The sequence below is a fragment of the Xenorhabdus sp. XBWT genome, assembly GCF_059072735.1.
The window spans coordinates 4,094,678-4,152,348 of sequence record NZ_CM180990.1; the positions used below are offsets into that span (position 1 = coordinate 4,094,678).

Genomic DNA, 57,671 nt, shown 5'->3' on the forward strand with positions numbered 1-57,671 from the left:
CGCTATGCAAGCCCATTGATAATATACATTTAAAACCAATCAGTTAAATGTCTTCTATTTGAGACATTTGGAATATGGTTTGTCGTCGAAACGCAACATCACTTAAAAATAACCTTTAAAACAAACAGTTAATGGATTAACGAAAATGATGATATTCAACTTCACATTTGAAACAATATAAAGAAATCGAAGGGGAATAGAAGAGAAAATAAAACGTTTTATAGGCAGGAAAAAATACAGAAGAAGAAATAAGAAAAAGCCCCGCTATTGCGGGGCTTCCTCAGAATCTGGTCGGCGAGAGAGGATTCGAACCTCCGACCCACTGGTCCCAAACCAGTTGCGCTACCAAGCTGCGCTACTCGCCGAAATATATCTTTTAAATCTCTTTTTTATGGTGCGAAGGGGGGGACTTGAACCCCCACGTCCGTAAGAACACTAACACCTGAAGCTAGCGCGTCTACCAATTCCGCCACCCTCGCGTTTCATAAAAAAGATGGGGTGGCTAACGAGACTCGAACTCGCGACGACTGGAATCACAATCCAGGGCTCTACCAACTGAGCTATAGCCACCATAACTACTATCTTTTTAAATAGTACTTCTTTTTAAATACTATTACTTTACAACGTAATCTTACCACGATAACTCATTGCCACTGCTCTTGCACGCTTTAAATGGCGCGCCCGACAGGATTCGAACCTGAGACCTCTGCCTCCGGAGGGCAGCGCTCTATCCAGCTGAGCTACGGGCGCTTAACGCCGTTGCGGTGGAGGATAGTACGGATTTAATGTCATACTGTCCAGTGCTTTTTTAAAAGAAATGATGCGATTGATTACGCTTTGTTCATTTAGCTGATAAAGGCATCATTTTCCACCGCAACTGATTTTACTGGTTAATAATCAGCCTTAAAAATTCATTTAATTTTTTCTGCAAATTAATTTCATAAACCAATAGGCTGACGATACAAGCAACAAAAATGCGCCCCCGACCATGAGTGAGAAACGTGTATCTGGATTAATCGCCATTCCTACCAATACACAACACAGAAAAATCAACGTCAGATAATTGACGTAAGGAAATAGAATCGATTTAAACTGATGCTGCTTCAGAGCTTCTTCATGATGCTTACGGAAACGTAACTGGCTCACCAGAATGACAAACCATGGCACCATACCGGGCAATACGCTGGCACTATAAACGTAAACAAAAACTGACTGTGGATTTGGGATTATATAATTCAGGCTGGAACCCGCGATCAAAAAACCGATAGTAATTGCTATACATTTCACCGGTACTCCATTTTTTGACAATTTCAGCAATGATGCTGGCAATTGACGGTTTTGCGCCAGGGCATACAACATCCTGCCACCACTGTACATTCCACTGTTACATCCCGAAAGTGCTGCCGTCAGAACAACAAAGTTAATGACTGCCGCCGCAGAAACAATACCAACTTTAGCAAAAGTCATCACAAACGGGCTGCCGTGCGAACCCACTTCTGTCCATGGGAACAGCGTCACAACAATGAAGATAGCACCGACATAAAAAATCAAAATACGCCATAGGATATTGTTGATCGCTTTTTTGATAGTCACCTGTGGGTTTTTCGCCTCACCAGCAGTAATACCTACCAATTCAACGCCCTGATAAGAGGCGACAACAATACAAAGCGCAAATAAGAACCCTTTCCAGCCCCCAGAGAAAAAACCACCATGTGAGGTCAAGTTACCCAAACCAAGAGGTTGCCAGTCATTACCCAAACCAAAAAAAATCAAACCAAGACCAATCAGGATCATCACAATAATCGTCGTGACCTTGATCATGGCGAACCAGAATTCCAATTCACCATACAGTCGCACAGCCGCTAAGTTAGCTAAGGCAACTAACCCTACCGCCACCAGCGCAGAAACCCACTGAGGCAGTTCTGGGAACCAGAATTCGGCATATACTCCTATGGCTGTGATTTCCGAGATCCCCACTGAGACCCACATAAACCAGTATCCCCATGCGGTCAGACATCCCCAATACGGGCTGAGATACTTATGTCCAAACGAAGCAAATGAACCCGTCACAGGTTCAATAAACAGCATTTCTCCCATTGAGCGCATGATGAAAAAGACGAAAAGCCCGGCAATAATGTAGGCCAGCAAAACAGAAGGACCAGCCCATTTCAAAGTACTTGCTGAACCCATGAACAGCCCTACACCGATGGTGCCACCCAGCGCAATCAGCTCAATATGACGTGCCTCAAGTCCCCTTTGCAGGCTCTGTTTTGAATCACTCATAAAACTCCCTATCCACTTTTATGATGTTTATATTTGCAAACAGAAAAAATACAGGCATTGATAATCAATCATTGTAAAAAAGGCTGGGATCAAAACACGTTTTGCCGATCAGTGAAATAAAAAATTATAAAATTGGAACAATGCCTGCTTGATTCGGCATCGTGATCGGAAAGAACAACTCAATCATGGTGATTTTGTGATCTGCCAACAAGGTGGTTATTTCACGTTTTTGTCAAATTTCGTTTTGACAAATACAAAGAAGCCAACCGAACAAAAAATGAAAAATGAAAAATGAAAAATGAGATGAAAACCTGCTGCATATGAATAACACACCATTGAAGCAGCAGGATTAAAACAGAAGCATTACTGGACTAGAGCTTCCCACCGTAATAATAACCGAGGAATCTTAATAAGTTAATCTGCCTGCGGATACGGCTTGGTTGTGAAAGCAAACGATACAGCCACTCCAGGCCTAAATTCTGCCAAACTTTCGGGGCACGTTTGATATGTCCGGTGAAAACGTCATACGTCCCACCAACGCCCATATACAGAGCATCATGATGTATCCTGCGGCAATCACGCATGAAGATTTCCTGTTTAGGTGATCCCATGGCCACAGTAATAATTGCTGCACCACTGGCATGGATTCGTTCAAATACCGCGTCACGCGTCTCTGACGTAAAATAACCATCCTGACTACCCACAATATTGACATTCCACTGAGTACGTAATTTGCTTTCAGTTTGAGCCAAGATATCCGGTTTCCCGCCGACCAGAAAAACGGGGGTTCCTTCATGACCCGCCCGTTCCATCAAGGCTTCCCATAAGTCCGCACCTGCAATACGAGATACATCTGCATCAGGGTATTTACGACGAATAGCACGGACAATGCTAATCCCGTCTGCATATAGGTATTCAGCCTCATCCAGCAACATATTCAGTGCATTATCTTGTTCTGCTGTGAGGACTTTTTCTGCATTGATCGCAACCAATGTGCCTGTTTTTACCTTCCCATCCTGAAAAAGATGATCAAGGAAATTCGACATATTGTGAAATCCCCAGATATTGAGGCCACGAATGCGATATTTAGGAATGTTATTCAACACCATTTCTCTTCCTTACATCCAAAACAACAGATGTTTTTTGTGGAGTAGTCAAATTACTGACAACCAACTTGCGAATCAGCCCGGCGCTTTCAAATAACCAATACAGCAATTTAGCCATAACCAGACAGAGGCCAAAGACAATACAAAAGAACACGGCACGAGAAAAAAAAGAATCTACACCTTCTCGGGCAAGAACGATCATGTTAAAAATTGCACCAAAACAGAAGGCTTGTAAAATCGCCGCCTTATAGCGATTACTTTCCTGTTTTCCTGTTTCATAGACCCAATCAAACCATTTGATAATAAAACCGACAACAATCGCCCCCAGAGGGATAAAAAATACTCCCCCCATCACTACAAGCGAGCCAATCAGCGTTGGTGAAATAGCAAGGCCAGAATGATTATTCAGCACATCCCATGTAAAGTAATTAGCCGTATTCCAGACCAAACCAGGCCGCTCTGGCCATACCCAGCTGGGAATAAAGACATAAAAATCACGGACAATCGGTGCCAGCCCCTGAAAATCTATTTTGTTATAATTATCCAGTAACAGCGCCAAGTTTTCCCACGGCGAAAAAGTATCCCGGGTGAGGTACAGGAAAGTATAAAAGGCTTCTGCGCCACTCACGTCCAAGCCATAGCGTTTCAAGGCCAGCCAGAACATGCCAACGACCCCCATAACACCTGCTGCAAGCAACATCCACAGCGTGATCCAACCACGGACAATGCCAATAAACAAGAACAGTGCAAACGCGATAATAATGTTAGCCCGTGTTCCCCCGACTATCACATAAGTCAGAATCCCAAACCCCACCGTTCCTACCAGAAAGCACAACCAACGAATTTTGGTCGGTTTCAGGAAAAATACCACCAACATGGCAGGGATGAAAAAATAGAAGAATCGCTTGAGTGCCACGCCGGAAACTTGGCTGGAAAATATCTGGCTGTAAGATTGCAATTTGAACAGCAAAAAACCATTCTGCATAAAGAACGAACCCACTGTAACGATAGCAATACCAGCAAGTAACAGCCAAGTCAGATTAGTTTCCACCCGATTCATAGTGAACAGAGGCTTACGCAACCCAGATACGGATGATGTTTCTGATTCTATATCACTATTTCTGCCAGTTTTATGAACTATACGCTTCTTGTAAGAAATACGGGTCTTGTAAGCCACATAGTAAATGGCATAAAAGCAGCCTGACGCTAACATCGCCTGCAGCAAAGAATCCACTGGCACAACTTGTACATCAAACTTGAAAACCAACATGCTCGTCAGCGGGAAGCCAAAATAAAATGTCAGCAGATACAACAAGGAAAAGAAAACATTAAAGTTAAAGCGGACACGCCGAAATTCTTGATACGTCAAAGTCAGGATAAAGACCAACGAGATCACGTAAACGACAAATAGCCCACCGAATTGTGTCAAGGTCATTGATACTCTCCAGATGCAGCCGATAGGGCAGCTTGCCACCCCTCAATAAAATTGGGATCAAAAAAAGCTATCGCCTTTTTATCGAGGGACAGCATCTGACGCTGTGCTTCCTGCACCCAGGGTTTATTCAGTTCATCACCATCAAACAGAACAGGAACCTGCTGTTCCATTAAATCATGCCAGAATGGATTCTGGCGGCTCAAAACAAACGGAATGCCAAATTGAATCAACAAACAGAGTGTTCCAATACCCTGCTGGCGGTTGAAAATGAAATAACCCAAATCGCATTGGTGCAATAATGATAAATATTCGCCAAACGCCATTTGATTTTTCAGGATACGGACATTTTGTTCTGGAAACAGTGACAATGCGGCTTGCTCCACACGGTGGATATAAACTTGATTATTATCGGGATAGCCCATTGGCATGATGACCCGCGCCTCATCACCAAACTGGCGTTGGATCTTATGTAAGGCGTCAATATGGCGGTTGGATTGATCTCCTGAATTTCCTAATAAGATAGTGACCCCTTCAGGAGAGAGTATTTTTTCCGTTACCGTGAGCGCAGAGTCCATGCGAGTGGGGAAATAGAGTAATGATGATGGTGTATCTGGTTTTGACTGCTCAGAATAACGGGAAACATGCTGGAAAAAATGCTGAAGATCACCGCGCGTGGCAAAAATATGCCCTACCCGCTTTTGTGCCAGACGACGAAACAAATAGAACAAACGGAATTTCAGTTGGCGGGATTCTTCATATAAATCAGCTCCCCATATATGCCACAAAAATTGATGTCGCTTAATTTTACCCACCAATAGGGCTATCCATAAAGCAGCATTAAACTGACCATGGAAAAAGAAACGGGTTGTTCTGTTTCCTTGTGCTGTCTCGATCACTGCCCGTGACAGAGCAGATTTGCTGTCATACACCGAGATTGCCAAGTTAGGATAATTTGATAGCCATGTGTGGTCTTTAGATACCACCATAAAACACGGTTTGACTGGGAAGTTCATTTTTCGGGTCAAAACGTCATTAAAAAAATTCAGTAACGTTTGATTATGATGCGGGATATCCGATCCCAAAACGTGAATTAGGGTTGTCATGCTCGCCTGCGATAAATAATAAATACGCTACAACAAAGAATGAAATAAACAATGTAAGTTGCCATATATGACTGAGCCGCCCCCAATGCGCCGTTCATCGGTATCAACCAATGGGAGAACCCCGTCAGCAGAAGAAATTGACTGATTTCAGCCAGTACATAAAAACGCAGGGCAGCTTTCGCTATCACCAAATAACCAAAAACATAGGCACCCACTTTCAACATATCGCCTACCGACTGCCATACAAATAAATCCCGCATTGCGGTAAATTCATCGGAAAACAACAGCCAAATGACAAAATCACGCAACAACCAGACTGAGAAGCTGGCCACCGCCACAGCAGGTAAAACAAATTTCAGCGCTTTCACAATTTCGCGGCTGATTTCTTGCTTATTTTCCAAACGAGCGAGTGTCGGCAAGAGATAGACAGTAAAAGATGCAGTAATAAATTGTAAATAAGCATCCGAAATACTACTCACTCCCTGCCAAATTCCAACCTCTTCCCAGCTATAACGTGCCGCCAGCAGGTTCCGCATCATGATATAAGCGACTGGCAGAGTCATGGAAGTCAGCAGCGCCATCAGGGTAAATTTTCCCAAATGGCTCGCAATAGCGCGATCCCACATGGGTTTCAATGCCGAAAAGGCAATAACCTTACAATGTAGGATCATCACCCCCGCAGGCAAAACCACCAACGCAGGTACCAAAGCCAACCCAGCCAATGCCCCTTCATAACCTCCCAGCCAATAACAAAGGCTATAAGCAATGACACCCACTAAGCTGCCAAGAATAATGGCAAGTGCATTGCCCTGAGCATCTCTGAAACCTTTCAAGATTGCCAGAAAATAATTGGCGTATGCGATCCCCATCTGAATAAATGCGAGCACCTGCACAACCGTTTTGTAACGGTTGTGACCAAACAATCCCGCACTGATGGCATCACTGAACAAGAGAAAAATTACTGCCAGAAGGGTCGAAAAACCCAGAATGATCGAGGACGATGTACCCAATACAGATTTAATCCTTTCTGGTTGCTGATGATATTCCGCAACGTATTTGGTAACACCATTAAAAATCCCTGCGCCAGACAATACGCCCAGTACGGTAATAAGTTGGCGGAAGTTGCCTGCTTGCCCCACACCTGTTGGGCCAAAAGACACTGCGAGCAGTTTAATGACCAGCAATCCCACACCGATTTTGATCAGTGTGGAACCCGCAGTCCAGACAGAAGCTTTAGCAAGTGACATATCAGGCGAAAAATTCCTTGATGCGGTTTATTACAACCTGCTGCTCTTCGTCGGTAATGTTATAAAACATCGGCAAACGAACTAAACGGTCACTTTCTCTAGTCGTGAAACGATCTTCACCGTGGAAACGACCACATTTCTCACCCGCCGGGCTAGTGTGTAATGCAACGTAATGGAAGACACTCAAGATTCCGTTTTCTTTCATGTAACGACTGAATTCACTACGTTCTCCGATACCTTTCAGCTTGATATAGAACATATGGGCATTGTGTTCTAAACCTTCCGGGACAATTGGCAGAATCAAATGCCCGGCATCTGCCAGTGGTTTCAGTGATTGATAATAGTTATCCCATAAAGCCAGACGGCGTTGGTTGATTTTCTCAGCAATTTCCAGCTGTCCCCACAGGTAAGCCGCTTGCAGGTCAGACATCAAATAGCTGGAACCGATATCGCGCCAAGTATATTTATCTACCTGCCCACGGAAAAACTGGCTCCGATTGGTGCCTTTCTCGCGAATGATTTCAGCTCGTTCTATTAAGGATTTATCATTAATTAATGTTGCACCGCCTTCACCACCCGCTGAGTAGTTTTTAGTTTCATGAAAACTGAAACAACCAATATGCCCAATCGTACCCAGAACGCGGCCTTTATAGGTAGACATGACGCCTTGTGCCGCATCTTCGACCACATACAGGTTATATTTTTCCGCCAATGCCATGATGGTATCCATTTCACAGGCTACGCCCGCATAATGCACTGGCACAATAACTCGGGTTTTTTCTGTAATGGCTGCTTCAATGTGGGTTTCATCAATATTCATGGTATCAGGGCGGATATCCACGAACACAATGGTTGCGCCACGCAGGACGAAAGCGTTGGAAGTCGAAACAAAGGTATAGCTCGGCATGATGACTTCATCACCCGGCTGGATATCCAGCAAAATAGCTGCCATTTCCAGTGATGCTGTACAAGAAGGTGTCAGCAACACTTTCGGGCAACCAAAGCGCTGTTCCATCCACGTTTCACAACGTTTAGTAAATTCACCATCACCACACAATTTACCACTGGCCATCGCCTGTTTCATGTATTCCAGTTCAGTGCCGACTACCGGTGGTTTGTTAAATGGAATCATTTCATCCTCTGTATAACCAATATGCAGTGCTCTCGATGATGGCACCACGACGTGTATAAAGACGCAAGGCAGCGATGTTACTGATTTGTGTTGCCACTCTCAGCCGATGAATCTGATGATGATGACACCACTGCTGCGCCGCCGACATTAATTTTTTCCCAATCCCTTGATGATGATTGCCTGGTACAGCGGCCAGTAAGCCAATACGCGCTTCATGGCTACCGATATCTCGTAAGGTGACAAATCCCATCATTTGACCGTATTCATCATTAATAAGCAGGCATTCGTGATCAAATGTGCCCAAAACTGCTTTTTCGACCCACTTCGCATAGAATCGGCCGCTGTCACCCGTTTGATACCACGGTGCACGGAAGCGGCTTGCCTTGAATACCTTCTCCGCAACCGCTTTCAATGCAGGTATATCTTGTAGTTTTGCAATAATGAGTTCTGATGCTGAATTTTGTCCGGTTTGAGTACCTACCAATCCGTCGGCATCAAGCGATAACAGGAAATCTGCCTCACCTTCTACCAGAGAAAAGCCCAGAACAGACAGTTCATCAATAATCGCCGTCTGCTGGGCAGGCACCTTTGCCTGCACCAGTGCATATTTATCCAGATGGGAGGTTGTTACCACTGCCGCTTCCGGTGATAAATTCAGGCGGGCAGTGGACAAACCAAAAAAATGGCTATCCCAAACCAGTGGTTCAAGATTAGCGTGAATAGACATTGAGCAAATCCATTAAATATTTGCCGTAACCTGTTTTTGACAAGTCTACGGCAGCCGCTTTGACCTGCTCTGAATTCAACCACTCATTGCGCCATGCTATCTCTTCCAGACAGGCAATTTTGAAGCCTTGTCGTTTTTCGACTGTCTGAACAAAAGTGCTGGCTTCAATCAGGCTGTCATGAGTGCCGGTATCCAACCACGCAAAACCACGCCCTAACAATTCGACGTTCAATTCACCGCATTCCAGATACATCTGATTAATGCTGGTGATTTCCAGTTCACCACGGGCGGAAGGTTTCACTTGTTTAGCAAAATCCACCACTTTGTTGTCGTAAAAATAGAGTCCGGTCACCGCCCAGTTGGATTTAGGCTGCACCGGTTTTTCTTCAATGGAAAGTACACGATATTGCTCATCAAATTCCACGACACCAAACCGCTCAGGATCCATTACCTGATAACCGAAGACAGTAGCCCCGGCCTTGCGTGCTGCCACACTTCGTAGTTTCGGACTAAACGCCTGACCAAAAAAGATATTATCTCCAAGAACTAAACAGCATGCATCATCACCAATAAATTCTTCACCAATCAAAAATGCCTGTGCTAAGCCATCAGGAGAAGGTTGCTCTACATAGCTGAGATTGATGCCAAATTGCTCACCGTTGCCCAATAGCCGTTTAAAAACAGATAAATCTTCCGGTGTGGATATAATCAGGATATCGCGTATGCCCGACAGCATTAAAACTGACAGCGGATAATAAATCATCGGCTTGTCATAAATAGGCAATAACTGTTTTGAAATACCGCGGGTTATTGGGTATAAGCGGGTGCCAGAGCCTCCCGCCAGTATAATTCCTTTCATTTTCTCCCCCTGACGGGCTTATTCATTTCCCAGCCCAAGACGTTCTCCTGCATAAGAACCATCTTGCACCCGGCGCCACCAGTTCTCATGTTCCAGATACCATTGTACAGTCTTGCGAATACCGGATTCGAATGTTTCCTGTGGCGTCCAACCCAGTTCGCGCTCAATTTTTGCCGCATCAATGGCATAACGCATGTCATGTCCCGGACGATCTGCTACATAAGTAATCAGATCCCGGTAATGCATAATCCCCTCAGGTCTTTCAGGCCATCTTTTTTCAGGACAAAGTTCTTCCAGCAATTCACAAATCGTTTCCACGACATCGATATTTCTGCGCTCGTTATGCCCACCGATGTTATAGGTTTCGCCAGACTCAGCTCTGGTTACGACCAAATACAACGCCCGGGCGTGATCTTCCACATATAACCAGTCACGGATTTGTTCCCCCTTGCCGTAAACCGGCAACGGCTGACCTGCCAGCGCATTCAGAATCACCAATGGGATCAGTTTTTCCGGGAAATGATAAGGCCCGTAGTTATTCGAACAATTGGTGATTACGGTCGGTAAACCATAGGTGCGATGCCATGCCCTGACCAGATGATCACTGGAAGCCTTTGAGGCAGAATAAGGGCTGCTCGGAGCATAAGGCGTAGTTTCAGTGAAGAAACCGTCTTCGCCGTGTAAGTCACCATAGACTTCATCTGTTGAGATATGATGAAAACGGAATGCCAACTGTTTTTCCTGATCCAGCTGCTGCCAAAATGCACGCGCCGCTTCCAGCAAAGTATAAGTACCAATAATATTGGTTTCGATGAAAGCCGCAGGGCCATCAATAGAACGATCAACATGGCTTTCTGCTGCCAGATGCATGACGGCATCCGGTTGATATTGCTGAAACACGCGATCCAACTCGTCACGCTGGCAGATATCAACCTGCTCAAATGTATAACGAGGATGGGTGGCAACCGGAGCCAATGACTCAAGATTGCCGGCATAAGTCAGACTATCGACGACGATGACACTGTCTTCAGTCTCGTTGATTATGTGGCGAACAACTGCGGAGCCGATGAAACCTGCACCACCTGTAATAAGAATTCGTTTCAACGCCAAACTCCTTTTGTATCAACAACCCATTTTTGTTTTATTGCATCACTACCAATGGCTTTAAACTGTCTGTGATCTACCAGCATCAGCAAAACATCAGCTTCTTCCAATGCCTGCCCCACATCCAACAGTTCCACTAAATCTTTCAGCGAATTGGGCAATTCATGCACATTAGGTTCGACAGCCACGGTTTGCCCCACATGCCACTGTGCAACCATTTCAGTGATATGAACCGCAGGGCTTTCTCGTAAATCATCAATATTAGGTTTAAAGGCTAATCCGAAACAGGCGATTTTGACCTCACTCGCCCGTTTGCCACTCTCTGTCAGACAGTCAGCTACTGCGGCCTTTACTTGATCAACAACCCAACGTGGCTTGCTATCATTCACTAAACGAGCAGTATGAATCAAGCGGGATTGTTCAGGATTCTGGGATACGATAAACCACGGATCGACTGCGATGCAGTGCCCTCCTACTCCTGGGCCGGGTTGCAGGATATTTACACGTGGATGACGATTTGCCAAGCTGATCAGTTCCCAAACATTGATTCCCTGCTCAGCACAGATTAAAGAGAGTTCGTTGGCAAAGGCAATATTGACATCACGGAAGCTGTTTTCAGTCAACTTGCACATCTCCGCCGTTTTGGCATTGGTGATAACACATTCGCCTTCAAGGAATATTTTGTACAGTTCGCTTGCCCTGCGGGATGATTTGTCAGTCATACCTCCCACCACCCGATCATTTTTGATCAATTCCACCATCACTTGACCCGGCAAAACACGCTCAGGGCAATAAGCGATATCAATATCTGAGTTCTCACCTGCCAGTTGAGGGAATGAGAGATCAGGACGTGCCGCAGCCAACCACTCAGCCATTTGTTCTGTCGCTCCAACCGGCGAAGTCGATTCCAGAATAATCAAATCGCCTTTCTTCAAGACTGGCGCTATTGATTCAGCAGCAGAACGCACATAAGCCATATCCGGTTCATGCTCTCCTTTGAAGGGAGTAGGTACAGCAATCAAGAAAGCATCCGCAGCTTGTGGTGCAGTCACGGCTCTCAGGTAGCCTCCCTCGACCGCAACCTTTACAACTTTATCTAAATCAGGTTCAACAATATGAATCGCGCCACGGTTAATCGTCTCCACAGCATGTTGATTGATATCAACACCGATGACCCTCTTTTGGCAAGAGGCAAATGCCGCGGCGGTGGGCAAGCCAATATAACCAAGGCCGATCACAGAAATTATTCCAAAACTCATAATGTCACCTGATTTTTCTTCAATGCTTCAAGAATTCGCTGGCAAGCCTGGCCATCACCATAAGGGTTATGGGCATGGCTCATTTGTTGATAGGCGATGTCATCCCTTAATAGACGAGTCACTTCTGCAACGATAGTCTGGGTTTCTGTCCCAACCAATCGCACAATACCCGCATCTACTGCTTCCGGTCGTTCAGTGGTATTACGCATGACCAGAACAGGTTTTCCCAAAGAAGGAGCTTCTTCCTGAATTCCTCCTGAATCCGTCAAGATTATGTAGGCATGGTTCATCAGATAGACGAATGGCAGGTAATCCTGCGGTTTGATCAAAATAACGTTATCAATGTCATGCAGAATACGCTTAACGGGTTCACTCACATTCGGGTTCAAATGAACAGGATACACAACCTGAACATCAGGATGTGTTCTGGCAATCTGCGCCAATGCTTCGCAAATCCGCTCAAACCCCTTACCAAAGCTCTCACGACGGTGGCCTGTCACCAAAATGATCTTTTTATTCGGGTCAATGAAAGGATAAAGTCCCGCAAGCTGACCATACATCGTTTTATCATTTATGATACGATCACGTACCAAGAGCAGAGCATCAATCACTGTATTGCCCGTAACAAAAATTCGGTTTTCTGCAATGAACTCTTTTAAAAGATTATTCCGAGAATTCTCCGTCGGGGCAAAATGGTACATTGCCAAGTGTCCGGCGATCTTACGGTTCGCTTCTTCCGGCCACGGGGAATACAAATCTCCCGTTCTCAACCCTGCCTCAACATGACCGACCGGAATATGCTGATAGAACGCAGCCAGACTGGTTGCCATGGTCGTCGTGGTATCACCATGTACCAACACTACATCTGGTTTGAATTCTTCCAGTACAGGCTTTATACCTTGCAAGATCCGGCATGTAATATCCGTAAGATCCTGCCCTTTTTGCATGATATTGAGATCAAAATCGGGCGTTATCCCAAACAAATGCAAAACCTGATCCAGCATCTCTCTATGCTGAGCAGTAACACACACTTTTGCATCAAAGGCAGCATCCCTAGACAATGCGTGTACCAACGGAGCCATTTTAATGGCTTCCGGCCGAGTACCAAACACAGTCAACACTTTCACAGTGGCTCTCTCATTTTGTCAATCATTGTAGATAACTCCAAGAAAAAGCATGGTTAATTACCATTGCCATTTCCATCTCTGCTTCCGATCAATCCGCAGACAGAATGCAGACTGCCGGAAACAGTCATTATTTTCCTATTACCTTAAATAAAACCTATGAGTTATTTAAATGCGGCTATTTATTTGAACTGATGGAACGCTGACGCCTTACCAAAGCAAAGCCTGCACCAAACAACATGCCAACAGCGCCCCACATAACCATCATGAAAACACGGCGGGGACTATCCCGACTAACGGGTTCCTCAGGGGTTCTGAGATAGCGGTAAGTTTGGAAAGAGTCTTGCAGAGTTGGGCCGACATTCAATGTCGCCAGCATCGCTATATTCTGATCATAATCGATGCTGTAGTTGGCACCAGTAGCTTCCAACGTTTCAATCTGAGACTGTAACAATGATGTACCCAACATAAACATTTTGGATTCTGACAATTCTTCGATAGGAATGTCTGTTTGGTTACGGTGGATACCTTGCTTCTCTGCCACTTTCAGTGATTGCTGCAACACATTCAATTCGCGTGTATACATTGCCTTGGCCACCATCTCCTGACGTTTGACCAATGCTTTCATCGACTGGGTACGCGTCGCCCATGCACCTTTTATTTCATTATTCAGGTGTTCGTTCGCCCGCTGATTAGCAAATGCAATATATTTGCGTAGAAGCTGATTAGCATCAGCAGCCGTTTCTGCTGTCAATTTAATACTGTCATTCTGCGCATTTTTGCCGTCACTGTGCATGATATGAATATGATTGATCAATTCATCCAGCAGTACAGCATCAGCTTTGGCTCTCCCTTCTTTGCGCTGTTTGTAATAATCAGAATGAAGCCAAAATTCACGACGAGTGTCATACGCTGCCACCTGTGTCATAAATTCTTTATATGCACCATCCGGAATAGTCGGCAATTGTGCCTCTGGCGAGGCATTGATGTGAGTATCCAGATTGCGCAAAAATTGTTGTTGCGAATAATAACTACCCAAATTATTGGTTGTCGGTAAGTCCACAATAGCGGTTGCGCTCCACTTTTGCTGCATCAGATATGATACAGCCAGAGCGACGGCAGCGAAAATCATTGCCAGTGCAATAATCCATATCTTTCCAAGCCATAGAGTATGACACAACGTACGAATATCCAATTCATACTCTATAGCAGGTTGATCCTGTTTAGATTTCGTTTCTGAGTTTATCACTGCACAAAACCTCTTTGATAAGTCAATACATTAATGATGACTTGCTTCCCGACGCATGCGACGTTTGCACCGTTTGATAAAACGGGCTACCCGCCATGCTCGCTTGATACAGTAACCATACAGCACAAATGCAAGCAAGAATAATGCCAACATCACCCATTCAGGGACAAAACTTAACCGTTCTCCAATAATTCCAACAGATGCCAACAAACCTGCCGCCAAAGTAATCAAGACAAATGCCTGACGAGAGGTGAAACCAGCACGCATAATTAAATGATGAATGTGCTGGCGATCCGGAGAAAACGGACTCATCCCCTTGCGCAACCGACGATACATAATGGCAACCATATCCATTAATGGGATGGCAATGATCCATAATGCTGTCACAGGGCTAATAGAACGGTTCTCTCCTTGAGTCGCTTCCGTCAGTAACCAGATAATGGTAAAGCCAATTAGGGTACTCCCTGCATCTCCCATAAATACTTTGAAACGCTTTCCGAGTAACCCAAGGTTGAAAAAAATGTAAGGTAAAATTCCTGCAATAAACGTGAAACACCAAAATGCGAGTGCCGTATTACCATTTTCGTACAACAAAACGCCTAGCGCACCGAAAGAAACGCAGGATAATCCACCTAACAGGCCATCAATGCCATCCACCATGTTGAAAGCATTAATGGCGGCCCAGACAGCGAATAAAGTCACAACATAGCTGAATGGTCCCAGTGTCATTTCCCATGGACCGAAAGCATTACCTAAGCTTTCAAGCTTAAGGCCTGCAAAATACATCATACTGATACCAATCAGTGCCTGCATGGTTGCGCGAATCTTCACACTGATATCAAAACGGTCATCTAATGCTCCGATAAAAACCAATATTCCGGCACAAGACAAATATAACCACTTATGAGGTATAAACTCTTTAGTTATAACAAATGCGAAACAACACCCAAAAAACACGGATATTCCACCCACTAAAGGCACTAATCCATTGTGACGCTTACGATAGTTCGGCTTATCAACTAAACCGACATTTTTTGCTACCTTCCGAGCTACAAACAAAAACAAGAATGAGAATATAAATACGCAGAAAATTTCGATACTCATGCTAGGGATATTCACAATAACAACTCTCTGTAAAAATAATGATGGAACATCTATTGTTCATTGACTTATGGATGTCCCATTTGACACCAAATCCATAAGTTCCCTGTTAACAAAACAAGGCATCCTGACTTATAAAAATTAATAAAGTAGGTCATGCTAACTGTGGCGTGTCCAATAATTATTTATGGAATAATTATAAAACGTTTGTTTATAAAACACGCTTTTAATCACGAGAAAAGCATGCAAAATATGTACCATTTCAGGCGAATAGAGTAGCTTCAGATAAAAAAAACGCCACGAAAACGTGGCGTTTTAACAAAGTAGCTAATTTTGCTGTGTTATGAATTCCCTTACAGGGCTATCAATTTATTCACAAAACAGTTAATTCATTCAAGGAACTATGAACGTTTCATAAAGTCGAAGAATTCTTCGTTTGTTTTGGTCATAGCCAATTTGTTGATAAGGAATTCCATCGCATCGATTTCACCCATTGGGTGAATAATTTTACGTAGGATCCACATTTTCTGTAGCTCATCCTGTGTAGTGAGCAGCTCTTCTTTACGTGTTCCAGAACGATTATAATCAATAGCAGGGAAAACACGTTTTTCAGCGATTTTACGGGACAGGTGTAATTCCATGTTACCTGTACCTTTAAATTCTTCGTAGATGACCTCATCCATTTTGGAACCAGTATCAACCAGCGCAGTGGCGATGATGGTCAGGCTACCGCCTTCTTCAACATTACGTGCAGCACCAAAGAAACGTTTTGGACGATGCAGGGCATTCGCATCCACACCACCAGTCAATACCTTACCGGATGCAGGAACGACAGTGTTATATGCACGAGCCAGACGGGTAATGGAATCCAGCAGGATAATGACATCTTTTTTATGCTCAACCAGACGTTTCGCTTTTTCAATAACCATTTCAGCCACTTGAACGTGACGAGAAGCTGGTTCATCAAAAGTTGAAGCAATGACTTCGCCTTTTACCAGACGCTGCATTTCGGTCACTTCTTCTGGACGCTCATCAATCAACAGCACCATCAGAACACAGTCTGGGTAGTTATGGGCAATGTTAGCTGCAATATTTTGCAGCAGCATGGTTTTACCCGCTTTTGGTGGAGCAACGATCAAACCACGTTGACCGCGACCAATCGGAGCAGCCAAGTCCAGCACACGAGCGGTCAGATCCTCAGTAGAACCATTACCACGTTCCATGCGCAGGCGGTTATTGGCATGAAGTGGAGTCAGGTTTTCAAACAGGATTTTACTGCGGGCATTTTCAGGTTTGTCAAAGTTAACTTCATTAACTTTCAGCAGGGCAAAATAGCGTTCACCTTCTTTTGGTGGGCGGATTTTCCCTGAAATGGTATCACCGGTACGGAGGTTGAAACGGCGGATTTGACTAGGAGAAACGTAGATATCATCGGGACCTGCAAGGTAAGAACTGTCTGCGGAGCGGAGGAAACCAAATCCATCCTGTAATATCTCCAGCACACCATCTCCGAAAATATCCTCTCCACTTTTTGCGTGCTGTTTGAGAATAGAGAAAATGATGTCTTGCTTACGCATACGAGCCAGATTTTCCAGCCCCATATTTTCGCCAAGAGTAATCAACTCAGATACTGGCGTATTCTTTAATTCGGTAAGATTCATAATGGTGGGTTCTTTAACTCGGGGTATATCTCGAACTCTGAACGTGAATGGTATGGCAACGTTATCGGTGCCTGTTTATTTGTACCAGAAACGAATAAAACCTTCTAACATATTTATATTACAAGGCAGTAGCTTGAAGTACTCAGATTGATTGCAAAATAAGACTGACAAACTGTCAAAACACAACTGAGATAATAACTAAACGTGGTTAGTTTCAATATTAAGAACTATCTCAGCATAAGCATTATCTTGGTATGAGCACTGTTTATAACTATAAAAATTATAACTACAAAAACATCCTGCTTAGAGATGTTCAGTATCAGAACGCTATCAGCGAACCAAGCCATATACTAAATATCCTGTATATAGACTCAGCGAATTTACCAAATGCGATATGCTATCAGATACTTCAGGTGATCCAGAAATAACAGATTTATCAGATACTACAGGTTTTTTAGTATGCAACATGCATAATGTCAACTCTTTACACCAATAAACCTTTATATCAAATAAAGAATTCACTCATGAAATGTTTTATACGAGCATGTAATAGCTAACTTACCATGCTTCGTAGCGGACGTCTAGCGGTCAATAAGATAAATCATCCTATATGCTAAACGCCCGTAATTACTGTGACCTGACTCTAAATTAAAGGTGTGGTTCCAAAAACTCTTTCAGTTGAGTTTTTGACAGTGCGCCCACTTTTACCGCAACCTTCTCACCATCTTTAAACAGAATCATTGTTGGGATACCGCGAATACCGAATTTTGGTGCTGTTTCAGTGTGGTCATCGACATTTAGCTTGGCAACTTTCAGTTTACCAGCATAATCTGAGGAGATTTCATCCAAAATAGGAGCAATCATTTTACAAGGGCCACACCATTCAGCCCAGAATTCAACGAGGACAGGACCTTTTACATTCAGTTTATCTTCGTTGAAATCACTGTCAGCCAAATGAACGATACCTGCATTCACAACTTTATCGTTCACAATTTTTTCATTCATTTTTTGCTCCAAAAGTAAAATCTTTTACAGTGTCAGTGTACCTTAACCAACACTAGGGTGTCTTTATTTCAGCGGATACACTTTCTTAAAGCAATAGTTAACTGATATTCTTACCACACTATGAGCAAAACACATTTGACAGAAAAGAAGTTTTCCGACTTCGCATTGCACCCCAAGGTCTTGGGAGCTCTTGATAAAAAAGGGTTTTCCAACTGCACGCCAATACAGGCGCTAACATTGCCTTTTACTGTCGAAGGCCGAGATGTTGCGGGACAAGCACAAACCGGAACAGGCAAGACGCTGGCATTTTTAGCGTCTACTTTTCATTACTTATTGACTCACCCTGCGGGGAAAGAACGTAAAATCAATCAGCCAAGAGCGCTGATTATGGCACCTACCCGCGAATTAGCTGTTCAAATATACTCTGACGCAGAAGAACTGTCAGAAGTTACTGGGTTAAAAATGGGTCTTGCCTACGGCGGCGACGGCTATGATAAACAGCTTAAGGTGCTGGAATCTGGCGTCGATATCGTCATTGGCACAACAGGTCGTTTGATCGATTATACAAAACAAGGCCATATCCACCTTGGTGCGATTCAAGTCATCGTGCTCGATGAAGCAGATCGCATGTACGATTTGGGTTTTATCAAAGATATTCGCTGGCTGTTCCGCCGTATTCCGGCAGCTACGGAAAGAATGAATCTGCTCTTTTCTGCAACGCTGTCTTATCGGGTGCGTGAACTGGCCTTTGAACAGATGAATAATCCTGAATATGTGGAAGTAGAACCCCTGCAAAAAACAGGGCACCGTATTCAGGAAGAGCTATTTTACCCTTCCAATGAAGAAAAAATGCGTCTGTTACAGACGTTGCTGGAAGAAGAGTGGCCTGATCGCTGCATTATTTTTGCCAATACCAAACACCGCTGTGAAGATATTTGGGCCCATCTGGCTGCTGATGGTCATCGTGTCGGTCTTCTGACAGGTGATGTCGCCCAGAAAAAGCGCCTGCGTATTCTCGAGGAATTCAGTCTGGGTAATCTGGATATTCTGGTGGCTACCGACGTTGCCGCCCGTGGACTGCATATTCCGTCGGTGACACATGTATTTAACTATGATCTGCCGGATGACTGTGAAGATTATGTTCACCGTATTGGCCGGACAGGGCGCGCCGGAGAAAGTGGGCATTCTATCAGTCTGGCATGTGAAGAGTATGTATTGAACTTGCCGGCCATTGAAGAATATATCCAGCACCAAATACCGGTCAGCAAATATAATAGTGATGCGTTATTACAAGATCTGCCAGTTCCTAAGCGCCGTAACCGCGCACGCTCAGGGGGACACCCACGCCGCTCTAATATGCCGCGCCGTGGAAATCCAACACGCAACCGTCAACGCCCGAGTTAATACAATACGGCGCTGAAATAACACATGTCGGAATAAATACTATGCTGGGTTCTTCTTCGCTCTATGCTGCTATCGATTTAGGCTCAAACAGTTTCCATATGCTGGTTGTCCGTGAAATATCCGGCAGAGTTCAAGTGGTCAACCGTATCAAGCGCAAGGTCAGGCTGGCCACAGGGTTGGATAAGAACAACTATTTATCACAGCAGGCTATGGAGCGGGGATGGCAATGCCTTCGACTCTTTTCCGAATACTTGCAGGATATTCCTGCCACACATATCCGTGTTGTTGCAACAGCAACTTTGCGACTTGCAGTAAATTCCGATGAGTTTATCGGGAAGGCCTCAGAAATATTGGGTATTTCCGTTAATATTATCAGCGGTGAAGAAGAGGCTCTGCTGATTTATCAAGGTGTAGCCCATACTACTGGCGGATCTGAAAAGCGGCTTGTCGTAGATATTGGTGGGGGCAGTACAGAATTGGTAACAGGTACAGGTGCCGAAGCCACACAGCTATTCAGCCTTGAAATGGGCTGTGTTACTTGGCTGGAACGCTATTTCAATGACCGCAGCCTGACAGAAGAGAATTTTGCCAAAGCAGAATCTGCCGCCCATAATATTCTCAGTCCGGTTATCCCTGTTCTGTTTGAACAAGGCTGGCAAATATGTGTAGGTGCTTCCGGCACCGTACAGACCTTGCAGGAAATTATGATTTCTCAGGGCATGGATGAGTTGATTACCCTGCCGAAACTTCAACAATTCAGACACTGGGCCATTGAATGCAGCAAGCTTGAAGAGCTGCAAATAGATGGACTGACACTTGAACGGGCATTGGTTTTTCCAAGCGGATTAGCAATCTTAATCGCTATTTTTCAAGCATTGAATATCGAAAACATGATACTGGCCGGTGGAGCACTGCGTGAAGGGCTGGTATACGGGATGCTGAATTTACCGGTTGGACAAGATATTCGCGCAAGAACCTTGCATAATATTCAACAACGTTTTCAATTGGATACTGAGCAGGCACAGAGAGTCAAACAACTGACTGAATATTTTTGCCAACAGATCGCCAAACCTTGGAATTTGGACGAACGCTGCCGAGAATTATTGAGCAGTGCATGTTTGCTCCATGAAATAGGTTTATGCATTGATTTTCGTCAGGGAACAGCACACTCAGCTTACCTGATCAGCCACTTAGATCTGCCCGGTTATACCCCCGCCCAAAAACGGCTGTTGGCGGCTCTGTTGAGGAATCAAAGCGGCCCTATCGATTTAGCATCACTCAGTCAGCAAAATGCTCTGCCACTGTTACAAGCACAACGTCTATGTCGTTTATTGCGCCTAGCAATTATTTTCGCCAGCCGCCGATGCGATGACGCTTTACCTGCCTTGCGGTTACATGTAGAAAATGAAACTCTCATTATCACCTTGCCTTATCAATGGCAGATGCGGCACCCTCTCAGGGCAGAAGCATTACAGCAAGAAATAAAATGGCAGAGTTATGTTCAGTGGTCTTTGTTCCTTGAAGAACAAAACAATCGCTGTTTAAGTTAAGCTTTTACTTTAGTTATTCTGTATTCATTACGAATACAGAATAACTCATGGGACAGATACTTACTTACCCACGTTTTTCTGACCAAGCCCTAAACGTGATTTAATATCTGCAAGACGCGACTGCCCCTGTTTCATGCGCTCTTCCGCACTAACCACGCGTTTACCTTGTGGCCAATCCAGATCATCTTGTGGTAGCTCGAGCAAAAATCGGCTTGGTTCAGGGCGGATCAATTCACCATACTGACGGCGCTCTTTACTCAGAGTAAAAAATAGTTCTCTTTGCGCACGAGTAATGCCGACATAAGCCAAACGGCGCTCTTCCTCAATGTTATCTTCATCAATACTGCTCTGATGTGGTAACAATCCCTCTTCCATGCCAACCAGAAAAACGTAAGGGAATTCCAGCCCCTTGGAAGCATGCAACGTCATCAGCTGAACCTGATCCAGCTCTTCGTCTTCTTCCCCACGCTCCAGCATATCCCGCAGAGTAAAGCGCGCCACTACCTGAGAAAGGCTCATTGATTCATTCAAATCATTTCCCTCAAGCATTTCGCTCATCCAAGTGAAGAGCTGATTGACATTTTTCATTCTCATTTCAGCCGCTTTCGGGCTGGGGGAAGTTTCATATAACCAGCTTTCGTAATCCATACCACGCAGTAAGTCCCTTACAGCCAATAACGGTTCACGCTCCGCCTGTCGGGATATTTCATCCATCCAGTGAGTGAAGCGCTGCAATGCAGACAAACCACGTCCTGTCAGATACTGCTCCAGACCAAGATCAAAACTGGCTTGATATAAACTCTTGTTACGTTGATTCGCCCACACACCTAACTTCTGGATTGTCATCGCCCCGATTTCTCGCCGTGGTGTATTGACGATACGTAAAAACGCGCTGTCATCCTCTGGATTAATCAAAACACGCAGATACGAGAGTAAGTCCTTGATCTCAGGCCGAGAAAAAAACGATGTCCCTCCCGAAATGCGGTAAGGGATCCGGTTTTGCATCAACATTTTTTCGAAGACACGGGACTGATGATTGCCACGATAAAGAATGGCGTAATCTTTATATTCTGTTTTATTGATAAAGTGATGGGCGATCAGTTCTCCCACTACCCGCTCAGCTTCATGATCTTCACTGTTGGCTTCAATCACTCGGAGAGGATCACCATAGCCCAATTCTGAAAAGAGTTTTTTCTCAAATACATGGGGATTGTTGGCTATCAGGATATTAGCTGATTTCAATATCCGCCCTGATGAACGATAATTCTGCTCCAGTTTGATCACATTCAACTGCGGGAAGTCTTCTTTCAGCAGGATCAAGTTTTGTGGGCGGGCACCACGCCATGAATATATGGACTGATCATCATCGCCGACCACGGTAAAACGAGCACGATTACCCACCAGCAATTTCACCAATTGGTATTGGCTGGTATTCGTATCCTGATACTCATCCACCAGCAGGTAACGAATTTTATTCTGCCAGCGCTCCCTGACTTCTTCATCACACATTAACAACAGAGTAGGTTTGGTAATCAGATCATCAAAATCAAGAACGTTACAGCTGTTCAGATGTAAATCATAACGACGGTAACACTCTGCAAATTGGTGCTCCTGCGCCGTACGAACCATTCTGATCACCTGCTCTGGTGACATTAATTCATTCTTCCAGTTAGAAATACTGGAAATAAGCTTTTGCAATAGATCTTTATCTTCTTCCAACAGATCTGCCGTGAGATCTTTCAGTAAAACCATCTGATCGTGATCATCGAACAACGAAAAATTGCTCTTCATACCCAGCGTCTTATATTCACGCCTGATGATCTCCAAGCCCAAGGTGTGGAAAGTTGAGATCATCAACCCTCGCGTTTCCTTGCGGCCTAAGGTTTGCGCTACACGCTCTTTCATCTCGCGGGCCGCCTTATTGGTAAAGGTGACCGCTGCAATATGGCGAGGCAAATAACCGCAATTGCGGATTAAATGGGCAATTTTATTGGTAATCACCCGGGTCTTGCCAGAACCTGCCCCCGCCAGAACCAGACAAGGCCCCGTTACAAATTCAACTGCTTGTTGTTGGCTTGGATTTAATCGCATATCGTTTCGAAAATTATATCAGGATGAAAGTTCAGGGAACGAAATTGTAGCAGAAAGCAGGACTAAGAGGCGGTTTTCTTTGCGTAAGTGAATTATTACAAGACAAAATAAATCGAAGTGGAAATATAAATATCATTCCAAAATTTCAGATCATTTTCTACTCCTCGCCACGCGAGGGAATAAGAAATCCTCATAACTTGAGTATATCACTATGATGAAAACCCATTTATACTATTTTGGGGATTTAAATATGTACTACAATTGCCTTTTATTTTTTAATGGATTAATAAAAAGAAGGGAAAATATAATTTTCCAAAATACGCTTAATTCTTAAATAAATGCCTATCTCTTTCGCAAAACTTTATGCGGCCGCCAGAATAAAACTGTTTTTCTATTAATTGAAATACATAACATTTGCTTAAGTTCATTAGTGTTATAACAATTATTATTCTTATTAATGTTAAGTAGCAATTCAAAATTGTAGATCACTTCCTTACTCCTCGCGCTGCGAGGAGTAAGGGAACCTCATAATTTGTGTGTATCACTATTCTGAATAGCCTATTTAAATCAGTAATAAGGAGGATATAAATGCAACGTAAGACAGGCTTTTTCTTTGATGAACTTTGTTTCTGGCACAATTCTGCATTACAACATGTCGTCACTTTTCCCGTTGGTAGGTGGGTACAACCACCCAATAGTGCTGGACATGCCGAATCCCCCGAGACTAAACGCAGAATGAAAAACTTAATGGATGTTTCCGGTTTAAGTCGTTCTCTATACTTACGTAGTGCTGAGCCTCTTGATGATGCAACATTAAAGCTGGTTCATACCGAAGCGTATTTACAGCGTTTTAAGTCTATGAGTGATAATGGCGGAGGAATATTAGGGCCTGAAGCACCGATGGGACAAGGCAGCTATGAAATTGCCAAGTTATCTGCCGGGCTTACCTATGCAGCAGTAGAAGCCGTGTTGAATGGTGAATTGGATAATGCTTACAGCCTTTCCCGTCCGCCCGGTCACCATTGCCTGCCGGATCGAGCGATGGGTTTCTGCTTCCTTGCCAACATTGCTCTTGCCATTGAGCACGCAAAGGAAAAAATTGGCGTTGGACAAGTTGCTGTGATTGACTGGGATGTTCATCACGGTAACGGAACTCAGAATATTTTCTGGGAACGTGATGATGTTTTGACTATTTCACTACATCAGGATGGCTGTTATCCCGAAGGTTACAGTGGCGAAGATGATATCGGTGCGGGTGAGGGAGAAGGTTTCAATATCAATATTCCATTGATGGCCGGCGCTGGACACAATAGTTATCTCTATGCCATGGAGCAGATTGTACTCCCTGCCTTGCAACGTTTCCAACCTGAATTGATTATTGTTGCCTGCGGATATGATGCCAATGCTTACGATCCTCTGGCTAGAATGCAACTGCATAGTGGCAGTTTCCGCGAAATGACTCACAAAATACAACAGGCAGCAGATGAGTTATGTCATGGCAAATTGGTTATGGTTCATGAGGGAGGATACACCGAAGCTTATGTCCCTTTCTGTGGTTTAGCCGTTATGGAAGAATTAAGTGGTATTCGTACTGAAGTCAACGATCATATACTCAATGCAATTCAATTGCAGCAGCCAAAAGAAAGATTCGAAATGTTCCAGCGCCAAGCTATTGATGAATTGAAATCAAGATTTGGTTTGTAGGGTCGGAAATATTCTGCCCGATGTTATTTCACCGGGCAGAATAAATAACTTATTATCCACCGACTGAGATGCGTTTCATATCAGTCATGTAGCCACGTAACGTACGACCGATAACTTCAATCGGATGGTTGCGGATCGCTTCATTCACATCACGTAACTGGGCATTGTCGATACCACGATCTGCAACTGATTTCCCTAAATCCCCGGCTTGCAGCGTCGCCATGAATGTTTCTTTCAGTAATGGAACGGCAACGTAAGAGAACAAATAATTACCATATTCCGCAGTATCGGAAATAACTACGTTCATTTCATATAAGCGTTTACGGGCAATGGTATTTGCAATCAGCGGCAATTCATGCAGAGATTCGTAATAAGCCGACTCATCAATAATACCGGAATCCACCATCGTCTCAAATGCCAGTTCCACGCCAGCCTTGACCATCGCTATCATCAGTACACCGTGGTCAAAGTATTCCTGCTCACCGATGTTGCCATTGTACTCAGGATAATTTTCAAATGGTGTTTTTCCTGTTTCTTCACGCCAAGTCAGCAAATTTTTGTCGTCATTCGCCCAATCAGTCATCATTGTGGAAGAAAATTTACCAGAAATAATGTCGTCCATATGTTTTTCGAACAGCGGAGCCAAGAGCGTCTTCAATTGCTCAGAAAGAGCATAAGCACGCAGTTTAGCCAAATTGGAGAGACGATCCATCATCAGGGTAATCCCGCCTTGTTTCAAAGCTTCGGTGATAGTTTCCCAGCCAAACTGAATTAATTTCCCTGCATAGCCCGGTTCAGCACCATCAGCAATCAATTGGTCATAGCATAACAAAGAACCAGCCTGTAACATGCCACACAGAATGGTCTGCTCACCCATCAGGTCAGATTTCACTTCCGCTACGAAAGAAGATTCCAGTACACCTGCACGATGGCCACCTGTTGCAGCAGCCCACGCTTTTGCGATCGCCATTCCTTCACCTTTGGCATCATTTTCTGGATGCACGGCAATTAAAGTGGGAACACCGAATCCACGCTTATACTCTTCACGAACTTCTGTCCCCGGACATTTAGGAGCAACCATTACAACCGTGATATCTTTGCGTATCAGCTCGCCCACTTCGACAATATTGAAGCCATGGGAATAACCTAACGCAGCGCCTTCTTTCATTAAGGGCTGAACAGCCTGAACTACCGCTGAATGCTGTTTGTCCGGCGTCAAGTTGATAACAAGATCGGCCTGTGGAATCAACTCTTCATAAGTACCGACTTTGAAACCATTTTCGGTTGCTTTGCGCCATGATGCACGTTTTTCTGCAATCGCGTCCTTACGCAGGGCATAGGCAATATCTAAACCAGAATCACGCATGTTAAGCCCTTGGTTCAGCCCTTGCGCACCACAACCGATGATCACCACTTTTTGGCCTTTTAAATATCCCGCCTCGTCAGCAAATTCTTCCCGCGCCATAAAACGACATTTGCCTAATTGCGCCAATTGTTGGCGTAAGTTCAACGTATCAAAATAATTAGCCATGGTAACTCCGATGTTTATTTTTCCATATGATTTATTTTTCATATGATTTGTGTGTTTGCTTATTTGTTTTGTGCTTCGCATATTAATTATATGCAGCAACTATTTTTTATTTTTTCCTGACCCTGTCTGTGAGGTCATTTGTATGAAATCAATATATGACATGAAAGCCTTTGCTTAAATTGATATATTCACAAGACTATCTTGCAGTTTATGCAATAGACCTTCTTACAGCAAAATCTCTGGGCAAAAGGCTAAAAAGCGATGGATCTACGTGAGTTAAAACTATTTTTACACCTTGCGGAAAGTTGTCATTTTGGGCGAACTGCCAAGGCTATGCATGTCAGCCCATCCACGCTTTCACGCCAAATCCAGCGCCTTGAGGAATTATTGGGACATCCGCTTTTTCTACGAGATAACCGAACAGTCAAACTCACTATTGCCGGTGAACAGCTCAAACAATTTGCCCAACAAACGCTCCTGCAATATAAGCAGCTACAAAACTCATTAAATCATCAAAGCCCATCACTGACGGGGGAATTACGTCTGTTCTGTTCGGTTACTGCTGCGTATAGCCATCTTCCACAAGTGTTGGATAAATTCAGGGCAGAGCATCCCTTGGTGGAAATTAAACTGACAACAGGAGATGCCGCAGATGCCGTTGATAAGATCCAATCCGATACCGCCGATTTAGGCATTGCAGGAAAGCCAGAGAAACTGCCTGATAATGTCAGCTTTACCAAAATAGGTGAAATACCATTAGTATTAATCGCCCCCTCTCTGCCTTGTGCGGTGAAAACGCTTGCAACACAGGAGCAGCCAGACTGGAATACTATTCCGTTTATCCTGCCTGAGCATGGGCCTTCACGTAAGCGCATTGAACTTTGGTTTCGCCGGAATAAGATCCTGCATCCTGTTATTTACGCAACAGTTTCCGGCCATGAAGCGATTGTTTCTATGGTGGCATTGGGCTGTGGGATTGCCCTGATCCCTGCGGTCGTTATCGAAAATAGTCCTGAACCTGTACGTAACCGTGTCTCATTACTGGAAAATATTTCGTTGGTTGAGCCATTTGAATTGGGAGTTTGTGCACTAAGCAAGCGCTTGAATGAACCTTTGGTTAAAGCATTTTGGGATCTGTTATAACTTCAGAAACTGTAAATTGGAAAATAAGATTCTCTTTATATGCAACACAAAATAAATAGCTACCTTGAAGCTGTCAGGTTTTATGAATATCACAAACAATATTTAGTGCTTTCTCATAATATGGGAACAGAATGGCATCGCCATCCTTGTATTCAATTAAGTGTTTCATTTGATTATTCTCAGCTAAAAATTGATCCTGAATGGGAATTTCGACAAGTAAAAGGTTTCATTATTGCCAGTAATATTAAACATAGATTACATTCTAAATTCTAAAAATAAAACCTGTTTCAACTTTCTGGTAGATCCAGCTCATCCTCTATATTATTTTCTATTACACCAAATTAAAAATTCAAATATTACTTACCTTGAATCAAAAACAGTCCGTTTGATGGCAGATTATTTCGTCTACTGTTTACTATCAAACACCTCTCCAGATATTCTTGTGCTAAATCGTTAGTTAAATAATACTGACGATGCAATAATCAGCAAAATAGCCCATTTATCAAAGGAGCTATTTTGCGATTTTTGACTTAAGTCAAAAATAACTTAAACGAAGGGTTATCCGTTTCATCATGATATTCATAGCCCAGCATGTCCAAATGGCGCTCAAAGCGCACTTCCGGCTCTGAAAGCTCAAAAGCTGCCAATACACGACCATAATCTGTGCCGTGACTACGATAATGAAATAAAGTGATATTCCAATGAGTGCCCAGAGTCTGTAAAAATTTCAGTAAAGCCCCCGGAGATTCAGGAAAGGCGAAACTAAACAACCGCTCCTGCAATGGCTTTGATGGCCTGCCACCTATCATGTAACGGACATGTAATTTCGCCATTTCGTCATCGGTAAAATCAGCCACCTGATATCCCGATACTTTTAATGCCTCAATGATTTCACAACGCTCAGCATTCCCGCGACTTAATCGGATACCCACAAAAATACAGGCCTTGTTCAGATCAGTGACATCCGAATAGCGATAACTGAATTCGGTCACAACACGAGGACCCAATATCTGGCAGAAATGCAGGAAACTGCCCTTTTGTTCAGGAATAGTGACTGCCAGTAAGGCTTCGCGCTGTTCTCCCAGTTCACTGCGTTCAGAAACATAACGCAAGCCATGAAAATTCACATTAGCGCCAGAAAGAATATGTGCCAGTCTTTCTCCCTGAATCTGATGTTGTTGGACATATTTTTTCAGACCCGCCAATGCCAATGCACCCGAAGGTTCCGCAATCGCCCTGACATCTTCAAAGATATCTTTCATGGCAGCACAAATCGCATCACTATCCACCGTAATAACATCATCGACATATTGCTGGCATAAACGGAATGTTTCGTCGCCAATGCGTTTAACTGCCACGCCCTCCGCAAATAGCCCAACTCTAGGTAAATCAACTGGATGCCCCGCTTCCAATGCTGCTTTCAAACAGGCAGAATCCTCGGCTTCCACACCGATGACCTTCATTTCTGGTACAAGTTGTTTGATGAGAACAGCGACACCCGCAATTAATCCACCACCACCCACCGGCACAAAAATGCGATCAAGGTGGACATCCTGCTGTAATAATTCCATCGCCAGTGTTGCCTGACCCGCAATCACGGCAGGATGATCAAAAGGGGGTACAAAAGTGTAACCGTGCTCTTTTGCCATCTCGATTGCTTTCGCTTTCGCTTCATCAAAATTCGCACCGTGTAACAACACTTCTCCGCCAAAGCTACGCACGGCATCGACTTTAATATCCGCTGTAGCTATTGGCATTACAATGATGGCTTTCATACCAACCTTACTGGCTGATAACGCAACACCTTGCGCATGATTGCCGGCAGAAGCCGTAATGACACCTTTGGATTTTTGAGTTTCCGTCAAACCCACAATCATTGCGTATGCACCACGCAATTTGAAACTGTGCACTACCTGACGGTCTTCCCGTTTGACTAAAATTGTATTATCTAAACGGGCCGAGATTTTTTTCATTTCTTGCAACGGGGTAACTTGAGCAACATCATAAACGGGTGCACTCAATGCGGCTTTGAGATATTCCGCCCCTTTTGGTTCTGTATTAAGAGGATAAACCGCCACAATCAATTCCCCAGCTTGGTTTTATCGCGCACTGCGCCTTTGTCAGCACTGGTCGCCAATGAAGCATAGGCGCGTAGTGCAAAAGAAACCTGACGTTCACGGGAATTCGGTGTCCATGCCTTATCTCCGCGAGATAATTCGGCCTGTGTACGCGCAGCAAGTTCTGTGTCATTCACATCCAACTGAATTCTACGATTTGGGATATCAATATTGATGATATCGCCATCCTGAATCAGCCCGATCAGACCACCATTCGCCGCTTCAGGGGAAACATGACCAATGGACAGACCCGATGTTCCTCCTGAAAAACGGCCATCAGTGATCAATGCACAACTTTTACCCAATCCCATCGATTTTAAATAAGTCGTTGGATAGAGCATTTCCTGCATTCCAGGACCCCCTTTCGGGCCTTCATAGCGAATGACAACTACATCTCCCGCTACTACTTTTCCGCCCAGTATTGCGTCTACTGCGTCGTCCTGACTCTCATAAACTTTGGCCAAGCCTTTGAAAGTCAGGCTTCCTTCATCCACACCCGCAGTCTTGACGATACAACCATCCATAGCAATGTTGCCAAACAGAACCGCCAATCCACCATCTTGGCTGTAAGCATGCGCATATTCACGAATACACCCTTCTTCACGATCAGTATCCAGCGATGGCCAACGGCAACTCTGAGAAAAGGCCTGAGTTGTACGAATTCCTGCCGGCCCGGCTGAGTACATGCTTTTCACCCCTTCATCTGCTGTTAGTATGATGTCGTACTGTGACAAAGTTTGTGGTAAATCCAATCCCAAAACATTTTTCACATTGCGGTGTAAAAGCCCTGCCCGATCCAGTTCACCAAGAATACCCATCACACCACCAGCACGATGCACATCTTCCATATGGTATTTTTGGGTACTTGGAGCGACTTTGCATAAATGAGGCACCTGACGAGACAGACGATCAATGTCTGCCATTGTGAAATCGACTTCTCCTTCCTGAGCTGCTGCCAATAAATGTAAAACGGTATTAGTTGAGCCGCCCATCGCAATATCCAGTATCATCGCATTTTCAAATGCCGCTTTAGTCGCAATATTACGTGGTAAGGCGCTATCATCATTTTTTTCATAGTAACGTTTGGTCAGTTCAACAATGCGTTTACCTGCGTTGATAAACAGGGTCTTGCGATCCGTGTGCGTAGCAAGCAATGAACCATTACCGGGCTGAGAAAGCCCCAGCGCTTCGGTCAGACAATTCATTGAGTTGGCCGTAAACATCCCAGAACAAGAACCACATGTCGGGCAAGCCGAACGCTCAATTTGATCACTTTGTTCATCACTGACATTCGGATTGGCTCCCTGAATCATGGCATCAACTAAATCCAGTTTGATGATCTGATCAGACAAGCGAGTTTTACCCGCTTCCATTGGGCCTCCGGAAACAAAAATAACCGGAATGTTCAGACGCAGGGATGCCATCAGCATCCCCGGTGTAATTTTGTCACAGTTAGAAATACAGACCATCGCATCAGCACAGTGGGCATTGACCATATATTCTACCGAGTCAGCGATTAATTCACGCGAAGGCAGTGAATAAAGCATTCCGCCATGCCCCATCGCAATACCATCATCAACGGCAATCGTATTGAACTCTTTTGCAACTCCTCCTGATGCCTCTATCTCTTCTGCCACTAATTTGCCAAGATCGCGCAGATGTACGTGCCCCGGCACGAACTGAGTGAATGAGTTAACAACTGCAATGATCGGTTTCCCAAAATCAGCATCAGTCATACCTGTCGCTCGCCATAAGGCGCGGGCTCCCGCCATATTACGGCCATGTGTTGTTGTGGCAGAACGGTATTTAGGCATTGTTTTTACTCCCATATCTGTCTTATCTAATTAACTTCAGCAATCAGCACAGGCGGGGAACGACCACCTGTGGAATTTTATATTTTTATTAAGGATTAACTGGATCCAACCAACCCCATTTATCTTCTGTCGTGCCATCAAACAGGCCAAAAAATGCGTTTTGGATTTTTTTGGTAATAGGGCCACATTTGCCAATGCCAACCTGAATACCGTCAACGCTACGAACCGGTGTGATCTCCGCTGCTGTCCCTGTCATGAATACTTCATCCGCCAAGTAGAGTGATTCACGGGAAAGAGTCTGTTCACGCACTTCCAAACCAAGATCTTTCGCCAATTTGATGATGGCATCACGAGTGATCCCAGGCAGGGCAGATGAAGTGAATGGAGGTGTAAATAGAATTCCATCTTTCACTTCAAATAAGTTTTCACCCGCTCCTTCTGAAATGTAACCATGCACATCCAGTGCAATACCTTCCTGATAACCATGACGTCGGGCTTCACTTCCCACCAACAAAGAAGAAAGATAATTACCCCCCGCTTTTGCAGCTGTTGGGATCGTATTTGCTGCTACGCGATTCCATGAAGAAACCATCGCATCAATGCCCTGATCCAAAGCTTCTTCCCCGAGATATGCTCCCCAAGGGAAAGCCGCAATAATAATATCGGTTTTATAGCCTGCGGGAGGATTTACCCCCATTCCGACATCACCAATAAATACCAATGGGCGAATGTAAGCACTGACTAATTTATTTTTACGGAGTGTCGCACGACATGCTTCCATTAACTCATCAACACTCTGGCTCACAGGGAAACGGTAAATTTTTGCTGAGTCATGCAAGCGCTGCATATGTTCACGATGACGGAAAACCACTGGCCCCTTGTGAGAGTCATAGCAACGAACTCCTTCAAACACTGAAGTGCCATAATGCAGGGCGTGGGACATAACATGAACTTTCGCATCTGCCCAAGGCACCATTTCCCCATTGAACCAAATATAATCAGCTTGCTTTGTCATTCTCAGTTTTCCTTTCATTGCGCCCTATGCGCTTATTAATTGTGATTCTTTGTGTTTGATCTCGATTCTGGCAACATCCACTAATTTCATCAGCTGAGAAAACAGTAAATTGACAGAACGCTGGCTGGATACTGTGAGTTCAATGCTTACATTATCACTATCTGTTATACGATCCATATTCAATGCACATACCTGAAATCCACGATGACGGGTAACTCTCAGAATTCGCTCTAAAATTTCAGGGCAAGATTTCGCCTGAATAGCAAGTTGATGTTGCATCATAATGACTTCTCCAGCATGGTTGCGTTGCTTGCGCCTGGTGGAACCAACGGCCAGACATTCTCTAATTCATCAATGGATACGTGTAATAAATATGCACCCCCGCTGCTAAATAAAGCATCCAAGGCATCATCTACTTGTGATTTATCAGTAATGTGCTGCCCCGGAATATCAAAAGCGCGTGCCAACGTCAGAAAATCGGGATTATCCGTTAAGATCGTTTCGCTATAACGTTCTTCAAAAAATAGTTCCTGCCACTGACGAACCATGCCCAGACGCTGGTTATCCAATAAGATCATCTTGACTGGCAACTGCTTGCGCTTGATCGTGCCTAACTCCTGAACATTCATCATAAAAGAGCCGTCACCAGATATGCAGATAACCATATCTTCCGGGCGAGCCATCTGTGCGCCAATTGCGGCTGGAATACCAAACCCCATCGTGCCCAATCCACTTGAGGTGATGAAATTCTCTGGTTGGCTAAATGTCATGTGCTGAGCAGTCCACATCTGATGCTGCCCAACATCGGTTGTGATTATGGTGCTGGATGGCGCACGCTCAGAAACTTGTTTCAGCAGCAATGGAGCGTAAATTTTTTCACCTTGATAGTCGTAACAACATACATGTTCGCTTTTTAATTGTTTTACTTCTTGTTGCCAGTTTTGGATCGATAAAGTTTGCTGTAAATGAGGTAACAAGGTTTTTAAATCGCCCAATAATGAAACATGGGACTGACGTAATTTATTGAATTCAGAAGGATCAATATCTAAATGAATGACTTTGGCATTAGGCGCAAAAGTATTCAATTTCCCCGTCACACGATCATCAAAACGAGCACCGACAGCAATCAATAAATCACAGGATTGAACAGCTAAGTTGGCGGCTTTGGTGCCGTGCATTCCCAACATTCCTAAGTAGTAATCATGTTCACAATCCGCAGCCCCCAAACCTTTCAATGTGGAAACAACGGGTATTCCTGTTTCCGCAACAAAACGACGCAATTCAGGTACTGCGCCAGCAATACCAACGCCTCCTCCCACGTACAAAACGGGTTTACTAGACGATGCCAGCAGTTGATAGGATTGTTCAAGCTCTTGTTTAGGAAGAGATAATTTTGGGGGTTCCGATACCAGATATGGTGGAAAATCACCTTGAGCTAATTGGATATCTTTCGGTAAATCAACCAGAACAGGCCCCGGGCGACCACTCATGGCAATCGTAAAAGCATCAGCCATAACTTGGGGGATTCTTTCGAGCGAATCAATGAGAAAGCTATGTTTTGTACAAGAAAGGGACATTCCCAAAATATCAATCTCCTGAAAAGCATCCGTTCCTATAAATTCAGAACTCACCTGACCAGTGATAGCAACAACAGGAACAGAATCCAACAAAGCATCAGCTAATCCAGTGATTAAGTTGGTCGCACCGGGTCCTGATGTTGCAATACAGACCCCCGGCTTACCACTTGCTCTTGCATAACCGATTGCAGCCATAACAGCCCCTTGTTCATGACGGCATAGTACATGCTCAATTCCTCCGTCATACAGCGCATCATAAACTGGCATGATAGCTCCACCAGGATAACCGAAAACTTTTTCAATCCCCTGCTCTCGTAACGCTTCTATAACCGACTGTGCCCCGTTCATTGCCATCTCCCGTTATGTTTACCCTGTGGTTGGTTGTTGTGATGCTTTGTTATGTTTATGTGTCTATCCAAAGTGCCAAAAAAAAACCCCGCTCCTTTCGGTGCGGGGTTTTTTGAAATCTGGCTGTTTTTCTAGTTTAAGCCTTCCTTCGTCCAAGTGCAGCCCCGCACGGTGGGATAATCACCACCACACTCTCAATAATTAGGCTAATCACTAGGACAAAAGTATTCATAATACTGTTCGTTTTAACTCGTATGCTTGACGTATATTTAAGAGTTATCACTTTCCATGATTGTTGACAATAATTATTTTTATTTTTTCGCAACAAAATTATTTTTATTTATACTTTTCATTTAGATAGATAAGAAAGCAGATAAATCCACTGAATTTTTCTCGCTTTACGCTCAGAAATAACAAGTAACTATCTATTTAATAAAATAATTAATAAGTAAAATTATAAAAAACGATTTAATCGTCTATTAACTAACGTTATCACACAAAACATAATTAAAACCAATTTTGTTTGTTAATAGTTATCATCATTAACAAAACACACCCGAAGATAACAGAAGATAAATTTATATGTTTAACTGATAAAATAATTTACCCCTTATGCCATGAAAATATGACTATGTTGCTTTATCAGCAAGATCTTGTTCAATTTCATTATTCATAAATAACATTAAGTTACTATTTAAATAGAATTACAAAATAACTGTCAGGATAGCTATAACAATAGATATATTTACGAATCTCGTCGCAAAATAACAAAAGGCTACTTTTTATTATTTTTTATCGATTCATGATATTAGCTTTCTTGCTAAGGAGAGCATCATGACACTTGCCATTATTCATACCAGAGCAACAATTGGTATCGATTCCCCCATCGTGACAATAGAAGCGCATATCAGTAATGGATTACCCGGCCTGACCCTCGTTGGCTTACCTGAAACCACAGTGAAAGAAGCCAGAGATAGGGTAAGAAGTGCACTTCTCAACAGTGGTTTTACCTATCCACCCAAAAGGATCACCGTTAATTTGGCACCCGCAGATCTCCCCAAAGAAGGTGGAAGATATGATCTTCCTATTGCCATCGCGATATTGGCAGCATCAGAGCAAATCGCAACAGATAAACTCCAAAATTACGAATTTTTAGGAGAATTAGCGCTTTCTGGCGAAATACGGCGGGTCATGGGAGCTATCCCTGCGGCACTGAGTGCCAAAGGGGCAGGAAGACAACTTATTCTCTCCTCAGAAAATAACACTGAACTGGCTATTTTGTCCCAAAACGAAGCATTGATGGCAGAACATTTACTTCAAATCTGTCATTTCCTTAAAGAAAAAAATGCCAGCTTAGCCTCACCTTCATCCATTGAATTACAGACTGAACCATCTATTTTGGATATGCAGGATATTATTGGGCAGGAACAAGCCAAACGAGCTTTAGAGATCACTGCCGCTGGCGGTCATAATCTTTTACTACTTGGTCCCCCGGGAACTGGCAAAACCATGCTTGCCCGCCGTTTATGCAGCCTGTTACCCCCATTAACGCATCAGGAAGCTCTGGAGGTTGCTGCAATCAATAGCCTAGTCGGACATTCAGTCAATCCAAAAAAATGGCATACACGCCCATTTAGGGCGCCTCATCATAGTTCATCAATGGCAGCTTTAGTAGGTGGAGGTTCAATACCGAGGCCAGGAGAGATTTCCCTTGCACACAATGGGGTATTATTTCTGGACGAATTACCCGAATTCAACCGAAGTGTTCTTGATGCTTTACGTGAGCCACTAGAGTCCGGTGAGATAGTAATATCCCGAGCAAGGGCAAAAGTCTGTTTCCCCGCTATGGTTCAACTTATTGCTGCCATGAACCCAAGCCCAACAGGCTATCATCAAGGTTTGCATAACCGAAGTACCCCACAACAGGTGCTACGCTACCTTTCTAAACTTTCAGGTCCTTTTTTAGATCGGTTTGATCTTTCTATTGAAGTTCCGCTGCTTCCTCCAGGCATTTTAAGTCATTCATCAGCAAAACATGGAGAAAGTAGCCATGATGTCAAAAAGCGTGTACAAATGGCCAGAAAAATACAAATTGAACGGTGCGGGCATATTAATGCTTCCCTCAACAGCAAACAAACTGAAGATATTTGCAAATTGAAAATGGAAGATGCAGTTTTTCTGGAAAATACTTTATTGAAATTAGGGCTATCCATACGAGCTTGGCATAGAATACTCAAAGTTTCTCGTACAATTGCAGACTTAAAAGAACAAAAAAGAATAGAAAAGCCAGATATTATGGAAGCACTCAGCTACCGAAGTATGGATAGGTTACTTATTCAGCTACAGAAACAAGCTGGATAAATAAGAAAGGGGCATTTTGCCCCTCCTGATGGATCATTAATATCAATGATGGTATTAATCATCATTATCGGTATAGTCCTCTGCTGAGTCTATTTGCGGTTTTCCGCCAGAAAGAGTATGAAAACGTTTTGGACGACTGATTTTTGTCAAATACTTAGTCCATATTTTTTCTTCTATTGTTACTGGTGCTCGTTCACCGCGGCAAACCGCAACAAACAGTTTTTCTTCTTCTGTTTGCGGTTCACGTTTACCAAGATCCAATTCATTAAACGCATGACCATAGCGTTCTAATAATTGGGCTTCTTTGATGGTGAAATCACCATGACGGGAAAATCCACGCGGATAGTTTTTATTATCAAAAAAACGATTAGTCGTGATGAAGCTTTCAGCCATCTGACACACTCCTAACTCTGATGTCATACTAATTATGGCGCGGAGTATTAGGGAGGCTTGACATTCTGTAAAACAAAATATTTAAATCTTAACGACAAAAACTATTGGAGATGCATGTGGACACTGAATTACTGAAAACCTTTTTGGAAGTCAGTAAGACTCGTCACTTTGGTCGGGCAGCTGAATCGCTTTATCTAACACAATCCGCTGTTAGCTTTCGGATCCGTCAACTAGAAAATCAGTTGGGTACCAATTTATTCACACGGCATCGCAATAATATCCGCCTAACTGCGGCCGGAGAACGTCTTGTACCCTATGCAGAATCGCTAATGAATACTTGGCAGTTAGCGAAGAAAGAAATCAATTACGTTGCTCAGCATACCGAACTCTCTATCGGCTCTACAGCATCCCTTTGGGAAGGTTATCTGACATCTTGGTTAAATAAGTTTTACCATCTCTATCAAGAAACGAGGATTGAATCTCTGGTTTCTACACGTCAGTCACTGGTCAAGCAATTGCATTCGCGTGAATTAGACCTCTTGATTACTACAGAACCCCCAAAAATGGATGAGTTCCAAAGTCAGTTAATCGGTAATATTCAGCTTGTTTTATCAACAACTCGACATAGCCTTGAAAAAGGTGTTGAAAATTACATCAAATTAGAATGGGGTGCAGATTTTCATCATCAGGAACAACAGATCTTAAAAAATGATCATCCTCCTATCATCACAACCACATCTGCACATATTGCCAGAGAGTTATTGGATAGTGTGAATGCAGCAACCTTCCTGCCTATACATTGGCAAGAAGAATATCCAAAACTCGTATCTTCACCTAATAACGAACTGATAGAACGACCATTATACGCAGTATGGCTGCAAAACAGTGACCAACAAGCACTTATCCAACAGTTACTAAAAATTCCTGTTGAAAAAGCGCCCATAACTGCCTGAAAGTGGCTTTGAGAGAAGATAGAGTAGGCAGAAGGGTCATTCACGCAAAATTCTTAGAATTACTCGGTAAATAATAGAAAAGAAAAAACCCAGCTAAAATTAGCTGGGCTATTAATCTGAAAGCTATATAAATTATTACTTAGTTGTTAACTGGCAGGGGCGGAGAGACTCGAACTCCCAACACCCGGTTTTGGAGACCGGTGCTCTACCAATTGAACTACGCCCCTAAATACGGTGGCGGTGCGGACGGGACTCGAACCCGCGACCCCCGGCGTGACAGGCCGGTATTCTAACCAACTGAACTACCGCACCACCGAATTTCTTTAGCCTCGCTGCCTTTTGTGCCGGCAACGGCTGTTAACTAATTGTCTGGCAGTGCCCTACTCTCACATGGGGAGACCCCACACTACCATCGGCGCAACGGCGTTTCACTGCTGAGTTCGGCATGGGATCAGGTGGGACCACCGCGCTCTTGCCGCCAGACAAATCCTGTTTTCAATCCCGAACAAGCTGCTTCTTGTCATCTGAACCCCGTCTTCTCTCTCAACAACCCGCCAAAACACCTTCGGTGTTGTCAGGTTAAGCCGCACGGTTCATTAGTACCGGTTAGCTCAACGTATCGCTACGCTTACACACCCGGCCTATCCACGTCCTCGTCTCGAACGTTCCTTCAGTGTCCTCAAGGGACAAGGGAAGACTCATCTCAAGGCAAGTTTCCCGCTTAGATGCTTTCAGCGGTTATCTTTTCCGCACGTAGCTACCGGGCAATGCCATTGGCATGACAACCCGAACACCAGTGGTGCGTCCACTCCGGTCCTCTCGTACTAGGAGCAGCCCCTTTCAATCTTCCAACGCCCACGGCAGATAGGGACCGAACTGTCTCACGACGTTCTAAACCCAGCTCGCGTACCACTTTAAACGGCGAACAGCCGTACCCTTGGGACCTACTTCAGCCCCAGGATGTGATGAGCCGACATCGAGGTGCCAAACACCGCCGTCGATATGAACTCTTGGGCGGTATCAGCCTGTTATCCCCGGAGTACCTTTTATCCGTTGAGCGATGGCCCTTCCATACAGAACCACCGGATCACTAAGACCTACTTTCGTACCTGCTCGAGCTGTCACTCTCGCAGTCAAGCTAGCTTATGCCTTTGCACTAACCTCACGATGTCCGACCGTGATTAGCTAACCTTCGTGCTCCTCCGTTACGCTTTGGGAGGAGACCGCCCCAGTCAAACTACCCACCAGACACTGTCCGCGACCCGGATAACGGGCCGGCGTTAGAACATCAAACATTCAAGGGTGGTATTTCAAGGATGGCTCCGTGCAGACTGGCGTCCGCACTTCACAGCCTCCCACCTATCCTACACATCAAGGCTCAAGGTTCAGTGTCAAGCTATAGTAAAGGTTCACGGGGTCTTTCCGTCTTGCCGCGGGTACACTGCATCTTCACAGCGAGTTCAATTTCACTGAGTCTCGGGTGGAGACAGCCTGGCCATCATTACGCCATTCGTGCAGGTCGGAACTTACCCGACAAGGAATTTCGCTACCTTAGGACCGTTATAGTTACGGCCGCCGTTTACTGGGGCTTCGATCAAGAGCGTCTCCCGGAGGATAACCCCATCAATTAACCTTCCAGCACCGGGCAGGCGTCACACCGTATACGTCCACTTTCGTGTTTGCACAGTGCTGTGTTTTTATTAAACAGTTGCAGCCAGCTGGTATCTGCGACTGGCCTCGGCTCCGGGCGCGTGTCCCTTCACCTACCGCCAGCGTGCCTTCTCCCGAAGTTACGGCACCATTTTGCCTAGTTCCTTCACCCGAGTTCTCTCAAGCGCCTGAGTATTCTCTACCTGACCACCTGTGTCGGTTTGGGGTACGATTCTGTGTGACCTGATGCTTAGAGGCTTTTCCTGGAAGCAGGGCATCAACCACTTCGGCACCGTAGTGCCTCGTTATCACGCCTCAGTGTTATCAGCGGTCCGGATTTACCAAAACCGCCCACCTACACGCTTTCACCGGGACGACCGTCGCCCGGCTGGCCTAGCCTTCTCCGTCCCCCCTTCGCAGTCACACCGAGTACAGGAATATTAACCTGTTTCCCATCGACTACGCCTGTCGGCCTCGCCTTAGGGGTCGACTCACCCTGCCCCGATTAACGTTGGACAGGAACCCTTGGTCTTCCGGCGAGCGGGTTTTTCACCCGCTTTATCGTTACTTATGTCAGCATTCGCACTTCTGATACCTCCAGCAAACCTCACGGTTCACCTTCGACGGCTTACAGAACGCTCCCCTACCCAACAACATTGACATGTTGCTGCCGCAGCTTCGGTGCATGGTTTAGCCCCGTTACATCTTCCGCGCAGGCCGACTCGACCAGTGAGCTATTACGCTTTCTTTAAATGGTGGCTGCTTCTAAGCCAACATCCTGGCTGTCTGAGCCTTCCCACTTCGTTTCCCACTTAACCATGACTTGGGGACCTTAGCTGGCGGTCTGGGTTGTTTCCCTCTTCACGACGGACGTTAGCACCCGCCGTGTGTCTCCCGTGATAACATTCTTCGGTATTCGCAGTTTGCATCGGGTTGGTAAGTCGGGATGACCCCCTAGCCGAAACAGTGCTCTACCCCCGAAGATGAGTTCACGAGGCGCTACCTAAATAGCTTTCGGGGAGAACCAGCTATCTCCCGGTTTGATTGGCCTTTCACCCCCAGCCACAAGTCATCCGCTAATTTTTCAACATTAGTCGGTTCGGTCCTCCAGTTAGTGTTACCCAACCTTCAACCTGCCCATGGCTAGCTCACCGGGTTTCGGGTCTATACCCTGCAACTTAACGCCCAGTTAAGACTCGGTTTCCCTGCGGCTCCCCTAAACGGTTAACCTTGCTACAGAATATAAGTCGCTGACCCATTATACAAAAGGTACGCAGTCACCCTGATAAATCAAGGCTCCCACTGCTTGTACGTACACGGTTTCAGGTTCTGTTTCACTCCCCTCGCCGGGGTTCTTTTCGCCTTTCCCTCACGGTACTGGTTCACTATCGGTCAGTCAGGAGTATTTAGCCTTGGAGGATGGTCCCCCCATGTTCAGACAGGATACCACGTGTCCCGCCCTACTCATCGAACTCACGGCCTGGGCATCTTCGTGTACGGGGCTATCACCCTTTACTGCGCGCCTTTCCAGGCGCTTCCACTGATGCACGGGCCGATGCTGGTTCTGGGCTGTTCCCCGTTCGCTCGCCGCTACTGGGGGAATCTCGGTTGATTTCTTTTCCTCGGGGTACTGAGATGTTTCAGTTCCCCCGGTTCGCTTCCTGCCCCTATGAATTCAGGGCAGGATAGTGCAACGGATTGCACTGGGTTTCCCCATTCGGACATCGCCGGCTATAACGGGTCATATCCCCTTACCGGCGCTTTTCGCAGATTAGCACGTCCTTCATCGCCTCTGACTGCCTAGGCATCCACCGTGTACGCTTATTCGCTTAACCTCACAACCCGAAGGTGTCTTCGGATGGAGTTTTTGAGAGATTCACCCGTGATTTCATGTAAAATCACGGGCCGTTTCAAATTTTCAGCTTGTTCCAGATTGTTAAAGAGCAAAGATTTCACAACACACTCAAACAATGTGTTCTGAAATCAGACAATTCGTGCGAAGAGATATGGTGGAGCTAAGCGGGATCGAACCGCTGACCTCCTGCGTGCAAGGCAGGCGCTCTCCCAGCTGAGCTATAGCCCCATTTGGATATCGTGATGCACAGTCATCTTGCGTAGCCAAGGCATAAACAGGCGAAGCTTATTGCAATAAGCGAGTCTGGTTATAATGCGGGATAAGCAAGATTTTGGTAGGCCTGAGTGGACTTGAACCACCGACCTCACCCTTATCAGGGGTGCGCTCTAACCACCTGAGCTACAAGCCTATGCCGATACCGTCTCTTCTTTCATCAGACAATCTGTGTGAGCACTTCACAATACTGCGCTCGTTTGGTAAGGAGGTGATCCAACCGCAGGTTCCCCTACGGTTACCTTGTTACGACTTCACCCCAGTCATGAATCACAAAGTGGTCAGCGCCCTCCCGAAGGTTAAGCTACCGACTTCTTTTGCAACCCACTCCCATGGTGTGACGGGCGGTGTGTACAAGGCCCGGGAACGTATTCACCGTAGCATTCTGATCTACGATTACTAGCGATTCCGACTTCATGGAGTCGAGTTGCAGACTCCAATCCGGACTACGACAGACTTTATGAGTTCCGCTTGCTCTCGCGAGGTCGCTTCTCTTTGTATCTGCCATTGTAGCACGTGTGTAGCCCTACTCGTAAGGGCCATGATGACTTGACGTCATCCCCACCTTCCTCCGGTTTATCACCGGCAGTCTCCCTTGAGTTCCCACCATCACGTGCTGGCAACAAAGGATAAGGGTTGCGCTCGTTGCGGGACTTAACCCAACATTTCACAACACGAGCTGACGACAGCCATGCAGCACCTGTCTCAGCGTTCCCGAAGGCACTCCTCTATCTCTAAAGGATTCGCTGGATGTCAAGAGTAGGTAAGGTTCTTCGCGTTGCATCGAATTAAACCACATGCTCCACCGCTTGTGCGGGCCCCCGTCAATTCATTTGAGTTTTAACCTTGCGGCCGTACTCCCCAGGCGGTCGATTTAACGCGTTAGCTCCGGAAGCCACGCCTCAAGGGCACAACCTCCAAATCGACATCGTTTACAGCGTGGACTACCAGGGTATCTAATCCTGTTTGCTCCCCACGCTTTCGCACCTGAGCGTCAGTCTTCGTCCAGGGGGCCGCCTTCGCCACCGATATTCCTCCACATCTCTACGCATTTCACCGCTACACGTGGAATTCTACCCCCCTCTACGAGACTCTAGCCAACCAGTCTTAGATGCCGTTCCCGGGTTAAGCCCGGGGATTTCACATCTAACTTAATTGACCGCCTGCGTGCGCTTTACGCCCAGTAATTCCGATTAACGCTTGCACCCTCCGTATTACCGCGGCTGCTGGCACGGAGTTAGCCGGTGCTTCTTCTGCGGGTAACGTCAATCGTAAGCCGTATTAACGCTTACGCCTTCCTCCCCGCTGAAAGTACTTTACAACCCGAAGGCCTTCTTCATACACGCGGCATGGCTGCATCAGGCTTGCGCCCATTGTGCAATATTCCCCACTGCTGCCTCCCGTAGGAGTCTGGGCCGTGTCTCAGTCCCAGTGTGGCTGGTCATCCTCTCAGACCAGCTAGGGATCGTCGCCTAGGTGGGCCATTACCCCGCCTACTAGCTAATCCCATCTGGGTTCATCCGATGGCGTGAGGCCCGAAGGTCCCCCACTTTGCTCAAAAGAGGTCATGCGGTATTAGCCACCGTTTCCAGTGGTTATCCCCCTCCATCGGGCAGATCCCCAGACATTACTCACCCGTCCGCCGCTCGCCGGCAAAGAAGCACGCTTCTTCCCGCTGCCGCTCGACTTGCATGTGTTAGGCCTGCCGCCAGCGTTCAATCTGAGCCATGATCAAACTCTTCAATTAAAGTGTTTGATGCTCAAAGAATTATCCTGTTAGTTCGTAATGAATTAACTGTTGTTCACTCTTCAAGACTTGGTAATCTTTTTCGCCTTGCGGCGTGAGATACAGTCCTGCGAGTGCCCACACAGATTGTCTGATTAACTTGTTAAAGAGCGGGGCAACCGGGAAGTGGCTTCCGGGTTGCGAGGCTGCGTATCTTACGCTTTTTGCCTCCGGAGTCAAGCGTTTATTTTCGCTCTTTTCCGACTTCCCGCCGCGGCCTGTCTCAGCGCATCGTCGGTCAGTGGTGGCGCATTATAGGGCGTTTCCCGCCGCTGACAAGAGTTTTTTTGAATTTTATTTTCAAACGAACATTTTTCGCACCAATCGATATAAAAACCACCCGAACAGACTAATATTGAAACAAACTTTTTCATTGCATGGCGATCTTTTCCTCAATAACATCTCCATTAACTGTTATTTATTTTTACTGTTGAGGTTTTTATGTCCACTGTATTACGCCAATATCTAGACTTTTATCCTCAAATTGGCCAAAAAGTTTTTTTAGACCCTTCTTCTGTAGTGATCGGTGATGTCAGATTGGCAGATGATGTCAGTATCTGGCCCCTTGTAGTAATCCGGGGAGATGTAAATTATGTATCAATTGGTTCGCACACAAACATTCAAGATAGCTCTGTTTTGCACGTAACTCATAAATCCCATGATAATCCAAATGGTTTTCCTCTCATAATTGGTGAAAATGTCACAGTAGGCCATAAAGCGATGTTGCATGGATGTACAATTGGAAATCGGGTATTAGTTGGTATGGGTTCTATTTTACTTGATGGTGTAATTGTTGAAGATGATGTTGTCATCGGAGCTGGCAGTCTTATTCCTCCAAGGAAAAAATTAGAAAGTGGCTACCTTTATGTAGGCAGCCCAGCCAAACAGGTAAGGAAACTTAAACCTGAAGAATTGGAAGAGCTACTTTATTCCGCCAATAATTACGCTCGCTGGAAAGATAATTATTTATCGGCACAATCTGAAGGCAAATAATAACGTCCTTGCTGATCATCATTCCCACTCAAAATAACTGTTTCGAATTCCTCCTCCAGATCCCAGCGATGTTGACGGAACAGCTCGAGTGGGTGGTTTGATTTACCATAGCGTATAATAATTGTATCCGCGCTGATCATACACTCCACCAGCAAACCATCGACCATCGCAGGAAATAGCACCTTATTTTCTATTTCATTCCACTCTTCACGGTCAGGAAACTGAATTGATTGGTTCATGCGTGTAACTCTCTCCTTAAGACAGATAAAACAGGCTCTATTTCAGGAAATACACCATGCCACAATTCAAAAGCATACGCAGCCTGCCCGACTAACATGCCTAAACCATCAGCTAAACGAGAAGCGCCATTTTTATGAGCAAAATTAAGGAAAGGGGTAAGTCCTTGTTGATAATACATGTCATAACAGACGCTATTGTTTTGAAAAACCAACGGTGATATTTCAGGAACTTGTCCATTAAGACCGGAAGCTGTTGCATTAATGATAACGTCAAAATCTGGAGAAGTAAGGGACGCGATTTCAATCGCCCAGATATTGCCTAGTTGAGAAAATTTATTCGAGATGATTTGTGCCCGCTCAAAGGTACGGTTAGTTATAGCGACTGAACAACCTAATGACAACAAAGGAGATATTACCCCTTTTGCCGCTCCTCCAGCTCCAATTATTAAAATATTTTTTCCCTGAGAGAGGAAATCAAGTCTCTGTAAATCCACCAACAAACCTATACCGTCTGTATTATCGCCAAGAAGCCGATTTCCCTCAATCCGCTTTAAAGTATTAACTGCTCCACTAATCCTTGCCCGTTCAGTCAATTCATCAGAGATCTGATAGGCTCTTTCTTTGAAGGGAACAGTAATATTCCCACCTAATCCCCCTTGCTCAAAAAAACAGCCTAAAATCTGTTCAAAACACTCGATCGGAGCAAGTATCCGCCCGTATTGATGATCGATTCCTGTTTGTTCAGCAAATAATCGATGAATATAAGGAGATTTACTGTGTGCTATTGGGTTACCAAAAACCGCGAATTTATCCATTATTTTCTATCCTTGCCGATATAATTTACCAGTTAAAGCATCTCTGATTTCTGATGGATTTTCACGTCCTCCTACTTCTCCCTCCAGAACTGGAATACGGTTCCCAAATTGCTGACGCACTTCTTCAATACTCCGGCATGGTTCTAATCCACTTAAATTCGCACTAGTTGAAACAAGAGGTTTTTTATACAGGGAACATAGTTGATTAACTAAAGGATGATCCGTCACTCGAACTGCCAAAGTTGAAAACTTACCCGTCAGCCATTTCGGTGTCGTTTTTTTGGCTGGAATTACCCATGTCACAGGCCCCGGCCAAAATGAAAATATGGTTTCTTTCTGGTCATCATTCAGCTGCTCTGTATCAATATAAGGACATAACCGCCCATAATTATCAGCAATAAGGATTAATCCTTTTTCCCAAGACCTATTTTTCAATGCTAATAATTCTTGTACAGCATTTTCACTATCAGGGTCACAGCCCAATCCAAAAACAGCTTCTGTCGGATAGGCAATGACTTTTTCTTCTTTCAAAGCCGTGACAATTGAATCAAATACAGGGGCGATTTTGTTACTCATTTTTACTCTCAATTTCATGGAATTGCTGCTTGCTACACAATTTACTGGCACAAATTAATTTTACGCCTTGAGAAGTGCGCTTTTCTATTAATAATGGGTAGTGACAAAACATACATTCTCCTGAAATTGGCTTATTATTGAGTGTAAACTGACACTCTGGGTAGCGATTGCAAGAATGGAATGTTTTACCAAAACGAGACTTACGCTGAAGTAATTTTCCCTGCTGGCATTGAGGACAACTAATTGATGTATCGTCAGGTTTATCAATCAATTCTGTGTGACTACATTCAGGATACTGACTACAGCTAATGAACATGCCATAACGCCCCTGCCGTAAAACCAGAATAAAACCACATTTCGGGCATATTTTCCTATCCAATTCCTTAACCACATGCCCATCATTCTGAGCTTTTAAAGGACGAAGATAATGGCAGGATGGGTAACTGGAACACGCATAAAATGGGCCATGAGTTCCATTGCGGATCACTAACTCAGAGCCACACTCAGGACAATACTCTGTTTCTTTTATAGTAAAGGGAACTTTCTTAGACATATCTCACCCACAGAATATCAACCACTATGAGATTGATATCATTAAAATAACAAATCTTTATTATCAATTAGTTAAAACATATCCACCAGCAACAGCAGCAACTTTCCCCATAAGTTCCAACTCTAATAGTTTGGTCATTACTTCTGCAACAGGAAGGGAAGAACTCTGGGCTATCACATCAATAGGAGTCACTTCGTTACTTACGTTAACCAGCACGTCTGTAAATGGCAACTCTGTTTGTTCAAATTGTTTATCTTCTTCTTTTCTTTTTTCTTCGATACTAACCCACTGAAACGAAATATTAATATGTTCCATTATATCCATCACATTTGTTGCCAAATAAGCACCTTGCTTAATTAACCAATGATTACCCTCATTCGAAGGAACACCCAATGGTCCCGGTAGAACAAAGATATCTCTTCCTTGTTCAAGGGCACAGCGGGCCGTAATCAGTGATCCGCTATTCTTATGGGCCTCTACAATAAGAGTAGCCAGGCTCAATCCACTAATAATTCGATTTCGTCTTGGGAAATTTTTAGCTTTAGGCGGTGTGTCAGGAAAAAACTCAGAAACCAACGCACCGCTTTCTTTAATACGCTGGGACAAAGACTGGTGCCGACTGGGATAAATATTTTCAAGACCACTTCCAAGTACAGCAATGGTTTTTCCTCCTGAATCCAATGCAGCTTGATGACAAATACCATCAATACCAACTGCCAACCCACTAGTTATTATCAAATTATTTTTAGACAGCTCTCCAGCAAATATCTTTCCCCATTTTTCACCATAGAATGTCGCAGCCCTGCTACCAACCATTGATATTTGTTTTTGGGACAAAACTGATATGTCACCTGCAACAAAAAGCAGAAGAGGTGGCGAATGTATTTGCTTTAATAAAGGGGGATATGCGGGATGAGAAAAAGTCAGTAAATGATTACCCGGCCGTCCTAACCAATTTAAACACGAAATTAGCGTGGAAGGATTAGCCTTAATAAATTGCAGACATTGAGTAGATGAAAGACCGCATTCTTTAAGAAAGGCTGCGCTATAATTGTTCGTTTGCAACAAACGCTCCATAATAGGAATTGCCTTTACTACTGAAAGGTGAGAAACCATTCTCATTCTCAACCATATTTCCATCGCTTCCATAATCGTCATCCTGACTTGATTTAGAGTAACACAAGCATGATTAATTTGTGTTCAATACTGTCAATCTAAACGGGAAATGTCTAGAATAGGCACTCATTATCACTCACTTTTTGGATGCAGTTCTAAACATATATGTCAGTTTTACAAGTATTACATTATCCAGACGAGCGACTTCGCACTATTGCAAAGCCAGTAGAAAAAGTCGATGCAAAAATCCAGCGTATCATTGATGATATGTTTGAAACGATGTATGCAGAAGAAGGCATTGGCTTAGCAGCAACACAAGTCGACATTCATCAAAGAATTATTGTCATTGATGTCTCTGAAAATCGCGAACAGCGTCTTGTGCTGATTAATCCAGAATTGGTCAATGAATCTGGTGAAACAGGAATAGAAGAAGGTTGCCTATCTGTTCCTGAACAACGTGGGTTTGTACCTCGTTTTGAACAAGTCAAAATTAAGGCGTTGGATTATCACGGTCAGCTATTTGAATTGGAAGCCGATGGTCTGCTCGCAATTTGTATTCAACATGAAATGGATCACTTGGTTGGTAAACTTTTTGTCGATTATTTATCGCCGTTGAAACGCCAACGTATCCGCCAGAAAGTTGAAAAAATTGACCGACTAAGAGCCAAGAACAAATAAATTCTATCATTGCAGGAAATAACAGTGTCTGATTCTTTACGTATTATTTTTGCCGGAACCCCTGATTTCGCGGCTCACCATTTGGCTGCTCTATTAAACTCTCAACACAACGTTGTCGGAGTTCTCACTCTACCAGACAAACCGGCAGGAAGAGGTAAAAAACTGACACCAAGTCCTGTAAAGGTATTGGCTGAAGAACAAAGTATTCCGGTTTTTCAGCCAAAAACCTTACGAACAGAAGAAAGCCAACGGTGGCTCATGGAGCAACAAGCCGATATTATGATCGTTGTTGCATATGGATTGATTCTTCCCCAAGCTATTTTAGATATACCACGTCTGGGATGCCTGAATGTTCACGGATCTTTGTTACCTCGCTGGCGTGGAGCTGCACCTATTCAGCGCTCAATTTGGGCTGGAGACCAAGAAACTGGTATCACAATCATGCAAATGGATGCGAGGCTTGATACTGGTAGTATGCTACTGAAGGCGGTTTGTCCAATTACAAAAGAAGATACCAGCGCCAGTTTGTACGAAAAACTTGCTGATATTGGTCCTGAAGCTTTACTAAATACCTTAAATTTAATCATATCGGGAAAATATCAGCCTGAAATTCAGGATAACACTCTTGCAACCTACGCTGAAAAACTAAGCAAGGATGAAGCAAAAGTAGATTGGAATTTGCCAGCGATCCAACTTGAACGTTGCATTCGAGCTTTCAATCCTTGGCCCATGAGTTACTTCTTAATCGATGATCAACCTATTAAAATTTGGCAAGCAGCAGTTATCACAGAGAAAACAACTCAAGCTCCCGGAACAATTATTAGAGCAGATAAAAAAGGTATTCAAGTTGCAACTGTAGATGGAATATTAAATATTACTCAGTTACAACCGCCTGGTAAAAAAGCAATGTCAGCAGCCGACCTCTTAAACTCCAGGCGTGAATGGTTTACATCTGGTAGCAAAATTAACTGATATTAATTTTGTCCGTATGCTTTTAGCATACGGGCTTCTTCCTATTTTTAATTCTACAGGCAACAATCAGCTTTTTTGACCATATCATGAAAAACACATATAACTTGCGAAGCATCGCTGCAAAAGCGATCACTCAAGTGCTGGAGCAAGGGCAATCTCTCAGCACCGTTATCCCAGAACTCCAGCAAAAAGTTTCTGACAAAGATAAAACTCTACTCCAAGAACTCTGTTTTGGCATTATGAGAGTATTACCTCAGCTTGAGTGGTTTATTAGTCAACTAATGACAAAACCATTAAAAGGAAAACAACGTATTTTCCACTACCTGATCATGGTTGGAATATATCAGCTTATTTATACTCGCATACCTGCGCATGCGGCACTTGCGGAAACTGTTAATGGAGCGATTAACTTAAAACGACCACAGTTAAAAGGGTTAATCAATGGTGTTCTTCGCCAATTTCAACGTCAACAGCAAGAATTAGTCGAACGCGCAAATAGTCATATCAGTCAATACTTACATCCTAAGTGGCTGCTAGAACGTATTCAAAAGGCTTATCCGCAAAACTGGCAAACTATAGTCGATGCGAATAACCAAAAACCGCCTATGTGGTTACGAGTAAACCAACTTCATCATACAGCTAATGAATATATCGCTTTATTAGAAAACGTTAACATAGAAGCAGAACTAGATACAGATCATCCTAGTGCCATTCGTTTGCTAAATCCCTGCCCCGTAAATTATCTACCTGGGTTTGATCAAGGATGGGTAACTATTCAGGATCGCTCTGCTCAGGGATGTGCTGAACTATTAAGTCCATGTAACGGGGAATCTATATTAGATCTTTGTGCTGCACCTGGTGGAAAAACTACCCATATTCTCGAAATAGCGCCAAAATCTAAGGTTCTCGCTATCGATATTGATGAACAACGAGTTAAACGAGTAAAAGAAAATTTACAACGACTCAATTTACATGCTGTTGTAAAAACAGGTGATGGTCGTCTTCCACATGAATGGGCTGCAGGTGAGCAATTTGATCGTATTCTCCTAGATGCACCATGTTCTGCCACAGGAGTTATTCGCCGCCATCCTGATATAAAATGGCTACGCCGCAATGAGGATATTGATCAATTAGTTACATTACAATCTGAAATTCTTGATGCTGTATGGCCATATTTAAAGAAAAATGGCACTCTGGTTTATGCAACTTGTTCAATCTTACCTCAAGAAAATAGCGAGCAAATTCAATCATTTTTGGAGCGTCATTCTGATGCTCAATTACCAGAAACAAAAATTCACGAAAAATCAGGAACACAAATAATCCCAGAAGCAGCAGGTGGTGATGGTTTCTTTTATGCTCGACTAACTAAGCAATAATATTCCTCTCTCGTTCCAAATGAACGGGAAGATTTGATAATTTTGCTAAAATAGCAAGATTAGGAAGACGGCTTCGAATCAAGAAGAGAATGCTATGAAGATAATTATTCTGGGGGCAGGCCAAGTTGGTGGAACATTAGCCGAGAATTTGGTTGATGAAAACAATGATATTACTGTCGTTGATACCGATACAGATCGTTTGCGCCAATTACAGGATAAATTCGATCTCAGAGTTGTAAATGGTCATGGCTCCCATCCCAGAGTATTAAGGGAAGCAGGGGCTGAGGACGCTGATATGCTGGTAGCTGTCACAAACTCAGATGAAACCAATATGATCGCATGTCAAATTGCTTACTCTTTATTTAATACACCCAATAAAGTCGCTAGGATACGGTCGTCAGAGTATATTCGAGAATCAGAAAAGTTGTTTCAGCCTGATGATATTCCTATTGATTATCTAATATCTCCTGAGCAATTGGTAATTGACTATATCTATAAATTGATTCAATACCCTGGTGCATTACAAGTCGTTAATTTTGCAGAAGATCGTGTCAGTATTGTGGCAGTCAAGGCCTATTATGGCGGCTCTTTAGTTGGTAATGCTTTATCATCACTCCGAGAGCATATGCCACATATTGATAGCAAAGTTGCCGCAATATTTCGTCAAGACCACCCAATCAGGCCACAAGGTTCGACAATTATTGAAGCAGGAGATGAAGTATTCTTTGTTGCAGCATCACAACATATCAGGGCTGTAATGAGTGAATTGCAACGACTTGAAAAACCGTATAAGCGCATAATGATAGTTGGTGGAGGCAATGTTGGAGCTGGCTTAGCCTTACGGCTTGAGCAGGATTATAGTGTCAAGCTAATTGAGCACAACCAAGAAAGGGCTATAGAACTAGCAGAAATATTGCACAATACCATTGTGTTTTATGGGGATGCTTCAGACCAAGAATTACTCGCTGAAGAACACATTGAACAAGTTGATGTTTTTATTGCATTAACAAATGACGATGAAGCCAATATTATGTCAGCCATGCTTGCAAAACGAATGGGAGCCAAAAAAGCAATGGTTCTTATTCAACGTAGTGCATATGTCGATTTAGTACAAGGTGGGGTCATTGATATTGCTATTTCCCCGCAGCAAGCTACGGTATCAGCATTACTTGGTCATGTTCGTAAAGCGGATATTGTCAGTGTGTTTTCATTAAGGCGAGGAGTCGCTGAAGCTATCGAAGCGATAGCTCACGGTGACGAACATACATCAAAAGTAGTTGGGCGTAAGATAAGGGATATCAAACTACCATCTGGAACAACAATTGGTGCGATTGTCCGTAGTGAAGAAGTCATTATTGCCAATGATTACAGTATCATTCAACAAGGTGACCATGTAATTATGTTTATTACTGATAAAAAATTCGTTCCTGAAGTGGAAAAACTTTTCCAGCCTAGCCCTTTCTTCCTTTAAAAATATCCACGTTAAACATAGTTTACTTAATAAGTTAGAAGGCCAATGATAACAACTTGAGAAAATTATTATCATTGGCCTCCCAACCACCGCTTTTGCCATGTTTAGCGTTGCGGCTATAACTTCCTTTACCTTTCTTATTTTTTTCTACTCTCTGTCTAAATAAAGGATCGTGCAGGAGAGCTTCTATAGCGTTATCTTTAATAATGCCTTTTCTATGGCGATATGTTGTCATAATAGCCTCTAAAAGTAATTGATTAATAAAATTATTAAGTTGTTCAGATCGTTAACTGATCATAAACAGCCAAATTGTACTCTCAGCATACAGAATAATAAAGAAAAATTATTTATTCGTTGCTCCCTCTTCTAAAATCTCCAATATCGAACAATATGTGCTGACATGCGTACTACCACAGCACGCGTCACTCAGCATTTTCAGAGAATCACGCATTTTTTGCATTTCCAACAGTTTTTTTTCAATTTCCTGCAATCTTGAATCAACGATTTGTTTCGATTCTTGACATGTGTGGTGTTCGGGATCTACTCTGATTGACAATAATTCCATAATTGCTTCCAGTGTGAAACCCAATTGTTTTGCATAACGGATAAAACGCAATCTCTGTAAGTCTTGTTCCGTATAAAGTCTATAACCTCCCTCTGTTCTTTCTCCATGGAGCATTAAGCCCTGCTTTTCATAAAAGCGGATAGTATCAGGTGTAACACTTGTTAATTTAGCCAACTGACCAATACGATACATATGAGATATCTCCATCGAATAGAAAGTAAGAACAATACTATCAGAATAGATTAAGAGATCACTCGTACAGGATAAATTTGCAGATTATTCAATGAAAAATAAGATGAAGATTATGTAGGAAGAAAATTAAAGAGCAGTAAAAAACCGGGATAATACCCGGTCTTTTACGCTTCTACAGATTACTCTGCAGATGCTGCTTCTGTCTGAGACTCAGCTGCGCGGTCAACAAGCTCGATGTATGCCATCGGTGCATTGTCACCAGCACGGAAGCCACACTTCAAAATACGAGTGTAACCACCAGCGCGGCTCGCAAAACGCGGACCCAGTTCATTAAACAGTTTTGCCACGATCTCGTTATCACGAGTACGGGCGAATGCCAGACGACGATTAGCTACGCTGTCGGTCTTGGCAAGAGTAATCAGCGGCTCAACGACGCGACGCAGTTCTTTCGCTTTAGGCAGAGTCGTCTTGATGATTTCATGACGAACCAAAGAACCTGCCATGTTGCGGAACATAGCTTGGCGATGGCTGCTGTTGCGGTTCAATTGACGACCACTCTTACGATGGCGCATGACCTTATCCTTCTCAGTAAAACCTTAACCTGTGATCTAGTTATTCATCAGCAATACTTGCCGGTGGCCAGTTTTCCAGACGCATGCCCAGAGAAAGTCCCCGTGAAGCCAGTACGTCTTTAATCTCAGTAAGAGATTTTTTACCCAAGTTAGGTGTCTTAAGTAACTCAACTTCGGTACGCTGTACCAGATCACCGATGTAGTGGATAGCTTCTGCTTTAAGGCAGTTAGCAGAGCGGACAGTCAATTCCAGATCGTCAACAGGGCGCAGCAGGATCGGATCAAACTCTGGCTTCTCTTCTTTAACTTCCGGTTGACGTACATCACGTAAATCAACAAAAGCTTCCAGTTGTTCAGCCAGAATGGTAGCTGCACGGCGAATCGCCTCTTCAGGATCGATTGTACCGTTAGTCTCCATCTCGATAACCAGCTTATCCAAGTCAGTACGCTGTTCTACACGAGCTGCTTCAACATTGTAGGCAATACGCTCTACTGGGCTATAGCAAGCATCTACTAACAAACGACCGATAGGACGCTCATCTTCTTCCGAATGAATTCGGGCAGAAGCCGGCACATAACCTCGACCGCGCTGAACTTTAATACGCATGCTAATGGAAGCGCTTTCGTCAGTCAGATGGCAGATTACGTGCTGCGGCTTGACGATTTCGACATCACCATCATGGATGATGTCGGCTGCAGTCACAGGGCCAATGCCAGATTTATTCAAGGTAAGGATAACTTCATCTTTACCCTGAACTTTCACCGCCAGCCCTTTCAGATTGAGGAGAATCTCCAGGATATCTTCCTGTACACCTTCTTTGGTGCTGTACTCATGCAGTACACCATCAATCTCAACCTCAGTCACCGCACAACCCGGCATAGACGAAAGCAGAATACGGCGCAGTGCGTTGCCAAGAGTATGGCCAAAGCCACGCTCTAATGGCTCAAGGGTCACCTTGGCGTGCGTCGAACTGACTTGCTCGATATCTACCAGGCGCGGTTTTAGAAACTCTGTCACAGAACCCTGCATTGTGTCCTCTCTTTGGTGCTAAGCTTTACTTAGAGTAAAGCTCGACGATCAGGTGTTCGTTAATGTCAGCGGATAGATCAGTACGCTCAGGAATACGCTTGAACATACCTTCCATCTTCGCAGCATCAACTTCCAACCAAGTTGGTTTCTCACGCTGCTCAGCCAGCTCTAAGGCTGCTTTAATGCGAGCCTGCTTCTTCGCTTTTTCACGAACGCTGACTACGTCATTCGGGGATACCTGATAAGAAGCGATGTTAACAACGCGACCATTTACCATGATAGCCTTATGGCTTACCATTTGACGTGATTCAGCACGAGTCGCGCCAAAGCCCATACGATAAACGACGTTATCCAAGCGACTTTCCAGCAAATTCAGCAGGTTTTCACCTGTGTTGCCTTTCAGACGAGTCGCTTCTTTATAATAGTTACGGAATTGACGTTCCAGAACACCGTAAATACGACGAACTTTTTGTTTCTCACGTAACTGTACACCATAGTCAGACAGACGCGGTTTGCGTGCGCCATGCTGTCCTGGTGCTTGTTCTAATTTACACTTGGTGTCAATCGCGCGAACGCCAGACTTCAGGAAAAGGTCTGTACCCTCGCGACGGCTCAGCTTGAGCTTAGGACCCAAATATCTTGCCATTTTCTTTCTCCAACAATCCTAAAAACGAAAACGTATTAAACGCGACGTTTTTTCGGTGGGCGACAACCGTTATGAGGAATCGGAGTCACATCAGTAATATTAGTGATGCGGAAACCAGCCGCATTTAATGCGCGGATAGTCGACTCACGGCCAGGACCAGGTCCTTTAACCATAACTTCCAGGTTCTTAATTCCGTATTCTTTTACTGCTTCAGCACAGCGTTCTGCTGCAACCTGAGCCGCGAACGGAGTAGATTTACGAGAACCACGGAAACCGGAACCACCGGCAGTTGCCCAACCCAGCGCATTACCCTGACGATCAGTAATAGTAACGATGGTGTTGTTGAAAGAAGCATGGATATGAGCCACACCGTCAGAGACTTGTTTTCTTACACGCTTACGTGCACGAATAGGTGCTTTTGCCATTATTCAATACCCCGATTATTTCTTGATCGGTTTACGCGGACCCTTACGGGTACGTGCATTGGTCTTAGTACGCTGACCGCGAACTGGCAGACCACGACGATGACGCAAACCACGATAGCAACCAAGATCCATCAGACGTTTGATACTCAGGGTTACTTCACGACGCAAATCACCTTCTACAACGTATTTAGCAACTTCGTCACGCAGCTTGTCAATTTGCTCTTCAGACAGCTCACTGATCTTAACATTTTCAGCAATACCTGTTGCTTCACAGATAGCCTGTGAACGGGTTTTGCCGATACCGTAAATCGAGGTTAACGCGATTACGGTATGTTTCTGATCAGGAATGTTAATGCCTGCTATACGGGCCACTATGCACTCCTACAATATTTATTCACCGCAACACCATTCTGAAAAGCCCGTTTTCAGGATACTCAAATAATGTTGCTGTCAGATAAAAAGATTGGCTGGCTAATTTAGCCAGCTCAACCCAACTTTGCAAGAAAAATATGCGATTAATTAGCCTTGGCGCTGTTTATGCTTAGGCTCTGCACTGCAAATTACACGAACGATACCGTTACGTTTAACTATTTTGCAGTTGCGGCATAATTTCTTGACGGAAGCACGAACTTTCATTTTTACTCTCCGTAACTTCTCAAGCAAACCATTAGCGGTTATATCCTTTCAGGTTTGCCTTCTTCAATGCAGACTCATACTGACTCGACATCATTAGAGTTTGCACTTGAGCCATAAAGTCCATGATAACGACAACTACAATCAGTAGGGAAGTACCACCAAAATAGAATGGAACTTTCATCGCGTCACGCATGAACTCCGGGATTAAGCAGATAAAAGTAATATATAACGCACCAACTAAGGTTAGACGAGTCATTACTTTATCGATATACCTAGCCGTTTGCTCTCCCGGACGAATTCCTGGTACGAATGCACCGGACTTCTTCAGGTTATCTGCTGTTTCTCTTGGATTGAATACCAAAGCCGTATAGAAGAAACAGAAGAAGATGATTGCAGATGCGTATAATAACACATAAAGCGGTTGACCTGGCTGCAAATACATAGAAATAGTTGTCAACCAGTTCCAGCCTGTACCTCCACCAAACCAAGAGGCTATGGTACCAGGGAACAAAATAATACTGGAAGCAAAAATTGCGGGGATAACCCCAGCCATATTCACTTTCAACGGTAAATGCGTACTTTGCGCCGCGAAAACTTTACGACCTTGTTGACGTTTAGCATAGTTAACAACGATACGACGTTGACCACGCTCCATGAAAACAACGAAGAAAGTCACGGCAAACACTAATACTGCAACCAACAGCAACAGGAGGAAGTGCAGATCGCCTTGCCGAGCTTGCTCGATGGTGTGACCAATTGCAGGCGGTAAACCCGCAACGATACCAGCAAAGATTATGATTGAAATACCGTTTCCGATACCTCGTTCAGTAATCTGCTCACCTAGCCACATCAAGAA

50 protein-coding genes, 8 tRNA genes and 3 rRNA genes (1 of these 61 cut by a window edge) are annotated in these 57,671 nt (G+C 44.2%); 11 read left to right on the plus strand and 50 right to left on the minus strand.

Features of this window, described 5'->3' with window-relative positions; all coding sequences use genetic code 11:
* Positions 1-288 precede the first annotated feature (288 nt).
* The 19 genes from AC5JQI_RS17910 to trxA form a co-directional block, all read right to left on the minus strand.
* Positions 289-365 (minus strand) — tRNA-Pro (locus AC5JQI_RS17910).
* Between the two features lie 27 nt (positions 366-392).
* Positions 393-479, minus strand: a tRNA-Leu gene (locus AC5JQI_RS17915).
* A 15-nt stretch (positions 480-494) separates the two neighbouring features.
* Positions 495-570 (minus strand) — tRNA-His (locus AC5JQI_RS17920).
* Between the two features lie 103 nt (positions 571-673).
* Positions 674-750, minus strand: a tRNA-Arg gene (locus AC5JQI_RS17925).
* Between the two features lie 165 nt (positions 751-915).
* Entirely contained in the window at positions 916-2,283 is a 1,368-nt protein-coding gene (thrP, locus tag AC5JQI_RS17930) for a bifunctional threonine/serine APC transporter ThrP (protein WP_323855310.1), read from the minus strand.
* A 371-nt stretch (positions 2,284-2,654) separates the two neighbouring features.
* Positions 2,655-3,392 carry a lipopolysaccharide N-acetylmannosaminouronosyltransferase gene (wecG, locus tag AC5JQI_RS17935; protein ID WP_493913152.1) on the minus strand — a complete coding sequence of 246 codons (738 nt, stop codon included), beginning with the start codon at positions 3,390-3,392 and terminating at the stop codon, positions 2,655-2,657.
* Positions 3,379-4,824, minus strand: a complete 1,446-nt coding sequence (gene wzyE, locus AC5JQI_RS17940) for an ECA oligosaccharide polymerase (RefSeq protein ID WP_493913153.1) — start codon at positions 4,822-4,824, stop codon at positions 3,379-3,381. Before wzyE ends, wecG begins: the two co-directional genes overlap by 14 nt.
* Positions 4,821-5,927 carry a TDP-N-acetylfucosamine:lipid II N-acetylfucosaminyltransferase gene (locus AC5JQI_RS17945; protein WP_493913154.1) on the minus strand — a complete coding sequence of 369 codons (1,107 nt, stop codon included), beginning with the start codon at positions 5,925-5,927 and terminating at the stop codon, positions 4,821-4,823. Before AC5JQI_RS17945 ends, wzyE begins: the two co-directional genes overlap by 4 nt.
* Entirely contained in the window at positions 5,924-7,174 is a 1,251-nt protein-coding gene (gene wzxE, locus AC5JQI_RS17950) for a lipid III flippase WzxE (protein ID WP_493913155.1), read from the minus strand. Before wzxE ends, AC5JQI_RS17945 begins: the two co-directional genes overlap by 4 nt.
* A 1-nt stretch (position 7,175) precedes the next feature.
* Positions 7,176-8,306, minus strand: coding sequence for a dTDP-4-amino-4,6-dideoxygalactose transaminase (rffA, locus tag AC5JQI_RS17955; RefSeq protein WP_493913156.1), 1,131 nt, complete (start codon positions 8,304-8,306; stop codon positions 7,176-7,178).
* Between the two features lies 1 nt (position 8,307).
* The gene (rffC, locus tag AC5JQI_RS17960) at positions 8,308-9,033 is read right to left on the minus strand and encodes a dTDP-4-amino-4,6-dideoxy-D-galactose acyltransferase (protein WP_493913157.1); all 726 of its coding nucleotides are present in this window, start codon (positions 9,031-9,033) and stop codon (positions 8,308-8,310) included.
* A complete protein-coding gene (gene rfbA / locus AC5JQI_RS17965; RefSeq protein ID WP_493913158.1) occupies positions 9,017-9,892 on the minus strand; it encodes a glucose-1-phosphate thymidylyltransferase RfbA in 876 nt (291 codons plus the stop codon). Before rfbA ends, rffC begins: the two co-directional genes overlap by 17 nt.
* An 18-nt stretch (positions 9,893-9,910) precedes the next feature.
* Positions 9,911-10,996, minus strand: a complete 1,086-nt coding sequence (gene rffG, locus AC5JQI_RS17970; RefSeq protein WP_493913159.1) for a dTDP-glucose 4,6-dehydratase — start codon at positions 10,994-10,996, stop codon at positions 9,911-9,913.
* Complete coding sequence (gene wecC, locus AC5JQI_RS17975; protein WP_493913160.1) at positions 10,993-12,255, minus strand: UDP-N-acetyl-D-mannosamine dehydrogenase; 1,263 nt, start codon at positions 12,253-12,255, stop codon at positions 10,993-10,995. Before wecC ends, rffG begins: the two co-directional genes overlap by 4 nt.
* The gene (gene wecB / locus AC5JQI_RS17980; protein WP_323855300.1) at positions 12,252-13,382 is read right to left on the minus strand and encodes a non-hydrolyzing UDP-N-acetylglucosamine 2-epimerase; all 1,131 of its coding nucleotides are present in this window, start codon (positions 13,380-13,382) and stop codon (positions 12,252-12,254) included. The genes wecC and wecB overlap by 4 nt, the downstream gene beginning before the upstream one ends.
* Before the next feature lie 175 nt (positions 13,383-13,557).
* Positions 13,558-14,628, minus strand: a complete 1,071-nt coding sequence (gene wzzE / locus AC5JQI_RS17985) for an ECA polysaccharide chain length modulation protein (protein ID WP_493913161.1) — start codon at positions 14,626-14,628, stop codon at positions 13,558-13,560.
* Between the two features lie 30 nt (positions 14,629-14,658).
* Positions 14,659-15,747, minus strand: coding sequence for a UDP-N-acetylglucosamine--undecaprenyl-phosphate N-acetylglucosaminephosphotransferase (wecA, locus tag AC5JQI_RS17990; RefSeq protein WP_493913162.1), 1,089 nt, complete (start codon positions 15,745-15,747; stop codon positions 14,659-14,661).
* Positions 15,748-16,130: 383 nt separating this feature from the next.
* Positions 16,131-17,390, minus strand: a complete 1,260-nt coding sequence (gene rho, locus AC5JQI_RS17995; protein WP_010845326.1) for a transcription termination factor Rho — start codon at positions 17,388-17,390, stop codon at positions 16,131-16,133.
* A 648-nt stretch (positions 17,391-18,038) separates the two neighbouring features.
* Positions 18,039-18,365 carry a thioredoxin TrxA gene (gene trxA / locus AC5JQI_RS18000; RefSeq protein ID WP_237385641.1) on the minus strand — a complete coding sequence of 109 codons (327 nt, stop codon included), beginning with the start codon at positions 18,363-18,365 and terminating at the stop codon, positions 18,039-18,041.
* A 150-nt stretch (positions 18,366-18,515) separates the two neighbouring features.
* Between trxA and rhlB the strand changes: the two genes are divergently transcribed.
* Both rhlB and gppA read left to right on the plus strand, forming a co-directional pair.
* Positions 18,516-19,799 (plus strand): ATP-dependent RNA helicase RhlB, encoded by a 1,284-nt coding sequence (gene rhlB / locus AC5JQI_RS18005; protein ID WP_493913163.1) that lies wholly within the window; start codon positions 18,516-18,518, stop codon positions 19,797-19,799.
* A gap of 41 nt (positions 19,800-19,840) precedes the next feature.
* The gene (gene gppA / locus AC5JQI_RS18010; RefSeq protein ID WP_493913164.1) at positions 19,841-21,349 is read left to right on the plus strand and encodes a guanosine-5'-triphosphate,3'-diphosphate diphosphatase; all 1,509 of its coding nucleotides are present in this window, start codon (positions 19,841-19,843) and stop codon (positions 21,347-21,349) included.
* Positions 21,350-21,409: 60 nt separating this feature from the next.
* On the opposite strand, the gene rep is transcribed toward gppA, so the two are convergent.
* Entirely contained in the window at positions 21,410-23,440 is a 2,031-nt protein-coding gene (rep, locus tag AC5JQI_RS18015; protein ID WP_493913165.1) for a DNA helicase Rep, read from the minus strand.
* 588 nt (positions 23,441-24,028) lie between these two features.
* Between rep and AC5JQI_RS18020 the strand changes: the two genes are divergently transcribed.
* Positions 24,029-25,144 carry a class II histone deacetylase gene (locus AC5JQI_RS18020; RefSeq protein ID WP_493913166.1) on the plus strand — a complete coding sequence of 372 codons (1,116 nt, stop codon included), beginning with the start codon at positions 24,029-24,031 and terminating at the stop codon, positions 25,142-25,144.
* 52 nt (positions 25,145-25,196) lie between these two features.
* Here AC5JQI_RS18020 and ilvC read toward each other — a convergent pair whose 3' ends face one another.
* Positions 25,197-26,675 carry a ketol-acid reductoisomerase gene (ilvC, locus tag AC5JQI_RS18025; protein WP_493913167.1) on the minus strand — a complete coding sequence of 493 codons (1,479 nt, stop codon included), beginning with the start codon at positions 26,673-26,675 and terminating at the stop codon, positions 25,197-25,199.
* A 261-nt stretch (positions 26,676-26,936) separates the two neighbouring features.
* On the opposite strand from ilvC, the gene ilvY reads away from it, so the two are divergent.
* Positions 26,937-27,818, plus strand: coding sequence for an HTH-type transcriptional activator IlvY (ilvY, locus tag AC5JQI_RS18030; RefSeq protein ID WP_493913168.1), 882 nt, complete (start codon positions 26,937-26,939; stop codon positions 27,816-27,818).
* A gap of 530 nt (positions 27,819-28,348) precedes the next feature.
* On the opposite strand, the gene ilvA is transcribed toward ilvY, so the two are convergent.
* The 6 genes from ilvA to ilvL all read right to left on the minus strand — a co-directional run bounded on the left by ilvA (position 28,349) and on the right by ilvL (position 34,921).
* Entirely contained in the window at positions 28,349-29,896 is a 1,548-nt protein-coding gene (gene ilvA, locus AC5JQI_RS18035) for a threonine ammonia-lyase, biosynthetic (protein WP_443089515.1), read from the minus strand.
* 2 nt (positions 29,897-29,898) lie between these two features.
* Complete coding sequence (gene ilvD, locus AC5JQI_RS18040; RefSeq protein WP_493913169.1) at positions 29,899-31,749, minus strand: dihydroxy-acid dehydratase; 1,851 nt, start codon at positions 31,747-31,749, stop codon at positions 29,899-29,901.
* An 88-nt stretch (positions 31,750-31,837) separates the two neighbouring features.
* Positions 31,838-32,764, minus strand: coding sequence for a branched-chain amino acid transaminase (locus tag AC5JQI_RS18045; protein WP_237385634.1), 927 nt, complete (start codon positions 32,762-32,764; stop codon positions 31,838-31,840).
* Between the two features lie 24 nt (positions 32,765-32,788).
* The gene (gene ilvM / locus AC5JQI_RS18050) at positions 32,789-33,046 is read right to left on the minus strand and encodes an acetolactate synthase 2 small subunit (RefSeq protein WP_493913170.1); all 258 of its coding nucleotides are present in this window, start codon (positions 33,044-33,046) and stop codon (positions 32,789-32,791) included.
* On the minus strand, positions 33,043-34,689 hold the full coding sequence (gene ilvG, locus AC5JQI_RS18055) for an acetolactate synthase 2 catalytic subunit (RefSeq protein WP_493913171.1): 1,647 nt from the start codon (positions 34,687-34,689) through the stop codon (positions 33,043-33,045). Before ilvG ends, ilvM begins: the two co-directional genes overlap by 4 nt.
* A 136-nt stretch (positions 34,690-34,825) precedes the next feature.
* Positions 34,826-34,921 carry an ilv operon leader peptide gene (ilvL, locus tag AC5JQI_RS18060; RefSeq protein ID WP_143101210.1) on the minus strand — a complete coding sequence of 32 codons (96 nt, stop codon included), beginning with the start codon at positions 34,919-34,921 and terminating at the stop codon, positions 34,826-34,828.
* 602 nt (positions 34,922-35,523) lie between these two features.
* Between ilvL and AC5JQI_RS18065 the strand changes: the two genes are divergently transcribed.
* Positions 35,524-37,050 (plus strand): YifB family Mg chelatase-like AAA ATPase, encoded by a 1,527-nt coding sequence (locus tag AC5JQI_RS18065; RefSeq protein WP_493913172.1) that lies wholly within the window; start codon positions 35,524-35,526, stop codon positions 37,048-37,050.
* Between the two features lie 54 nt (positions 37,051-37,104).
* On the opposite strand, the gene AC5JQI_RS18070 is transcribed toward AC5JQI_RS18065, so the two are convergent.
* Positions 37,105-37,443 carry a MaoP family protein gene (locus AC5JQI_RS18070; RefSeq protein ID WP_237385638.1) on the minus strand — a complete coding sequence of 113 codons (339 nt, stop codon included), beginning with the start codon at positions 37,441-37,443 and terminating at the stop codon, positions 37,105-37,107.
* Between the two features lie 116 nt (positions 37,444-37,559).
* On the opposite strand from AC5JQI_RS18070, the gene hdfR reads away from it, so the two are divergent.
* On the plus strand, positions 37,560-38,396 hold the full coding sequence (gene hdfR / locus AC5JQI_RS18075) for an HTH-type transcriptional regulator HdfR (protein WP_493913173.1): 837 nt from the start codon (positions 37,560-37,562) through the stop codon (positions 38,394-38,396).
* A gap of 151 nt (positions 38,397-38,547) precedes the next feature.
* Here hdfR and AC5JQI_RS18080 read toward each other — a convergent pair.
* The 8 genes from AC5JQI_RS18080 to AC5JQI_RS18115 form a co-directional block, all read right to left on the minus strand.
* Positions 38,548-38,623 (minus strand) — tRNA-Trp (locus AC5JQI_RS18080).
* A gap of 8 nt (positions 38,624-38,631) precedes the next feature.
* Positions 38,632-38,708, minus strand: a tRNA-Asp gene (locus AC5JQI_RS18085).
* A 55-nt stretch (positions 38,709-38,763) separates the two neighbouring features.
* A 5S ribosomal RNA gene (gene rrf / locus AC5JQI_RS18090) occupies positions 38,764-38,879 on the minus strand.
* 92 nt (positions 38,880-38,971) lie between these two features.
* Positions 38,972-41,881 (minus strand): 23S ribosomal RNA (locus AC5JQI_RS18095).
* Positions 41,882-42,053: 172 nt separating this feature from the next.
* Positions 42,054-42,129: transfer RNA gene (locus AC5JQI_RS18100), tRNA-Ala, on the minus strand.
* A gap of 104 nt (positions 42,130-42,233) precedes the next feature.
* A tRNA-Ile gene (locus AC5JQI_RS18105) sits at positions 42,234-42,310 on the minus strand.
* A gap of 68 nt (positions 42,311-42,378) precedes the next feature.
* Positions 42,379-43,921, minus strand: a 16S ribosomal RNA gene (locus AC5JQI_RS18110).
* Together the 16S, 23S and 5S rRNA genes with 4 tRNA genes alongside form the textbook arrangement of a ribosomal RNA operon.
* A 215-nt stretch (positions 43,922-44,136) precedes the next feature.
* On the minus strand, positions 44,137-44,334 hold the full coding sequence (locus tag AC5JQI_RS18115) for a hypothetical protein (protein ID WP_493913174.1): 198 nt from the start codon (positions 44,332-44,334) through the stop codon (positions 44,137-44,139).
* Positions 44,335-44,401: 67 nt separating this feature from the next.
* Between AC5JQI_RS18115 and AC5JQI_RS18120 the strand changes: the two genes are divergently transcribed.
* A complete protein-coding gene (locus AC5JQI_RS18120; RefSeq protein WP_323855505.1) occupies positions 44,402-44,953 on the plus strand; it encodes a gamma carbonic anhydrase family protein in 552 nt (183 codons plus the stop codon).
* On the opposite strand, the gene AC5JQI_RS18125 is transcribed toward AC5JQI_RS18120, so the two are convergent.
* The 5 genes from AC5JQI_RS18125 to dprA form a co-directional block, all read right to left on the minus strand.
* Complete coding sequence (locus AC5JQI_RS18125; RefSeq protein WP_237387655.1) at positions 44,923-45,192, minus strand: DUF1488 family protein; 270 nt, start codon at positions 45,190-45,192, stop codon at positions 44,923-44,925. The two genes, AC5JQI_RS18120 and AC5JQI_RS18125, sit on opposite strands and share 31 nt — an antisense overlap.
* Positions 45,189-46,007: a shikimate dehydrogenase gene (gene aroE / locus AC5JQI_RS18130; protein WP_493913175.1), complete on the minus strand. Its 819-nt coding sequence runs from the start codon at positions 46,005-46,007 to the stop codon at positions 45,189-45,191. The genes AC5JQI_RS18125 and aroE overlap by 4 nt, the downstream gene beginning before the upstream one ends.
* A 6-nt stretch (positions 46,008-46,013) precedes the next feature.
* Entirely contained in the window at positions 46,014-46,583 is a 570-nt protein-coding gene (tsaC, locus tag AC5JQI_RS18135) for an L-threonylcarbamoyladenylate synthase type 1 TsaC (protein ID WP_493913176.1), read from the minus strand.
* The gene (locus AC5JQI_RS18140) at positions 46,576-47,136 is read right to left on the minus strand and encodes a DNA topoisomerase family protein (RefSeq protein WP_493913177.1); all 561 of its coding nucleotides are present in this window, start codon (positions 47,134-47,136) and stop codon (positions 46,576-46,578) included. The genes tsaC and AC5JQI_RS18140 overlap by 8 nt, the downstream gene beginning before the upstream one ends.
* Before the next feature lie 63 nt (positions 47,137-47,199).
* Complete coding sequence (dprA, locus tag AC5JQI_RS18145; RefSeq protein WP_493913178.1) at positions 47,200-48,285, minus strand: DNA-protecting protein DprA; 1,086 nt, start codon at positions 48,283-48,285, stop codon at positions 47,200-47,202.
* A gap of 132 nt (positions 48,286-48,417) precedes the next feature.
* On the opposite strand from dprA, the gene def reads away from it, so the two are divergent.
* The 4 genes from def (at position 48,418) to trkA (ending at position 52,749) form a co-directional block, all read left to right on the plus strand.
* A complete protein-coding gene (gene def / locus AC5JQI_RS18150) occupies positions 48,418-48,930 on the plus strand; it encodes a peptide deformylase (protein WP_237387660.1) in 513 nt (170 codons plus the stop codon).
* 24 nt (positions 48,931-48,954) lie between these two features.
* Positions 48,955-49,902, plus strand: a complete 948-nt coding sequence (gene fmt / locus AC5JQI_RS18155; protein WP_493913179.1) for a methionyl-tRNA formyltransferase — start codon at positions 48,955-48,957, stop codon at positions 49,900-49,902.
* An 86-nt stretch (positions 49,903-49,988) separates the two neighbouring features.
* A complete protein-coding gene (rsmB, locus tag AC5JQI_RS18160; RefSeq protein WP_493913180.1) occupies positions 49,989-51,278 on the plus strand; it encodes a 16S rRNA (cytosine(967)-C(5))-methyltransferase RsmB in 1,290 nt (429 codons plus the stop codon).
* Between the two features lie 94 nt (positions 51,279-51,372).
* A complete protein-coding gene (trkA, locus tag AC5JQI_RS18165) occupies positions 51,373-52,749 on the plus strand; it encodes a Trk system potassium transporter TrkA (protein WP_237387663.1) in 1,377 nt (458 codons plus the stop codon).
* 34 nt (positions 52,750-52,783) lie between these two features.
* Here the strand turns inward: trkA and AC5JQI_RS18170 are convergent, their stop codons facing one another.
* The 9 genes from AC5JQI_RS18170 to secY all read right to left on the minus strand — a co-directional run.
* The gene (locus AC5JQI_RS18170) at positions 52,784-52,984 is read right to left on the minus strand and encodes an alternative ribosome-rescue factor A (protein ID WP_323855496.1); all 201 of its coding nucleotides are present in this window, start codon (positions 52,982-52,984) and stop codon (positions 52,784-52,786) included.
* Positions 52,985-53,092: 108 nt separating this feature from the next.
* Positions 53,093-53,506, minus strand: a complete 414-nt coding sequence (gene zntR, locus AC5JQI_RS18175; RefSeq protein ID WP_237387665.1) for a Zn(2+)-responsive transcriptional regulator — start codon at positions 53,504-53,506, stop codon at positions 53,093-53,095.
* A gap of 179 nt (positions 53,507-53,685) precedes the next feature.
* On the minus strand, positions 53,686-54,078 hold the full coding sequence (gene rplQ / locus AC5JQI_RS18180) for a 50S ribosomal protein L17 (RefSeq protein WP_010847501.1): 393 nt from the start codon (positions 54,076-54,078) through the stop codon (positions 53,686-53,688).
* A 40-nt stretch (positions 54,079-54,118) separates the two neighbouring features.
* On the minus strand, positions 54,119-55,108 hold the full coding sequence (locus AC5JQI_RS18185; protein ID WP_038269634.1) for a DNA-directed RNA polymerase subunit alpha: 990 nt from the start codon (positions 55,106-55,108) through the stop codon (positions 54,119-54,121).
* 25 nt (positions 55,109-55,133) lie between these two features.
* On the minus strand, positions 55,134-55,754 hold the full coding sequence (rpsD, locus tag AC5JQI_RS18190) for a 30S ribosomal protein S4 (protein ID WP_069317323.1): 621 nt from the start codon (positions 55,752-55,754) through the stop codon (positions 55,134-55,136).
* Positions 55,755-55,789: 35 nt separating this feature from the next.
* Positions 55,790-56,179, minus strand: a complete 390-nt coding sequence (gene rpsK / locus AC5JQI_RS18195; RefSeq protein ID WP_002919257.1) for a 30S ribosomal protein S11 — start codon at positions 56,177-56,179, stop codon at positions 55,790-55,792.
* 15 nt (positions 56,180-56,194) lie between these two features.
* The gene (rpsM, locus tag AC5JQI_RS18200; protein ID WP_237387666.1) at positions 56,195-56,551 is read right to left on the minus strand and encodes a 30S ribosomal protein S13; all 357 of its coding nucleotides are present in this window, start codon (positions 56,549-56,551) and stop codon (positions 56,195-56,197) included.
* Positions 56,552-56,698: 147 nt separating this feature from the next.
* The gene (gene rpmJ / locus AC5JQI_RS18205) at positions 56,699-56,815 is read right to left on the minus strand and encodes a 50S ribosomal protein L36 (protein WP_012768118.1); all 117 of its coding nucleotides are present in this window, start codon (positions 56,813-56,815) and stop codon (positions 56,699-56,701) included.
* A gap of 31 nt (positions 56,816-56,846) precedes the next feature.
* Positions 56,847-57,671 carry the 3' portion of a preprotein translocase subunit SecY gene (gene secY / locus AC5JQI_RS18210; RefSeq protein ID WP_010847496.1) on the minus strand. 507 nt of this gene lie beyond the right edge of the window, so only the last 825 of its 1,332 coding nucleotides appear in the window; its start codon lies off the right edge, out of view — the gene reads right to left on this strand; its stop codon occupies positions 56,847-56,849.

Bases quoted from the DNA above. Each gene is read 5' to 3' on its own strand.
- ilvC (WP_493913167.1), bottom strand. From the start codon at position 26,675: ATGGCTAATTATTTTGATACGTTGAACTTACGCCAACAATTGGCGCAA.
- wzxE (WP_493913155.1), bottom strand. From the start codon at position 7,174: ATGTCACTTGCTAAAGCTTCTGTCTGGACTGCGGGTTCCACACTGATC.
- rplQ (WP_010847501.1), bottom strand. From the start codon at position 54,078: ATGCGCCATCGTAAGAGTGGTCGTCAATTGAACCGCAACAGCAGCCAT.
- def (WP_237387660.1), top strand. From the start codon at position 48,418: ATGTCAGTTTTACAAGTATTACATTATCCAGACGAGCGACTTCGCACT.
- AC5JQI_RS18020 (WP_493913166.1), top strand. From the start codon at position 24,029: ATGCAACGTAAGACAGGCTTTTTCTTTGATGAACTTTGTTTCTGGCAC.
- AC5JQI_RS18185 (WP_038269634.1), bottom strand. From the start codon at position 55,108: ATGCAGGGTTCTGTGACAGAGTTTCTAAAACCGCGCCTGGTAGATATC.
- AC5JQI_RS18140 (WP_493913177.1), bottom strand. From the start codon at position 47,136: ATGTCTAAGAAAGTTCCCTTTACTATAAAAGAAACAGAGTATTGTCCT.
- ilvY (WP_493913168.1), top strand. From the start codon at position 26,937: ATGGATCTACGTGAGTTAAAACTATTTTTACACCTTGCGGAAAGTTGT.
- AC5JQI_RS18170 (WP_323855496.1), bottom strand. From the start codon at position 52,984: ATGACAACATATCGCCATAGAAAAGGCATTATTAAAGATAACGCTATA.
- AC5JQI_RS18070 (WP_237385638.1), bottom strand. From the start codon at position 37,443: ATGGCTGAAAGCTTCATCACGACTAATCGTTTTTTTGATAATAAAAAC.
- rpsK (WP_002919257.1), bottom strand. From the start codon at position 56,179: ATGGCAAAAGCACCTATTCGTGCACGTAAGCGTGTAAGAAAACAAGTC.
- ilvL (WP_143101210.1), bottom strand. From the start codon at position 34,921: ATGAATACTTTTGTCCTAGTGATTAGCCTAATTATTGAGAGTGTGGTG.
- dprA (WP_493913178.1), bottom strand. From the start codon at position 48,285: ATGGAAGCGATGGAAATATGGTTGAGAATGAGAATGGTTTCTCACCTT.
- trkA (WP_237387663.1), top strand. From the start codon at position 51,373: ATGAAGATAATTATTCTGGGGGCAGGCCAAGTTGGTGGAACATTAGCC.
- aroE (WP_493913175.1), bottom strand. From the start codon at position 46,007: ATGGATAAATTCGCGGTTTTTGGTAACCCAATAGCACACAGTAAATCT.
- rffA (WP_493913156.1), bottom strand. From the start codon at position 8,306: ATGATTCCATTTAACAAACCACCGGTAGTCGGCACTGAACTGGAATAC.
- rhlB (WP_493913163.1), top strand. From the start codon at position 18,516: ATGAGCAAAACACATTTGACAGAAAAGAAGTTTTCCGACTTCGCATTG.
- ilvG (WP_493913171.1), bottom strand. From the start codon at position 34,689: ATGAACGGGGCACAGTCGGTTATAGAAGCGTTACGAGAGCAGGGGATT.
- rfbA (WP_493913158.1), bottom strand. From the start codon at position 9,892: ATGAAAGGAATTATACTGGCGGGAGGCTCTGGCACCCGCTTATACCCA.
- rsmB (WP_493913180.1), top strand. From the start codon at position 49,989: ATGAAAAACACATATAACTTGCGAAGCATCGCTGCAAAAGCGATCACT.
- AC5JQI_RS18120 (WP_323855505.1), top strand. From the start codon at position 44,402: ATGTCCACTGTATTACGCCAATATCTAGACTTTTATCCTCAAATTGGC.
- wecG (WP_493913152.1), bottom strand. From the start codon at position 3,392: ATGGTGTTGAATAACATTCCTAAATATCGCATTCGTGGCCTCAATATC.
- zntR (WP_237387665.1), bottom strand. From the start codon at position 53,506: ATGTATCGTATTGGTCAGTTGGCTAAATTAACAAGTGTTACACCTGAT.
- AC5JQI_RS18045 (WP_237385634.1), bottom strand. From the start codon at position 32,764: ATGACAAAGCAAGCTGATTATATTTGGTTCAATGGGGAAATGGTGCCT.
- thrP (WP_323855310.1), bottom strand. From the start codon at position 2,283: ATGAGTGATTCAAAACAGAGCCTGCAAAGGGGACTTGAGGCACGTCAT.
- rpsD (WP_069317323.1), bottom strand. From the start codon at position 55,754: ATGGCAAGATATTTGGGTCCTAAGCTCAAGCTGAGCCGTCGCGAGGGT.
- gppA (WP_493913164.1), top strand. From the start codon at position 19,841: ATGCTGGGTTCTTCTTCGCTCTATGCTGCTATCGATTTAGGCTCAAAC.
- ilvD (WP_493913169.1), bottom strand. From the start codon at position 31,749: ATGCCTAAATACCGTTCTGCCACAACAACACATGGCCGTAATATGGCG.
- AC5JQI_RS18125 (WP_237387655.1), bottom strand. From the start codon at position 45,192: ATGAACCAATCAATTCAGTTTCCTGACCGTGAAGAGTGGAATGAAATA.
- AC5JQI_RS18065 (WP_493913172.1), top strand. From the start codon at position 35,524: ATGACACTTGCCATTATTCATACCAGAGCAACAATTGGTATCGATTCC.
- rffC (WP_493913157.1), bottom strand. From the start codon at position 9,033: ATGTCTATTCACGCTAATCTTGAACCACTGGTTTGGGATAGCCATTTT.
- rep (WP_493913165.1), bottom strand. From the start codon at position 23,440: ATGCGATTAAATCCAAGCCAACAACAAGCAGTTGAATTTGTAACGGGG.
- rho (WP_010845326.1), bottom strand. From the start codon at position 17,390: ATGAATCTTACCGAATTAAAGAATACGCCAGTATCTGAGTTGATTACT.
- AC5JQI_RS17945 (WP_493913154.1), bottom strand. From the start codon at position 5,927: ATGACAACCCTAATTCACGTTTTGGGATCGGATATCCCGCATCATAAT.
- rpmJ (WP_012768118.1), bottom strand. From the start codon at position 56,815: ATGAAAGTTCGTGCTTCCGTCAAGAAATTATGCCGCAACTGCAAAATA.
- tsaC (WP_493913176.1), bottom strand. From the start codon at position 46,583: ATGAGTAACAAAATCGCCCCTGTATTTGATTCAATTGTCACGGCTTTG.
- wecC (WP_493913160.1), bottom strand. From the start codon at position 12,255: ATGAGTTTTGGAATAATTTCTGTGATCGGCCTTGGTTATATTGGCTTG.
- wzyE (WP_493913153.1), bottom strand. From the start codon at position 4,824: ATGACCTTGACACAATTCGGTGGGCTATTTGTCGTTTACGTGATCTCG.
- AC5JQI_RS18115 (WP_493913174.1), bottom strand. From the start codon at position 44,334: ATGAAAAAGTTTGTTTCAATATTAGTCTGTTCGGGTGGTTTTTATATC.
- ilvM (WP_493913170.1), bottom strand. From the start codon at position 33,046: ATGATGCAACATCAACTTGCTATTCAGGCGAAATCTTGCCCTGAAATT.